The sequence below is a fragment of the Shinella sp. G-2 genome (genome assembly GCF_050172695.1).
Classification (GTDB): Bacteria; Pseudomonadota; Alphaproteobacteria; order Rhizobiales; family Rhizobiaceae; genus Shinella.
The window spans coordinates 393,749-449,101 of sequence record NZ_JBBEYH010000003.1; the positions used below are offsets into that span (position 1 = coordinate 393,749).

General features: G+C 64.8%; 52 protein-coding genes and 1 pseudogene (2 of these 53 only partly in view). 27 read left to right on the forward strand and 26 right to left on the reverse strand.

All coding sequences use genetic code 11. The features are described from left to right. The 3 genes from araD1 to V8U06_RS08425 form a co-directional block, all read left to right on the forward strand. Positions 1-289: the 3' portion of an AraD1 family protein gene (gene araD1 / locus V8U06_RS08415; RefSeq protein WP_427140268.1), read on the forward strand. 707 nt of this gene lie to the left of the window's left edge; the window shows 289 of its 996 coding nt (coding positions 708-996); its start codon lies beyond the left edge, outside the window; it ends in the stop codon at positions 287-289. 57 nt (positions 290-346) lie between these two features. Then, positions 347-1,780, forward strand: a complete 1,434-nt coding sequence (locus tag V8U06_RS08420) for an aldehyde dehydrogenase family protein (RefSeq protein WP_427140269.1) — start codon at positions 347-349, stop codon at positions 1,778-1,780. A gap of 216 nt (positions 1,781-1,996) precedes the next feature. After that, positions 1,997-2,689 carry a hypothetical protein gene (locus tag V8U06_RS08425; protein WP_427140270.1) on the forward strand — a complete coding sequence of 231 codons (693 nt, stop codon included), beginning with the start codon at positions 1,997-1,999 and terminating at the stop codon, positions 2,687-2,689. Between the two features lie 32 nt (positions 2,690-2,721). Here V8U06_RS08425 and V8U06_RS08430 read toward each other — a convergent pair whose 3' ends face one another. From V8U06_RS08430 to V8U06_RS08440, 3 genes are read right to left on the reverse strand one after another with little or no spacing between them, the layout of a single operon-like run. Further along, positions 2,722-3,546, reverse strand: coding sequence for a transglutaminase family protein (locus V8U06_RS08430; RefSeq protein ID WP_427140271.1), 825 nt, complete (start codon positions 3,544-3,546; stop codon positions 2,722-2,724). 16 nt (positions 3,547-3,562) lie between these two features. Next, positions 3,563-4,504 carry an alpha-E domain-containing protein gene (locus V8U06_RS08435; protein ID WP_226918151.1) on the reverse strand — a complete coding sequence of 314 codons (942 nt, stop codon included), beginning with the start codon at positions 4,502-4,504 and terminating at the stop codon, positions 3,563-3,565. Between the two features lie 4 nt (positions 4,505-4,508). After that, on the reverse strand, positions 4,509-5,933 hold the full coding sequence (locus tag V8U06_RS08440) for a circularly permuted type 2 ATP-grasp protein (RefSeq protein WP_427140272.1): 1,425 nt from the start codon (positions 5,931-5,933) through the stop codon (positions 4,509-4,511). Between the two features lie 293 nt (positions 5,934-6,226). Between V8U06_RS08440 and V8U06_RS08445 the strand changes: the two genes are divergently transcribed. Next, on the forward strand, positions 6,227-7,099 hold the full coding sequence (locus tag V8U06_RS08445; protein ID WP_427140273.1) for a DMT family transporter: 873 nt from the start codon (positions 6,227-6,229) through the stop codon (positions 7,097-7,099). A gap of 60 nt (positions 7,100-7,159) precedes the next feature. Here the strand turns inward: V8U06_RS08445 and V8U06_RS08450 are convergent, their stop codons facing one another. Together V8U06_RS08450 and V8U06_RS08455 are read right to left on the reverse strand one after the other, a co-directional pair. Next, the gene (locus tag V8U06_RS08450) at positions 7,160-8,596 is read right to left on the reverse strand and encodes a DEAD/DEAH box helicase (protein WP_427140274.1); all 1,437 of its coding nucleotides are present in this window, start codon (positions 8,594-8,596) and stop codon (positions 7,160-7,162) included. Between the two features lie 297 nt (positions 8,597-8,893). Further along, on the reverse strand, positions 8,894-9,994 hold the full coding sequence (locus V8U06_RS08455; RefSeq protein WP_427140275.1) for a DNA alkylation repair protein: 1,101 nt from the start codon (positions 9,992-9,994) through the stop codon (positions 8,894-8,896). Positions 9,995-10,206: 212 nt separating this feature from the next. Here V8U06_RS08455 and V8U06_RS08460 point away from each other — a divergent pair, with 212 nt between their 5' ends. Continuing rightward, positions 10,207-10,659 carry a host attachment protein gene (locus V8U06_RS08460; protein WP_427140276.1) on the forward strand — a complete coding sequence of 151 codons (453 nt, stop codon included), beginning with the start codon at positions 10,207-10,209 and terminating at the stop codon, positions 10,657-10,659. A 77-nt stretch (positions 10,660-10,736) separates the two neighbouring features. Here the strand turns inward: V8U06_RS08460 and V8U06_RS08465 are convergent, their stop codons facing one another. Further along, entirely contained in the window at positions 10,737-12,332 is a 1,596-nt protein-coding gene (locus tag V8U06_RS08465; protein WP_427140277.1) for a trimethylamine methyltransferase family protein, read from the reverse strand. A 205-nt stretch (positions 12,333-12,537) separates the two neighbouring features. Between V8U06_RS08465 and V8U06_RS08470 the strand changes: the two genes are divergently transcribed. Beyond that, entirely contained in the window at positions 12,538-16,182 is a 3,645-nt protein-coding gene (locus V8U06_RS08470) for a PAS-domain containing protein (protein ID WP_427140278.1), read from the forward strand. Positions 16,183-16,185: 3 nt separating this feature from the next. Here V8U06_RS08470 and mnmD read toward each other — a convergent pair whose 3' ends face one another. Further along, entirely contained in the window at positions 16,186-16,908 is a 723-nt protein-coding gene (gene mnmD / locus V8U06_RS08475; RefSeq protein ID WP_427140279.1) for a tRNA (5-methylaminomethyl-2-thiouridine)(34)-methyltransferase MnmD, read from the reverse strand. Between mnmD and V8U06_RS08480 the strand changes: the two genes are divergently transcribed. Beyond that, entirely contained in the window at positions 16,907-18,085 is a 1,179-nt protein-coding gene (locus tag V8U06_RS08480) for an NAD(P)/FAD-dependent oxidoreductase (protein WP_427140280.1), read from the forward strand. The genes mnmD and V8U06_RS08480 overlap by 2 nt on opposite strands. Positions 18,086-18,089: 4 nt before the next feature. On the opposite strand, the gene V8U06_RS08485 is transcribed toward V8U06_RS08480, so the two are convergent. After that, positions 18,090-18,464 carry a PRC-barrel domain-containing protein gene (locus V8U06_RS08485; RefSeq protein WP_226918161.1) on the reverse strand — a complete coding sequence of 125 codons (375 nt, stop codon included), beginning with the start codon at positions 18,462-18,464 and terminating at the stop codon, positions 18,090-18,092. A gap of 116 nt (positions 18,465-18,580) precedes the next feature. Between V8U06_RS08485 and puuE the strand changes: the two genes are divergently transcribed. The 4 genes from puuE to uraH are packed head-to-tail and all read left to right on the forward strand — an operon-like array spanning position 18,581 to position 20,924. Continuing rightward, positions 18,581-19,513: an allantoinase PuuE gene (puuE, locus tag V8U06_RS08490; RefSeq protein ID WP_427140281.1), complete on the forward strand. Its 933-nt coding sequence runs from the start codon at positions 18,581-18,583 to the stop codon at positions 19,511-19,513. Beyond that, positions 19,510-20,007, forward strand: coding sequence for a 2-oxo-4-hydroxy-4-carboxy-5-ureidoimidazoline decarboxylase (gene uraD, locus V8U06_RS08495; RefSeq protein WP_427140282.1), 498 nt, complete (start codon positions 19,510-19,512; stop codon positions 20,005-20,007). Before puuE ends, uraD begins: the two co-directional genes overlap by 4 nt. Positions 20,008-20,058: 51 nt before the next feature. Next, on the forward strand, positions 20,059-20,553 hold the full coding sequence (locus V8U06_RS08500; RefSeq protein WP_226918164.1) for an ureidoglycolate lyase: 495 nt from the start codon (positions 20,059-20,061) through the stop codon (positions 20,551-20,553). Positions 20,554-20,561: 8 nt separating this feature from the next. After that, on the forward strand, positions 20,562-20,924 hold the full coding sequence (gene uraH / locus V8U06_RS08505) for a hydroxyisourate hydrolase (protein ID WP_427140283.1): 363 nt from the start codon (positions 20,562-20,564) through the stop codon (positions 20,922-20,924). 97 nt (positions 20,925-21,021) lie between these two features. Here uraH and guaD read toward each other — a convergent pair whose 3' ends face one another. The 3 genes from guaD to V8U06_RS08520 form a co-directional block, all read right to left on the reverse strand. Then, a complete protein-coding gene (gene guaD, locus V8U06_RS08510) occupies positions 21,022-22,326 on the reverse strand; it encodes a guanine deaminase (protein WP_427140284.1) in 1,305 nt (434 codons plus the stop codon). 98 nt (positions 22,327-22,424) lie between these two features. Beyond that, complete coding sequence (locus V8U06_RS08515; protein ID WP_427140285.1) at positions 22,425-23,615, reverse strand: MFS transporter; 1,191 nt, start codon at positions 23,613-23,615, stop codon at positions 22,425-22,427. A gap of 203 nt (positions 23,616-23,818) precedes the next feature. Next, positions 23,819-24,712, reverse strand: coding sequence for a LysR substrate-binding domain-containing protein (locus V8U06_RS08520; protein WP_427140286.1), 894 nt, complete (start codon positions 24,710-24,712; stop codon positions 23,819-23,821). Between the two features lie 100 nt (positions 24,713-24,812). On the opposite strand from V8U06_RS08520, the gene V8U06_RS08525 reads away from it, so the two are divergent. After that, on the forward strand, positions 24,813-24,992 hold the full coding sequence (locus V8U06_RS08525) for a hypothetical protein (RefSeq protein ID WP_427140287.1): 180 nt from the start codon (positions 24,813-24,815) through the stop codon (positions 24,990-24,992). Between the two features lie 220 nt (positions 24,993-25,212). Here the strand turns inward: V8U06_RS08525 and xdhC are convergent, their stop codons facing one another. Together xdhC and V8U06_RS08535 are read right to left on the reverse strand one after the other, a co-directional pair. After that, on the reverse strand, positions 25,213-26,022 hold the full coding sequence (gene xdhC / locus V8U06_RS08530) for a xanthine dehydrogenase accessory protein XdhC (RefSeq protein ID WP_427140288.1): 810 nt from the start codon (positions 26,020-26,022) through the stop codon (positions 25,213-25,215). Positions 26,023-26,076: 54 nt separating this feature from the next. Further along, positions 26,077-26,850, reverse strand: coding sequence for a 3-hydroxybutyrate dehydrogenase (locus V8U06_RS08535; RefSeq protein WP_427140289.1), 774 nt, complete (start codon positions 26,848-26,850; stop codon positions 26,077-26,079). Positions 26,851-27,044: 194 nt separating this feature from the next. Here V8U06_RS08535 and glpK point away from each other — a divergent pair, with 194 nt between their 5' ends. The 9 genes and pseudogenes from glpK to sbmA all read left to right on the forward strand — a co-directional run bounded on the left by glpK (position 27,045) and on the right by sbmA (position 36,081). Continuing rightward, positions 27,045-28,535 (forward strand): glycerol kinase GlpK, encoded by a 1,491-nt coding sequence (gene glpK, locus V8U06_RS08540; RefSeq protein WP_427140290.1) that lies wholly within the window; start codon positions 27,045-27,047, stop codon positions 28,533-28,535. A 73-nt stretch (positions 28,536-28,608) separates the two neighbouring features. Further along, entirely contained in the window at positions 28,609-29,013 is a 405-nt protein-coding gene (locus V8U06_RS08545; protein WP_427140291.1) for a YkgJ family cysteine cluster protein, read from the forward strand. Between the two features lie 94 nt (positions 29,014-29,107). Continuing rightward, positions 29,108-29,482, forward strand: a complete 375-nt coding sequence (locus tag V8U06_RS08550) for a YciI family protein (protein WP_226918174.1) — start codon at positions 29,108-29,110, stop codon at positions 29,480-29,482. Then, entirely contained in the window at positions 29,479-30,735 is a 1,257-nt protein-coding gene (locus V8U06_RS08555) for an RNA polymerase sigma factor (RefSeq protein ID WP_427140292.1), read from the forward strand. Before V8U06_RS08550 ends, V8U06_RS08555 begins: the two co-directional genes overlap by 4 nt. A gap of 81 nt (positions 30,736-30,816) precedes the next feature. Next, the gene (locus V8U06_RS08560; RefSeq protein ID WP_427140293.1) at positions 30,817-31,302 is read left to right on the forward strand and encodes an SRPBCC family protein; all 486 of its coding nucleotides are present in this window, start codon (positions 30,817-30,819) and stop codon (positions 31,300-31,302) included. Positions 31,303-31,547: 245 nt separating this feature from the next. Next, positions 31,548-32,606, forward strand: coding sequence for an LLM class flavin-dependent oxidoreductase (locus V8U06_RS08565; protein ID WP_427140294.1), 1,059 nt, complete (start codon positions 31,548-31,550; stop codon positions 32,604-32,606). A gap of 46 nt (positions 32,607-32,652) precedes the next feature. Beyond that, positions 32,653-33,405, forward strand: coding sequence for a type I methionyl aminopeptidase (map, locus tag V8U06_RS08570; RefSeq protein WP_226918178.1), 753 nt, complete (start codon positions 32,653-32,655; stop codon positions 33,403-33,405). 128 nt (positions 33,406-33,533) lie between these two features. After that, a complete protein-coding gene (locus tag V8U06_RS08575; protein WP_427140295.1) occupies positions 33,534-34,721 on the forward strand; it encodes a YbfB/YjiJ family MFS transporter in 1,188 nt (395 codons plus the stop codon). A 95-nt stretch (positions 34,722-34,816) separates the two neighbouring features. Beyond that, a pseudogene (gene sbmA, locus V8U06_RS08580) lies at positions 34,817-36,081 on the forward strand (peptide antibiotic transporter SbmA). Positions 36,082-36,207: 126 nt separating this feature from the next. On the opposite strand, the gene V8U06_RS08585 reads toward sbmA, so the two are convergent. Continuing rightward, positions 36,208-37,206: a polysaccharide deacetylase gene (locus tag V8U06_RS08585; RefSeq protein WP_427140367.1), complete on the reverse strand. Its 999-nt coding sequence runs from the start codon at positions 37,204-37,206 to the stop codon at positions 36,208-36,210. 143 nt (positions 37,207-37,349) lie between these two features. Here V8U06_RS08585 and V8U06_RS08590 point away from each other — a divergent pair, with 143 nt between their 5' ends. The 3 genes from V8U06_RS08590 (at position 37,350) to der (ending at position 40,175) form a co-directional block, all read left to right on the forward strand. Further along, entirely contained in the window at positions 37,350-37,934 is a 585-nt protein-coding gene (locus tag V8U06_RS08590) for an NnrU family protein (RefSeq protein WP_226918182.1), read from the forward strand. A gap of 102 nt (positions 37,935-38,036) precedes the next feature. Then, positions 38,037-38,708 (forward strand): tetratricopeptide repeat protein, encoded by a 672-nt coding sequence (locus V8U06_RS08595; protein WP_226918183.1) that lies wholly within the window; start codon positions 38,037-38,039, stop codon positions 38,706-38,708. 36 nt (positions 38,709-38,744) lie between these two features. Continuing rightward, positions 38,745-40,175, forward strand: a complete 1,431-nt coding sequence (der, locus tag V8U06_RS08600; RefSeq protein WP_226918184.1) for a ribosome biogenesis GTPase Der — start codon at positions 38,745-38,747, stop codon at positions 40,173-40,175. Positions 40,176-40,272: 97 nt separating this feature from the next. On the opposite strand, the gene V8U06_RS08605 is transcribed toward der, so the two are convergent. The 4 genes from V8U06_RS08605 to V8U06_RS08620 form a co-directional block, all read right to left on the reverse strand. After that, positions 40,273-41,085 carry an AraC family transcriptional regulator gene (locus tag V8U06_RS08605; protein WP_427140296.1) on the reverse strand — a complete coding sequence of 271 codons (813 nt, stop codon included), beginning with the start codon at positions 41,083-41,085 and terminating at the stop codon, positions 40,273-40,275. A gap of 64 nt (positions 41,086-41,149) precedes the next feature. Continuing rightward, on the reverse strand, positions 41,150-41,701 hold the full coding sequence (locus V8U06_RS08610; RefSeq protein ID WP_427140297.1) for a YbhB/YbcL family Raf kinase inhibitor-like protein: 552 nt from the start codon (positions 41,699-41,701) through the stop codon (positions 41,150-41,152). A gap of 97 nt (positions 41,702-41,798) precedes the next feature. After that, positions 41,799-42,713 carry a sugar kinase gene (locus V8U06_RS08615; protein WP_427140298.1) on the reverse strand — a complete coding sequence of 305 codons (915 nt, stop codon included), beginning with the start codon at positions 42,711-42,713 and terminating at the stop codon, positions 41,799-41,801. A 16-nt stretch (positions 42,714-42,729) separates the two neighbouring features. Continuing rightward, on the reverse strand, positions 42,730-43,734 hold the full coding sequence (locus V8U06_RS08620; RefSeq protein ID WP_427140299.1) for an Ldh family oxidoreductase: 1,005 nt from the start codon (positions 43,732-43,734) through the stop codon (positions 42,730-42,732). Between the two features lie 150 nt (positions 43,735-43,884). On the opposite strand from V8U06_RS08620, the gene V8U06_RS08625 reads away from it, so the two are divergent. After that, positions 43,885-45,528: an alpha-glucosidase gene (locus V8U06_RS08625; RefSeq protein ID WP_427140300.1), complete on the forward strand. Its 1,644-nt coding sequence runs from the start codon at positions 43,885-43,887 to the stop codon at positions 45,526-45,528. A 176-nt stretch (positions 45,529-45,704) separates the two neighbouring features. On the opposite strand, the gene ade is transcribed toward V8U06_RS08625, so the two are convergent. After that, a complete protein-coding gene (gene ade / locus V8U06_RS08630) occupies positions 45,705-47,399 on the reverse strand; it encodes an adenine deaminase (protein ID WP_427140301.1) in 1,695 nt (564 codons plus the stop codon). A 73-nt stretch (positions 47,400-47,472) separates the two neighbouring features. Continuing rightward, entirely contained in the window at positions 47,473-48,342 is an 870-nt protein-coding gene (locus V8U06_RS08635; protein ID WP_427140302.1) for an aldose 1-epimerase family protein, read from the reverse strand. Between the two features lie 105 nt (positions 48,343-48,447). Here V8U06_RS08635 and V8U06_RS08640 point away from each other — a divergent pair, with 105 nt between their 5' ends. Beyond that, positions 48,448-48,942 carry a GNAT family N-acetyltransferase gene (locus V8U06_RS08640; RefSeq protein WP_427140303.1) on the forward strand — a complete coding sequence of 165 codons (495 nt, stop codon included), beginning with the start codon at positions 48,448-48,450 and terminating at the stop codon, positions 48,940-48,942. A 24-nt stretch (positions 48,943-48,966) separates the two neighbouring features. Here V8U06_RS08640 and V8U06_RS08645 read toward each other — a convergent pair whose 3' ends face one another. The 6 genes from V8U06_RS08645 to V8U06_RS08670 all read right to left on the reverse strand — a co-directional run bounded on the left by V8U06_RS08645 (position 48,967) and on the right by V8U06_RS08670 (position 54,834). Further along, positions 48,967-50,292 carry an aspartate aminotransferase family protein gene (locus tag V8U06_RS08645; RefSeq protein WP_427140304.1) on the reverse strand — a complete coding sequence of 442 codons (1,326 nt, stop codon included), beginning with the start codon at positions 50,290-50,292 and terminating at the stop codon, positions 48,967-48,969. Between the two features lie 211 nt (positions 50,293-50,503). Further along, positions 50,504-50,842 carry an ArsR/SmtB family transcription factor gene (locus V8U06_RS08650; RefSeq protein WP_226918194.1) on the reverse strand — a complete coding sequence of 113 codons (339 nt, stop codon included), beginning with the start codon at positions 50,840-50,842 and terminating at the stop codon, positions 50,504-50,506. 184 nt (positions 50,843-51,026) lie between these two features. Continuing rightward, positions 51,027-51,791, reverse strand: a complete 765-nt coding sequence (locus V8U06_RS08655) for a HugZ family protein (RefSeq protein ID WP_427140305.1) — start codon at positions 51,789-51,791, stop codon at positions 51,027-51,029. A gap of 82 nt (positions 51,792-51,873) precedes the next feature. Continuing rightward, on the reverse strand, positions 51,874-52,914 hold the full coding sequence (gene choV / locus V8U06_RS08660; protein WP_226918196.1) for a choline ABC transporter ATP-binding protein: 1,041 nt from the start codon (positions 52,912-52,914) through the stop codon (positions 51,874-51,876). Then, positions 52,914-53,783 carry a choline ABC transporter permease subunit gene (gene choW / locus V8U06_RS08665; RefSeq protein ID WP_427140306.1) on the reverse strand — a complete coding sequence of 290 codons (870 nt, stop codon included), beginning with the start codon at positions 53,781-53,783 and terminating at the stop codon, positions 52,914-52,916. The genes choV and choW overlap by 1 nt, the downstream gene beginning before the upstream one ends. A 91-nt stretch (positions 53,784-53,874) precedes the next feature. After that, positions 53,875-54,834 carry a choline ABC transporter substrate-binding protein gene (locus tag V8U06_RS08670; protein ID WP_226918198.1) on the reverse strand — a complete coding sequence of 320 codons (960 nt, stop codon included), beginning with the start codon at positions 54,832-54,834 and terminating at the stop codon, positions 53,875-53,877. A gap of 229 nt (positions 54,835-55,063) precedes the next feature. Between V8U06_RS08670 and V8U06_RS08675 the strand changes: the two genes are divergently transcribed. Beyond that, positions 55,064-55,353: the 5' end (the start) of a thymidine kinase gene (locus tag V8U06_RS08675; RefSeq protein ID WP_427140307.1), read on the forward strand. 298 nt of this gene lie beyond the right edge of the window; only the first 290 of its 588 coding nucleotides appear in the window; the start codon lies at positions 55,064-55,066; its stop codon lies off the right edge, out of view.

Consider the following 55,353-nt stretch of genomic DNA (forward strand, 5'->3'; position numbering starts at 1 on the left):
CATCGTGCGGGATGGCAAGGTGCTCTGGGAAAAGCCCTTCGTCTCGGGCGAAGCCAACATGTCCCATACCTTCGCCAATCTCGAATACCACCACTTCAAATATGGCCTGTTCCGCGCGCCGGGCGACATCCACGTCCATATGTTCGGTACGGCGACGCTCTCCTTCGGCGATGGCATCCGCACGGAAGCGGGCGACGTGTTCGAGATCGGCGCGGATGGTTTCGGCCTGCCGCTGCGCAACCCGCTGGCGGTCGCCGCGGAAGAGGAAATCGTCATTCGGCAATTGTAATCCCGGCGGCAACCCGGTTCTATCGGCCCAGCAGATGACAGACAGGAGGCCTCGGCCATGACCATCCACCAGAACCTGATCGCCGGCGAATGGGTCGGCTCGGACGCCGTCAAGAACATCAATCCATCCAACACCGACGATGTGGTGGGCGACTATGCCCGCGCTTCGGTGGATGACACGAAGGCGGCGATTGCGGCGGCGAAGGCTGCCTTCCCCGCCTGGGCGCGTTCCGGCATCCTCGAGCGCCATGCGATCCTGCGCAAGACCGCCGACGAAATCCTCGCCCGCAAGGACGAGCTCGGCCGCCTGCTTTCGCGCGAGGAGGGCAAGACGCTGGCCGAAGGCATCGGCGAGACGGTGCGCGCCGGCCAGATCTTCGATTTCTTCGCCGGGGAGTGCCTGCGCCTTGCCGGCGAGGCGCTGCCCTCCGTTCGCCCGAATATCGGTGTCGAGATCACCCGTGAACCGGTCGGCGTCGTCGGCATCATCACGCCCTGGAACTTCCCCATCGCCATTCCGGCGTGGAAGATCGCGCCGGCGCTTTGCTACGGCAATACGGTCGTCTTCAAGCCGGCCGAACTGGTGCCGGGCTGCTCCTGGGCCATCGTCGATATTCTCGTGCGGGCCGGCCTTCCGAAGGGCGTGCTCAACCTTGTCATGGGCAAGGGTTCCGTCGTCGGTCAGACGATGCTCGACAGCCCCGATGTCAACGCCATCACCTTCACCGGCTCCACCGGCACCGGCAAACGCGTCGCCATGGCCTCGGTCGAGCATAACCGCAAGTACCAGCTCGAAATGGGCGGCAAGAACCCCTTCGTCGTGCTCGACGATGCGGATCTCACTGTCGCGGTGGAAGCCGCCGTCAACTCGGCCTTCTTCTCCACCGGTCAGCGTTGCACCGCCTCATCGCGCGTCATCGTCACCGAAGGCATCCATGACCGGTTCGTCGCCGCCGTCGGCGAACGCCTGAAGAGCGTCGTCGTCGATGATGCCCTGAAGGCCGGCACCCATATCGGTCCCGTGGTCGACGAGACGCAGCTGAAGCAGGACACCGACTATATCGAGATCGGCCAGAAGGAAGGTGCGAAGCTCGCCTTCGGTGGTGAAATCCTGAAGCGTGATACGCCCGGTTTCTATCTCCAGCCCGCGCTCTTCACCGAAGCGACCAACGCCATGCGCATTTCGCGTGAGGAAATCTTCGGCCCCGTCGCCGCGGTCATCCGCGTGAAGGACTACGAGGAGGCCCTTGCGGTCGCCAATGACACGCCCTTCGGGCTGTCCTCCGGCATTGCGACGACGAGCCTCAAGCATGCGACGCATTTCAAGCGCAATGCGGAAGCGGGCATGGTGATGGTGAACCTGCCGACGGCGGGCGTCGATTTCCATGTGCCCTTCGGCGGGCGCAAGGGGTCGTCCTTCGGCCCGCGCGAACAGGGCCGTTATGCCAGCGAGTTCTACACCGTCGTCAAGACGGCCTATACGCTCGCCTGAGAGCGTGGCCGACAACGGGTTTGACCGGGCATCGCCTCAAGGCGGTGCCCGAACTGTTTCATTATGGAGCATTCGCCCTGGCTCCTGAGCGCGCTTAAACCCTTCCTTTTCCTTGCTGTTTACGCGATTGGCCATGCGGGAACCGTTGCCCGCCGTTCAACCTTCCGTTTCAGGAAGCCGGTCCACTCCCGGACTGGCCGCTGACAGGAGGTTCTCATGTCCACAGCATTTCATGCAGTGTCGATCCCCAGACTTTCGGCGGCCGTGCTGGTCGCTGCCGTCCTTGTCCTTCCAGGGCAGGGGCTTGCCCAGGAAAGGGGCGCCGGCCAGACACGCGGTCTCGGCCTTGGCGTCAATGTCGACCTCGGCGGCATCAAGGCCGATGTCGATGCCACGGTCGGTGGCGAAAAAGGCCTTGTCGATGCGAATGCAACCGCCAATGTCGGCGGTGAGCGCGGCGTGAATGCCGATGCCAAGGCCAATGTCGCCGGGTCGAAGGGTCTCGTCGATGCGGACGTGACGGCATCCATTGGCGGGCGCGACGGCGTTACGGCGGATATCGATGCGAATGTCGGCGGATCGCGTGGTCTGGTCGATGCCAATGTCAATGCCGGCGTCGGCGGAAGCCGGGGCCTCAATGCGAATGTCGGGGCGAATGTGGGCGGCGGCAATCTGCTGGACGCGACCGTCGGGCTTGGCACTGGCGCCAATGCGGGCGGCGGCGATAGCACCGGTTCCGGCGGCGCGGCTGCCGGCAACGGACAGAATGAAGAGATGCTTCGTCGCTTCTCGGAATTGCCGAGCAGCGAACGCCTGCAGATGATCCGCCGGTGCGGCGGCATCAATGGCGCGGGTTACGATGCGGCGCTCGCCAATCTGTGCCGGCTGCTGGAAACCGCCTCGCGCTGATGGAAGGCGGCAGCCCGCAAGGCTGCCGCTTTTCAGCTCTGGCTTTGCGACTGGCTCTGGCTGGCGACGGACTCGACCGAGATGGAGACGTGCATCGTCTCCTCCGCCTTGCCCGTTACCATGCCGGAGACCGGCGCGGCGTCCTTGTAGTCGAGCCCGGTGGAAAGCCGGACATACCGCGCATCGGGGCAGATCTTGTTCGCCGCGTCGAAGCCGACCCAGCCGAGGCCCTGCAGATGGACTTCCGCCCAGGCGTGGCTTGCCGTCTGTTCCGGCTCGTCCATCAACAGGTAGCCGGAAACGTAGCGCGCCGGCAGGCCGAGATGGCGCGCCACGGCGATGAAGATATGCGCGTGATCCTGGCAGACGCCCTGTTTCTTCTCCAGCGCCTGTTCGGCCGTGGTGTCGGACGCGGTCTCGCCCGGCTTGTAGGCGACGGCCTCGTGGATGGCAGCCATCAACGCGTGCATGCGGGCCAGTTCATTGTCGCCGACCGAGGCCTTGGCGAGATCGCGGACGAGCTTGCCAGGTTTGGTCAGCGGCGTCTCGCGCAGGTAGAGCCACAGCGGCACGAACCCCTGATGCGGCCCGAAGACCCCGGCGCGATCCTCCGTCTCCACCTCGCCCTCGGCGACGATGCGGATCGTCACCTGCTCGGCATTGGTGCTGACGAGATCGACATGGTTGCCGAAATGGTCGGTATAGCCCGCCTCGACGCGCGCGCCATGCACGGTGGTCTTCCAGGCGCGCACGGTCTGGCCCGGCTGGGTCTTCGGTGTCAGCCGCAGGCGCTGCAACGAATACTGGATCGGGTCGTCGTAGTGATATTCGGTGGTGTGGCTGATCTTCAGACGCATCCTTCGCCTCCAGCCTCTAGCGGTAGAACCGGTAGCCCTCGGAGATTTCCTCCCCGAGGCGGTTGTTGTGCACGATGAATTCCTCGATGAACTCGTGGAGCCCCTGTTCCATGATGTCGTCCATGCTGCGGCTGCGCAGCAGCATCAGCGTCGCCGAAGCCGTCTCGTGCGCGGCATGGTTCTCGCCATAGAGCTTGGCGAGGTAGCCGAGATTGCTGACGAGCTTGTCGTAGCTGTAGGCGAGCGAGCGCGGCATGCGGTCGTTGAGGATCAGGAAGTCCGAGATGTTGCCGGAGGAATAGTCGCCGTCATAGACCCAGCTATAGGACCGGTGCGCCGAAACCGAGCGCAGGATCGATTCCCATTGCATGTTGTCGAGCGAGGAGCCGACCTTGGCGATGGCGGGCAGCAGCACGTAGTATTTCACGTCGAGGATGCGCGCGGTGTTGTCCGCCCGCTCGATGAAGGTGCCGATGCGCGAGAAATTGTAGATATCGTCGCGCAGCATCGTGCCGTGGAAGGCGCCGCGGATGAGGCCGGTGCGCCGTTTGATCGTTTCGATGATCTCCGGCATGTCGGCAGGCTTGGCGCGCTTCGCGAGCACCTGCTTCAGCTCGATCCAGCACTCGTTGGTCGCTTCCCAGGTCTCGCGCGTCAGGGCCGTTCGCACCATGCGGGCATTGTTGCGCGCCGCTTCGATGCAGGACATGACGCTCGACGGGTTGGCCCGGTCACGCAACAGGTAGTCGATGGCGTCCGCGCTTGTCAGCTTGTCGTGCACGGCGTCGAAATCCTCGCGCACGCCGGCGCTTTGCAGGACGCCGTCCCAGTCCTCGTCGGAGGAGCCGGAGCGCGTCAGCGCCATGCGCAGGCCCGCATCGATGAGGCGTGCGATGTTTTCGCCCCGCTCGATATAGCGGAACATCCAGTAGAGGCCGTTTGCAGTTCTTCCCAGCATCGGCTCAGTCCTCCAGAACCCAGGTGTCCTTCGTGCCGCCGCCCTGGCTGGAGTTGACCACCAGCGAGCCTTCCTTCAGCGCCACGCGGGTCAGCCCGCCGGGAATGATCTGCACCTTGTCGGAAACGAGCACATAGGGCCTGAGGTCGACGTGTCGGGGCGCAATGCCCTTGTTGACGAGGATCGGGACCGTCGAGAGGGAGAGGGTCGGCTGGGCGATGTAGTTGCCCGGCCTTGCCTTGAGCTTCTCGGCAAAGGCGGCGCGCTCCTTCTTCGAGGCGGTCGGGCCGACCAGCATGCCGTAGCCGCCGGAGCCGTGCACTTCCTTGACCACCAGCTCTTCGAGATGCTCGAGCACGTATTTCAGGCTGTCGTCTTCCGAGCAGCGCCAGGTCGGCACGTTTTCCAGCAGCGCCTTGCGGCCCGTATAGAATTCGACGATCTCGGGCATGTAGGAATAGATCGCCTTGTCGTCGGAAATGCCGGTGCCGGGCGCATTGGCGATGGTGATGTTGCCGGCCTTGTAGACATCCATGATGCCGGGAATGCCAAGGGCCGAATCAGGCCGGAAGGTGAGGGGGTCGAGGAAGTCGTCGTCGACGCGGCGATAGAGCACGTCGATCGCCTCGTAGCCGCGGGTCGTGCGCATCTTCACCTTGCCGTCGACGACGCGCAGGTCCGAACCCTCGACCAGTTCCACGCCCATCATGTCGGCGAGGAAGGCATGCTCGTAATAGGCGGAGTTGAAGATACCGGGCGTCAGCACGGCGACGCGCGGCTTGCCCGAACAGCCGGGCGGAGCGAGCGAGGCTAGGCTCTGGCGCAGGAGCTTGGGATAGTCCTCGACCGGGCGCACCTTGTTGAGGTGAAACAGCTCGGGGAACATCTGCATCATGGTTTCCCGGTTTTCCAGCATGTAGCTGACGCCGGAGGGGGTGCGGGCATTGTCTTCCAGCACGTAGAACTGGTCTTCGCCGGTGCGCACGATGTCGGTGCCGACGATGTGGGTATAGACGCCGCCCGGCGGCTTGAAGCCGATCATCTGCGGCAGGAACGCGATGTTGCGCTCGATCAGTTCGCGGGGAATGCGGCCCGCCTTGATGATTTCCTGCTTGTGGTAGATGTCGTCGAGGAAGGCATTGAGAGCGATGACCCGCTGTTCGATGCCCTGGGCGAGCTTGCGCCATTCTCGGCCGGAAATGATGCGCGGGATGATGTCGAAGGGGATGAGCTTTTCGGAGCTGTCGGCGTGTCCGTAGACCGCGAAGGTGATGCCGGTTTTTCGGAAGAGGTTTTCGGCGTCCCTCGATTTGGCGATCAGGCGAGCCCGATCCTGTCCTTCGTACCAGCTGTGGTAGTTTTCGTATGGTTGCCGCGGGTTGGAATCCGCGTTCATCATTTCGTCAAATGCCAAAGGCGTGTTCCCCATTTTTCGTCATTTGAGTACAACATTTGGGGTAATGCAAGAACCATGCTCGATGCGCGGAAAAGAATTCTCACACCGCTTTGGGTGTGGGGAAACCGGCCGGCGCGACGGTTTTTCGAGACGCATCGCAGATGTTCGTTCGCCATGGGCCGGTGAGGCTGCCGAAAGGATAGGCAGATGCCGAAAGCGTGGCCTGGCGCGCCTTTCGCTGAACCTAAGCATCAAGGAAATTCCTTTGACGCTCGCCGGGGCAGGCCCTAACGCTCGAGCATTGTTTGCCTGCCGCCGGAAATCCCATGTCTCTCGATCGCCTGGCTCCGGCCATCTTCGTCCTGCTCTGGTCGACCGGCTGGGTCGTCGCCAAATTCGCGGCCATCCTTTCGGAACCGCTGACCTTTCTCAGCATCCGCTACCTGACGGCGGCAATTCTCTTTGCCGGCCTTTGCGTGGTGTCCGGCGTTTCCTGGCCGCGCGACGGACGCACCATCCTGCATGCCGTCGTCTCCGGCGTCTTCCTGCATGGGCTCTATCTCGGCGCCGTCTGGTGGGCGATCGGGCAGGGTGTCCCGGCGGCGCTTTCCTCCATCATCGCCGCGCTCCAGCCGCTGATGACGGCGCTGGCCGCGCCCTTCTTCATCGGCGAGCGGTTGAGCGGGCGGCAGAAGCTCGGCCTCGGGCTCGGTTTCCTCGGCGTGCTGCTTGCCGTCCTGCCAAAATTCTTCGGCCAGGGCGCGGCGGAAATCCCGGCTTTCGCCATCGTCGTCAACATGCTCGGCATGGCGTCCGTGACCTATGGCACGATCTACCAGAAACAGCACCTGCCGACCGGCGACATCCGGGCGGTCGCGACCCTGCAATATGTCGGTGCGCTCATTGTCACGGTCCCCTTCGCGCTCGGCATGGAAAGCCAGCATGTCGACTTCGGCTTCGCCTTCGTCGCGCTGCTCGCCTGGTCCGTGCTCGGCATCTCGATGGGCGCGATCCTCCTGCTGCTCTATCTTCTGCGCCGCGGGCAGGTCTCGCGCGCCGCTTCGCTCATCTATCTCGTGCCGCCGATCGCCGCCCTGCAGGCCGCGGTCATTTTCGGCGAGGACCTGACGGTGCCGATGATCGTCGGCACGGCGATTTCGGTGGTCGGCGTCTATCTCACCAATCGCAAGGCGGCCTGACGCGCAAACGAAAACGGCGGGCCGAGGCCCGCCGTTTCCCTGCAATCGCAATGCTTTCGCTTATGCCTGCTCGCGGCGCTGGCCTTCCGAGCGGCGCGGCTTGCCGCGGTGCTGCGGGCGACCGGGCTGGCCGTTGGCGCCGCCGTGGTTGCGGTTCTGGCGCTCGCCCTGCTTCTGGGCCGGGCGGCCATGCTGCGGACGCTTGGCGCCTGCCGCGGCACCGGCTTCCGCCTGTGCGCCATCGCCGAAGGGCTGGCGCTGCGGGCGCTGGGCGGCGCGGCCGCTACCGTTGCCGGCGCGCTGGCCGCCACCGCGGTTGTTGCGGCCCTTCTTGGACTTGCCGCCGGGGCCGGCGGTGCTTTCGACCGGTGCTTCGCCGCTGGCAACCGCGATCTTGATGCCCATCAGACGCTCGATGTCGCGCAGCAGATGCACGTCGTCGGGGGCGCAGAAGGCGATGGCGATGCCGTCGCGGCCGTTGCGGGCCGTGCGGCCGATGCGGTGGACATAGGCGTCCGGCACTTCCGGCAGGTCGTAGTTGTAGACGTGGGTAACGCCCGGAATGTCGATGCCGCGGGCGGCGACGTCGGTGGCGACGAGCACGCGGATTTCGCCGTCACGGAAGGCCTTGAGGGCGCGCTCGCGCTGGCCCTGGCTCTTGTTGCCGTGGATCGAAGCGGCCTTGAAGCCCAGATGGTCGAGGTGCTTCATCAGCTTTTCCGCGCCATGCTTGGTGCGCGAGAAGACGAGCGACAGACCGTCCGGATTGTCCGTCAGCGACTGGCGGAGGATCTGCGTCTTCTGGTCCTTGCCGGGCACGAAGTGCACGTACTGCTCCACCTTGTCGGCTGCCTTGCCGGGCGGGGTGACTTCGACCTTCTTCGGGTTGGTCAGGTATTCGCCGGCAAGCTCGGCGATAAGCTTCGGCATGGTGGCCGAGAAGAGCAGCGTCTGGCGGGTCTTCGGCACCAGCTTGGAAATCTTGCGCAGGTCGTGGATGAAGCCGAGATCGAGCATCTGGTCGGCTTCGTCGAGCACGAGGTAGCGGGCCTGGGTCAGCGTCACGGCCTTGCGGGCGACGAGGTCGAGCAGGCGGCCGGGCGTGGCGACGAGGATGTCGGTGCCGCGATTCAGCATTTCCGACTGCTTGTTGATCGAGGCGCCGCCGACGACGGTGACGACGCGCAGCGGCGTCTTCTTGACGAAGTCACGCAGGTTGTCGGCGATCTGGTTTACGAGCTCGCGGGTCGGGGCGAGGATGAGGGCGCGGATGTTGCGCGGATCGGGGCGGCGGGCGTCGGCCAGCAGCTTTTCGATCATCGGCAGGCCGAAAGCGGCCGTCTTGCCGGTGCCGGTCTGGGCAAGGCCGATCAGGTCGCTGCCTTCGAGGACGAGCGGGATGGCCTTTTCCTGGATCGGGGTCGCTTTTTCAAAGCCGAGCGCGGAAAGGGTGGCGACGATGGTCTTCGAGAGGCCGAGGTCGTGGAACGTGGTCAAATCAATACCTTTCGGGGCGCCAAACAGGTATCGCCGGAACGCACCATGCGCTTCCGGTTTCGTCTGGCGTCAAGAACCCCGCGTGAATTGGGAACTTGTGGTTGGTTGGCTATCGTCGGCGCAGTCATCCGCAAATGGGAGGCGGATCGTTCTCTTGCGCTTGTCCTTCTTAGCATCCCGTCTGCCGGGAAATCTCAGGCTCGCTCACGCGGCGGCCGAAGGGCGACGCTGGGCCTCATGTCGTTGTTTTACGCCGAAAAGTCAAGTGCTACTTTCGCATGTGCGAAATGACAGCGCTCAATGCATGCGAAGATCGAAGGCGGCGGAGGCGGCGACAGCCCCGTTGATCAGGATCTCGATGCGATGCGTTCCCGGATAGTAGACGCGCGTGGTGATCGCCCGGATGGCGTGGTCCTTGTCGATGGTCAGGCCGCCGCCGGCCGGCAGGTCGATCTGCTTCCACTTGAAGACCTTCGGTGCCAGCGTGCCGTTCGCCTTCACGTGGTGGATCGCATAATCGATCATCAGCCGCTGCGGCGCGGTATCGGCATTGCTCACGGCAATGGAGAAGCCGAGCTTTTCCCCGAAGACGACGACGGGCGTCGCGAGTGTCAGTGTCGCGTCGATCCCTTTTGCGGCGGCGAAACCGAAATTGGCGAGCGCCTTGGCGTCCCCCTTCTTCAGCAGGGTGCGCGAGGCATGGCGCAGCAATTGCCGCCGGGCGCTCGAGGCGCCCTCGATGTGCCGCTCGACGAAATTGGCGACGAGGGCAGGGTGGTCCTTGGCGATGTCGTTGAGGCTGTTGGCGACCGAGCGGCGCACATAGTCCTCGGGGTCGTCGAGAAGCGCGACGAGGATCGGCAGGATGGGTTGCGGGTCCTTCACCAGTTTCGGCAGGCGCATAGCCCAGGGCAGGCGCGGACGGGTGCCTTCGCTGGCGAGGCGGCGGACATGATGGTTCGGATCGCGCACCCAGCCGGCGATTTCCGCAAGCGCCCGGTCCTGCTCGGCATCAATGAAGCGGCGAATGCCGAACTCGGCGGTGAAATGCGGCGTCAGCGCCTTCAAAAGCGCGAGCGACAGGTCGAAATGGCCAAGGCCATGTTCGGAGACGAACTGGTTGACCGGCAGCAGCATCCAGCCGGAAAGGCCCGGCCTTCCGTCACTCGGCAGGGCGCTCTTCAGGACAGTGGCGGCGGCCTGATAGTCGGCGGGCAATGTTTGCGTCAGCGCATCCTTGATCCGTTCGGCGCGCTGCATCAGTTCCAGCGCCTCCATGCCCTCGCTGGCAAGGCGGATGAAGCGCGGCGCGTCGAAATCCGGCGCGGCATGAGAAAGGTGCCTGGCCATCTCTTTCACCAGTCCGGGATGCAGCAGGTTTTTCAGGGGTTCGGCCACGGGTCTTCTCCTGTCGTCGGCGGCACCCTAGCGAGCATCGCGGGGGCGGCGATAGGGGACGGGCGCCTTTCCAACAGTTTCGTTGCGCCTGCCACCCGGAACCTGCGCGCCGCCGCCGCGTTGGGTCAACACGCATCCTGCCACAATCCTGTTGGATGCTGCCCGACGCAGAACGATCTGCGTTTCCATGAACCTCGCTACGGGAGTGAAACATGACCGCTACGACTTGGATTCTCGCCGCCGACGGTAACCAGGCCCGCCTGCTCAAGGGGGTGAACCTGATGAAGGATGGCCAGCAGAACCCGGAGCAGGAAGTCTTCCGCTGGGAGCCGAAAAAGGCCCAGGACATCATGGCCGACAAGCCCGGCCGCAGCCATTCCTCGGTCGGCCACGGCCGGTCCGCCATGGAATATTCGAGCGACCCGGTGCGGGAGGAGCAGCAGAAATTCACCGCCGAAGTCGCCGGCCGTATCGACGGCTATGCCGCGGAAGGTGCCTTCGACCGCCTCGTCGTCTGCGCCGCGCCGCAGACGCTCGGCGACCTGCGCAGCAAGCTCTCCGACAAGGCACGCACGCTGACCATGGCCGAAATCGACAAGAATTTCTCCAACCTGCCGACGGAGAAGCTCATCTCCTCCGTCCGCTCGATCATGTTCGATGCATAGGAGCATCCGCGTCGGATGACGCAGAAAAAACAATGAGATGGGGTAATTCCGGTGAATCGGTATTCACCGGAATTCCTCTAGAAATCGGTCGGGACGCCGCCCTCTTCCTTGCGTCTGGCGACGAAGGCATCCAGTTCGTCCTCGATCGCCGGGTCGAGCGGCGGCCGCTCGTAGGCATTCAGCTTTTCCTTGAAGACGCGATTGGCGTGGTCATAGGTCGTGGGCCGGCCGGCCTCGGTCCAGGTCTCGAAATTGCGCCAGTCGGAAAGGATCGGCGAATAGAAGGCGCTTTCATAGCGCGCCAGGGTATGCGGCGTGCCGAAGAAGTGGCCGCCGGGGCCGACATCGCGCACCGCCTCGATGCCGAGGGCATCCGTGCTGACGTCGAGCGGCGTCAGATATTCCGCCACCATCTGCAGCATGTCGACGTCGAGGATGAATTTCTCGAAGGAAGCCGTCAGCCCGCCCTCGCTCCAGCCGGCCGAATGCATGATGAAATTGCCGCCGCCCTGTGTCAGCGCCCAGAGCGAGAAGGCGGATTCATAGGCCGCCTGCGCATCCAGCGTATTGGCCGCATTGGTGTTCGAGGTGCGGTAGGGGATGTTGTATTTCCGCGCAAGCTGGCCGCCGGCGATCACCGCCTTCATGTATTCCGGCGTGCCGAAGGCGGGCGCGCCCGTCTTCATGTCGACATTGGAGGTAAAGCCCCCATACATGACCGGCGCGCCCCGCCGCACCATCTGCGTGAAGGCGATGCCCGCCAGCGCCTCGGCGTTCTGCTGCACGACGGCGCCGGCAATCGTCACCGGAGCCATCGCGCCGGCCAATGTGAACGGCGTTACCACCACGACCTGGTTGCGCGACGACATCTCGATGATGCCCTGCAGCATCGGTCCGTCGAGGCGGAGCGGCGAGGAGGTGTTGATGATGGTGAAGAGCGAGGGCTCGCGCTCCATCTGTTCCATGGAGATGCCGCGGCCGATGCGGGCGATCTCGATGCCGTCGAGATTGCGCTGCTTGCCAAGCGAATAGACATGGAAGGCCTTGTCCGTCAGCTTCACCATGTCCGACAGGCAGTCGAGATGGCGGATCGAGGCGTGGATGTCGACAGGCTCGACGGGATAGCCGCCCGTCGTGTGGATGATGTCGTAGCTCTGGGCGAGCTTCACCAGCTTGCGGAAGTCTTCCTGGTTGCCGGCGCGGCGGCCGCCGTCACGGTCGGCGACGAAGGGCGCGGAGGCGATCTGCGCGAAGACGAGATTGTTGCCGCCGATCTCGACATTGCGCACCGGGTTGCGCGCATGCAGCGTGAAGGCAGGCGGAACGGAAGCCATCATGTCCATGATGAGGCCGCGGTCGAAACGCACGCGGTCCGTTCCGGGCGTCACTTCGGCGCCGGCGGCCTTCATGCGGTCGCGCGCTTCCGGCAGGATGATGTCCATGCCGATATCTTCGAGGATGGTCAGCGATGCCTGGTGCACCGCCTCCAATGCATCGTCCGACAGCACCGTGGACTTGGCGGTCGTGTTGACGAGGTTCAGGTATTTGGAGGTCGTCGGCGCGCGTCGCGTGCGTTCGGCGCCGCGTCCGCCGCTGCGCCGCCGGCGCTCGACGGGCGGGTCGCCAGCGTCCGGTTGATCGAGGTGATTTTCGAGCTTGATCACGTCACCCATTGCAGCGCAGCCCCGGTCTGGTTTGCCTTGCGGTCTTGTCGCATATTCCGCGCCGCCATGTCCCGCCATTTGCGACAGGCGCGGGCTCTCTTGGAAAAGGCGGTCTCCACTTCCGGCAACGAACGGTTAACCATCCGTTCAAGGATTGATGATACCCCCGAGAGGTGTGAATCCCTCCCTCCGTCCCGTATGGGGAGCGCCTGACGTGGTTGAATCTCAAGACGAATTGCTGGTTGCGACCTGTGCGCGCATTCGCGCGCACCCGCATCCGGCCTACGTCAAGAGCAGCGAACTGCGCTACCTCGCGGTGAACGAGGCCTATGCGCGCCTGTCCGGCCACACGCCCGAGGATATGGTGGGCCTGCGCAGCGACGAGATCGGCGAAGCGCCCGGCCATGGCGACCGGGACGACCCCGAGCGCCGCTGCCTCATCTTCGGCAGCACCGAACGCGCCCGCTATACCCATCCTTTCGGCGGCGGCAGTTTCGACATCACGCTGAAGCGCGAGCGGATTTCGCCGGCGCTGTCCATCCTTGTCGGCCTTTTCACGCCCTCCGTCGAGGCGCTGGCCATGGCCGTGCGCGCGGCCAATGCCAATAGCGAAGCGCCGCCGCCGATGGTCGTCGAGGAGGCGGCGACGGGATCGGCCGCGCATGTCGAGGGCGCGCTCGATGCGATGGGAGCCGGCGTTGCCGTCTTCGGAGCCGACAACCGCCTCCGCTATGCCAACCGCAGTATGCGGGAATTCTACCGGGTGCTGGTCGGCGATCTCGCCGATGGTCCCGTGACCCTCGCCACCGTGACGGAAGCGCTGCACGAGATCGAGGTCGGGCATGCGACGCCGCCCGAGCGCGCGCGCTGGGTCGCCGCACGGCTCGCCAGCTACGATCTGCCGCTCTCCGAATCTGTCGCCCGGATGGAGGGCGGCTGGCTGCGTCTCGTCACCCAGCGCCGGCAGGACGGGGCGCTCGTGGTGCTGCGTTTAGACGTGACGGCCCAGAAGGAAAGCGAAGGGCGGCTGAAGCAGCACTCGCAGGAAATCAGCCTCTACCGCGCGCTGCTCGACGAGCTGCCGGTGGCCAGCTTCATGCGCGATGAAAACCAGCGCATGATCTTCGCCAACCGGGCCTATGTCGAGATGACCGGCCGCCAGCCGGGAGAACTGCTCGGCCTCACCACGCTCGAAATGTACCCGGAGCAGGGCGAGGAATTCCACCGGCAGAACCAGTTCGTGCTCGATACCGGCGATCTCTTCGAGTCGGAAATCGAGTATCTGCGCTCGGACGGCACGGTGCTGCCGACGATCTCGCGGCTCTACCGCGTCACGACGCTCGACGAGAAGAGCTACCTCATCGGTTCGATAACCGACACGACCGTGCTGAGGAAGCGCGAGGATCAGCTGATCGAGGCGCAGCGCCAGGCGGAAGCGGCGCGCTCGGACCTGGAAAGCGTGGTGGAATCGCTGCCGGTCGGCATCGTCGTCGTCGATGAGATCGGCAGCATCGAGCTGGTGAACGGCGCCTTCGAGGCGCTGTGGAACGGCGCATTGCCGCCGATGAAGGGCCGGCCGCTCGGCGAACTTCTGCGGTTCCAGCATGCGCAGGGCGCGACCTGCGAGGATGGTCCCTCCGATTGCGAACGCTACGAGCACCGTCTCTACGGCCTTCGCGCCGGCGAAACGCCTGTGCGCGAAGTCGCCTATGCCAATGGCCGCACCGTGATCGAGGCCGGGCGGGCGATTTCCGGCGGCCGCTGCCTGCTCACCTATATCGACATCACCGAGCGGCGCGAGCGCGAGCGCGAAGTGCTGGCGACCCGCAGCGCGCTGGAAGAAGTCGGCAGCCTCGTCAAGGATGCCGTGTCCTCGATGAGCCAGGGCCTTCTCATCATCGAAGATGGCGTGGTGGTGCTCTCCAACGAGGCGCTGTCGACCATGATCGCCATGCCGCCGGAACTGCTTCAGCCCGGCGCATTGATCAGCGACGTGCTGCAAAGCTGCGTCGACCGCAAGATCGCCGGTTTCGTCGGCGAGGAACCCGTCGACGCCAGCGAATTCGGCAAGATCCTCTTCACCGGCAAGCCGGCCTCGCTGACGGTGTTCAGCGGCTATCAGCGCTGGCTGCGTCTCGACGTGACGCCGACGAGCCGCGGCCGCGACGTCATGGTCTTCTCCGACATCACCGACCTGAAGAGCCGCGAGGACGAGTTGCGCCGGCTCGTCGCCCGTGCCGAAATGGCCGACAAGGCGAAGTCGGAGTTCCTGGCCAATATGAGCCACGAAATCCGCACGCCGATGAACGGCGTGCTCGGCATGGCGGAGCTTCTCGCCAAGTCGACCCTCGATACGCGGCAGAAGACCTTCATCGACATCATGGTGAAATCGGGAAATGCGCTGCTGACGATCATCAACGACATCCTCGACTTCTCCAAGATCGATGCGGGCCAGATGGTTCTGCGCGACGTCGCGTTCAATCCGGTCGAGGCGATCGAGGACGTGGCGACGCTGCTGTCCGCCAAGGCGGCGGAGAAGGATATCGAACTGGTCGTGCGCGGCGCAGCCACCATGCCGGCGGCGGTCATGGGCGATGCCGGCCGCTTCCGCCAGATCGTCACCAATCTCGTCGGCAATGCCGTCAAGTTCACCGACCGTGGCCATGTGCTGATCGACCTGCAGTCCGAGACGACGGAAAGCGGCGTCAAGGTCGTCATCCGCGTGGAGGATACCGGTGCGGGCATCCCGGCGGAGAAGATGGAATCGATCTTCGAGAAATTCTCCCAGGTCGACGCATCCTCGACCCGCCGCCACGAGGGCACGGGTCTTGGCCTTGCCATCACTGACGGCCTGACGCGCCTTTTCGGCGGCACGCTGACGGCCACCAGCACGGTCGGGGCGGGCTCGTCCTTCACCGTGCGCCTGCCCATGACGCTCGCCGTCGCCTCGCTGCCGGCCCGCATCGTGCCGTCCCGTGCGCCGGGCGGGCGCGTGCTTGTCGTCGATGCACACGACCTTTCCCGCAAGGCGGCGCATGACCTGCTGCTCGACTGGGGTTTCGATGCCACCGCCGTCGCGACGGAAAGCGAGGCGCTTGCCGTGCTGACGGCGGCAGCGGATATGGGCCTGTCGGTCGATGCGGTCGTTCTCGATTATCAGCCGCAGCACTCGCAGGACTTCGTGCGCACGCTGCGCGAAAGCCCGGCGATGGCGGCCATCTCCGTGATCGTGCTCGCTTCGATGAACCTGCCGGCCGAGGACCCGCTACTGGTGTCGCAGGACATCCAGGCCCATCTCATGAAGCCGGTGCGCGCCGACCTCTTGCGCGAGACGGTGAGCGAAGTGCTGCGCGCGGCGCGGGGAGGCAAGGCGCCGGCGCCCGTTTCGACGGGAAGCAAGATCCTGCCGCTGCGCCCGCATGCGGCGGTGCCGGCCGAGATCATGGACGGCGAGGCGCTGGATGTGCTGGTCGCCGAGGACAACGAGGTCAACCAGATCCTCTTCACCCAGATGCTGACGGCGTCGGGCCTCCGCTTCCAGATCGTGGAGAACGGCGAGGCGGCGGTCGAGGTTTTCCGGGCGCGCCGGCCGGGCATGATCCTGATGGACATTTCCATGCCCGTCATGAACGGGCTGCAGGCGAGCCGGGCGATCCGCGATCTGGAGAGCGGCACCGGCCGCCGCGTGCCCATCGTCGCCGTCACGGCCCATGTGCTCGACGGCGACCGCGAGGAATGCCTCGCCGCCGGCATGGACGATTATCTGACCAAGCCGATCAGCGTGGAAAAGCTGGAAGAAAAGCTCGATCGCTGGCTGCGCCGCGACAAGGCGCAGGGCGCCACCGGCACGCTCGCGTAGTTTTCAGGCGCCCGGCTTTTCGCCGCAGAGCATTTCGCGTTTTCCCGCAAAGCCCGGGCGTCGCTCCACGACAAAACCCGTACCGGCAAGATTGCGCCGCACGAACCCCGCCGCCGCATAGGTGCCGAAGCGCCCGCCGGGAACGGTCAGACGGAAGACCTCCCCCATCAGTTCGGCCGACCACATGTCGGGATTGCGCGCGGGGGCGAAGCCGTCGAGATACCAGGCGTCGAACGGTGTTTCCTCACCGTTGAGGCTGTCGAGGGCGGCGCCGCAGACGACGGTGAGGTGGACGCCCGGCTGCAGCGCAAGCTCGACGCGCCCCGCCGGCGCTTCCGGCCATGCGGCGGTGAGCGCTTCGCGCTCGCGGTCGATTTCCGGCCAGTGCGACAGCGCGCGGGCGATATCGGCGCGGGCCATCGGGAAGCGCTCGAAGGAGGTGAAGTGAAGGCTTGCGCCCTCCGGCGCGCTTTCGCGCCATTGCCGCCAGGTCTCCGCGAAGTTGAGGCCGGTGCCGAAGCCGAGTTCGGCGATGCGGAACGTCTCCTTCCGCTGCCAGCGGCGCGGCAGGCCGTTGCCGGCGAGGAACACATGGCCGCATTCCAGCCGGCCGTCGCTGCGGCAATAAAAATGATCGTCAAAGGCGCGTGAATAGGGCATATCGCCCTCGTGCCAGTCGAGGACCGCCTCGGTCTGCGGAAGAGTCTGGGGTTCGTGGTCAGCCATGGCAGATGCCGATAATCGCGCGAAGGCCGCCGGTCAACCGGCCGTGGACCTGCTCGTCGCCGGCGGCGGGGTCATGGGCCTGTGGACGGCACTTTTCGCGGCGCGGGCAGGCCTGTCCGTATACCTTGCCGAGCGCCGGCATATCGGGGCGGGGGCCAGCGGTGGCATTCTCGGCGCGCTGATGCCGCACCTGCCGGACCGCTGGAACGCCAAGAAGGCGTTCCAGTTCGAGGCGCTGGTCTCGCTGGAGGCGGAGATCGCGGCGCTTGAGGCTGAAACCGGCCTTTCCGCCGGCTATCGCCGCTCCGGCCGCCTCATCCCGCTTGCCAAGCCCCATAACCGCGATATCGCGCTCGGCCATGCGCGAGATGCGCTGTCGGTCTGGAAGACGCCCGGACGTAGCTTCCCCTTCGATGTCCTGGATGCGCCGCCCGTTGCCGGCTGGCCGGCGCCCGAGGCGATGGCGCACGGCCTCGTCCACGATCACTTGGCCGCGCGTCTTGCGCCCCGCGCGCTGCTGAATGCGCTCAAAGCGGCGCTCGAACGCATGCCTGCTGTCACCCTCCGTGAGGCAAGCGGCCTCGTGGCGCTCGATCCCGCGGCCGGGACCACACGCTTCGATGACGGGAACAGCCTTGCTTTCGGCCATTGCGTGCTTGCGGCGGGTTTCGAAACCTTCGCCCTGCTCGGTCCGATCACGCCGCCGTTCGCCAAGCCGATGGGCATGGCTGTGAAAGGGCAGGCGGCCCTGCTGAAAGCCCCGGTCGACCCGGCCTTGCCGGTGATCTTCGCCGATGGTCTCTACATCGTGCCGCACGAGGACGGTCTCGTCGCCATCGGCAGCACCAGCGAGAACGCCTTCGCGGAGCCGCTTTCAACCGACGGGCTGCTTGATGGCCTGATCGAAAAGGCGCGGCGCATGGCGCCGGTTCTGGCGAATGCGCCTGTCGTCGAGCGCTGGGCGGGGCTTCGGCCCAAGGCGATCGGGCGTGAGCCGATGGTCGGGCGACACCCGGACCATGCCAATGTCAGCCTGATGACGGGCGGCTTCAAGGTGAGTTTCGGTCTTGCCCATGCGCTGGCGCGCGCGGTGCTCGACGAAATGAAGGGCGGCACGCTTGGCGTACCGCCCTCCTTCACCGTCATGGCCCACTTCGAGGAAGCCGGACGGAGATGATCCGTTACATCCAGTAGGGCGGCACGCCGTAATAGTCGTGGATCACCTTGCCGTTGCGGCGGTCCCAGTCGTATTCCGCATCGCTTTCATAATGCGGGGCGTTTTCCACCTGCTCCTTGGTCACGTCGACGCGGTAGCCGCCGAGGCCTTCGTCGTAGTTCAGCTTGCTCCACGGCAGCGGATAGTGATCGTGACCGATGCCGAGGAAGCCGCCGAAGCTGAGCACCGCATAGGAAACATGGCCGCTGCGCTTGTCGAGGATCAGCCGCTCGACCGAGCCGATATGCTTGCCATCGGCGCCGTAGACGCTGGTGCCTTCCACCTTGTCGCTGGAAATCAGATCCTGCGTTTCGCGAATGTTTGCGTCCTGCATAGCCATAAGTGTTTCTCCTTGGTTGTCATGGACAGGAAACGGGACAAGGCGGTATTGGTTCCTTCGCATGGGGTTTATGCACCCGATCCAATTCGGCTTCCGGCCATTTTCGAGGTGATCGAATGACTGACAAGACTTATCCGCGCGACCTGATCGGCTACGGCCGCACTCCGCCGAAGGTTCGCTGGCCGGGCGATGCCAATATCGCCGTTCAGTTCGTGGTGAACTATGAAGAGGGCGGCGAAAGCTGCATTCTCGATGGCGATCCGGCCTCGGAAAACCTCCTGTCGGAAATCGTCGGCGCGCAGGCCTGGCCGGGCCAGCGCAACCTCAACATGGAATCGATCTACGAATATGGCTCGCGCGCCGGCTTCTGGCGCCTGCACCGCCTGTTCACCAGCCGCAACGTCACCACCACGGTCTACGGCGTGACGCTCGCCATGGCGCGCAACCCCGAGGCTGTTGCCGCCATGAAGGAAGCCGGCTGGGAAATCGCCAGCCACGGCTATCGCTGGCTGGAATACAAGGACTGCTCGGAAGAGAAGGAACGTGAGCACATCCGTGAGGCCGTGCGCCTGCACAAGGAGCTGACGGGCTCCCATCCGCTCGGCATGTACCAGGGCAAGCCCTCGGACAACACGCTGCGCCTCGTCATGGAAGAGGGCGGTTTCGTCTACTCCTCCGACTCCTATGCCGACGACCTGCCGTATTTCGTGCCGGGTATCGACGGCGAGCCCTTCCTGATCATCCCCTACACGCTCGAAACCAACGACATGCGTTTCGCGACGCCCCAGGGTTTCAATGCCGGCGACCAGTTCTTCAACTACCTGAAGGACGCCTTCGACGTGCTCTACCAGGAAGGCAAGGAAGGCAGCCCGAAGATGCTGAACATCGGCCTGCATTGCCGCCTCGTCGGCCGCCCGGGCCGTGCCGCGGCGCTGGCGCGCTTCGTCGATTACGTGCTCAGCCACGAGAAGGTGTGGATTCCGCGCCGCATCGACATCGCGCGCCACTGGATCGAGAATTACCACCCGTCGAAGGTCAAGGGCGCATGATCGACCGCAGCGACTTCATCGACCGTTTCGGCGGCGTCTTCGAGCATTCGGAATTCATCGCCGAACGGGCGCTGGATGCCGGCAGCGTCGCCGAACCGCTGACGGCGGATGGCGTGCATGCCGCGCTGACCGAGGCGTTCCGCAAGGCGAGCCATGCCGAGCAGCTCGGCGTGCTCACGGCCCACCCGGACCTTGCCGGCAAGCTGGCGATCGCCGGCGGTCTGACGGAGGACAGCCGCAAGGAACAGGCCGGTGCCGGTCTCGACCGGCTGAGCCCGCAGGAGCATGCGCGCTTCACCGAACTCAACACCGCCTACACGGAAAAGTTCGGCTTTCCCTTCATCATCGCGGTCAAGGGGCTTGACAAGGACGACATCCTTGCCGCCTTCCAAACCCGTGTCGACAATACGGTCGACACTGAATTTGAAACCGCCAAAGCCCAGGTGGAGCGCATCGCGCTCCTTCGATTGCGTGCTCTGCTCCCCGGAGAATGACAATGCCCGACTACCTACGACCGCCCTTCCTCTCCCCGGGAGGGCTGTCCGATGGCTGAGAAACTCACGATCCGCCCCCTGACCCAGGACGCCTTCGCCCCGTTCGGTACGGTGATCGAGACGAACCCGGCCGCAATGCGCCACATCAACGGCGGCACGACCGAGCGCTACCATGCCCTCGCGGAAGCCGAAGCTGTCGGCGAAGACGCCAAGGTGATCATCAACCTCTTCCGCGGCAGCCCGCGCGCCTTCCCCTATGCCATCGGCATGATGGAGCGCCACCCGTTCGGCAGCCAGAGCTTTTCGCCCATCGACGACCGCCCCTGGCTGGTCGTGGTGGCGGAGGATGAAGGTGGCAAGCCGGGTCGCCCGCAGGTCTTCCGGGCCGGTGGACGGCAGGGCGTGAACTATCGCCGCAATGTCTGGCACCACCCGCTGATCGTGGTCGGTGGCGTCAGCGACTTCATCGTCGTCGACCGCTTCGGTGGCGGCGTCAACCTCGAAGAATTCTTCTTCGACAAACCGTTCGTCATCGAACAACCCTGAGAGGATCCATGAGCAAGACCGGCCGCCTGACGACCCACGTACTCGACACCGCACTCGGCAAGCCAGCCGCCGGCCTTGCAATCGACCTCTACCGTCTGGATGGCGAAGCGCGCGAGCGCATCGCCTCCGCCACGACGAACGACGACGGCCGCGTCGACGGCGCGCTTCTGCAGGGCGACGCCCTTACCGCCGGCACCTACGAGCTCGTCTTCCATGCCGGCGACTACCTCAAGGCCAGCGGCGCCGCGCTTGCGGAACCGGCCTTCCTCGACGTCGTTCCGCTGCGTTTCGGTATCGCCGATCCGTCGAGCCACTATCACGTGCCGCTGCTGCTTTCGGCCTACAGCTACTCGACCTATCGCGGTTCCTAGACCATGTCAGGTTCAGATTGAACCGGATACGCTCTAAATTCTTTTGTTTTCGTTTGTCTTTTCGGGAAAACCGGTTCCCACTTTTCCCGGACGAACTCTAAAGCATGGCCTTCATGGGCCTGCCCGCCACATAGGTTTCACGCACCGCGCGGTCGTCGCCGAGCGTCTGCAGCAGGAAGAGTTCGTCGGTCAGCGACCGCACGACTTCCATCTTCAGCGCCATGGCGGGCGTGGCGGCGGCGTCGAGCACCACGAAGTCGGCATCCGTGCCGGCTTCCAGCGTGCCGATCCGGTCCGCAAGCGAGAGCGCCTCGGCATTGCCGAGCGTCATGTGGTAGAAGCTCTCGAACGGGTTCAGCCGCTCGCCGAGCAATTGCTGGATCTTGTAGGCCTCGTCCATCGTCTTCAGCATGGAATAGCTGGTGCCGCCGCCGACATCGGTGGCGACGCCGATGCGCACCGGTTTTTCCCGCCGCGACAGGCTTTTCAGCGGGAAGAGACCGGAGCCGAGGAAGAGGTTGGACGTGGGGCAATGCACCGCCACCGCGCCCGCCTCGCTCATCGCATCCGCCTCGCGCTCGGACAGGTGGATGCAGTGGCCGAACAGGCTCTTGCGGCCGAGCAGGCCGTATTTCGCATAGACATCCGTATAGTCGATGGCCTCGGGATAGAGTTCGCTGGTGAAGCGGATCTCGTCATGGTTTTCCGACAGATGCGTCTGGATATGAAGGTCGGGGAACTCGCGGGCGAGGGCGGCCGTCATCTCCATCTGTGCGGGCGTCGAGGTGATGGCGAAGCGCGGCGTAATGGCGACGTGGTTACGCCCCTTGCCGTGCCATTCGGCGATCACCGCGCGGGTCTCGTCATAGCCCATCTCGGGTGTATCGAGCAGGCCCTGCGGCGCATTGCGGTCCATCATCACCTTGCCGCCGATCATGCGCATGCCGCGCTTCAACGCCTCGGCGAAATACGCGTCCGCGGAGGCCTTGTGCACGGAGCAATAGGCAACGGCCGTGGTGGTGCCATGGCGGATCATCTCATCGTAGAAATGGCGGGCAATGCGGGCGGCATGCTCGCTTTCGACGAAGCGGCATTCCTCCGGGAATGTGTAGGTGTTCAGCCATTCCAGCAGGTTGGCCGCATAGGAGCCGATGACCTGCATCTGCGGGAAATGCAGATGCGTGTCGATGAGACCGGGCAGGATGAGGTGCGGGCGGTGGTCGATCTCGTCGGCATCGCCTGCAACATCGCGCACGCCGGCATAGGCCCCGGATGCAACGATCCTGCCGTTCTCCACCAGCAGGCCGCCGTCTTCCTCGTAGCGGTAGCTCGCGGTGTCGTCGATGGCCTCGGGACGGCGCAGGAACGAGAGCAGGCGTCCACGGATAAGGGTCTTGGTCATGGGCGTGGCTCCTTCGGTGGTCATGTCTTCCCGCACATAACGCAAGATTTGCCGGGGAGGAAAGCCCTGCCGGATGGGCAGGGCTCTCCTGTCGCCGGTTACGCGGCAGCGGCGGCTGCACCCCTGCGGCGAAGGAAGATCGCGATCAGGAACCCCGCCGCCGCGGCCATGCCGCCGGTCAGGAAGACGCTGTCATAGCCTGCCCGGTCCGCCAGAAGCCCGGCAAACGGGCCGGTCAGGCCGTAGGCAAGGTCCTGGAAGGCCGAGAAGCCGCCAAGCGCCGTGCCCCGCAGATGGGGCGGAACGCGGTGCACGACTTCCCGCCCGAGCGCCGGGAAGATCATCGAGCCCCCGAGGCCGGTGAGGAAGGCGCCGGCGAGGGCGAAGGCCGGTTCGCCGGCGCCCCAGATCAGCAATTGGCCCACCGTCTCCATGGCAAGCGAACCGATGGCGACGGGCAGGTCGCCGATGCGATCCGGCAGGTGACCGAAGAGCAGGCGCATCAGCACGAAACCGACACCGAAGGCCGTGAGGCCGAGGCCGGCATGGCTCCAGTGCTGATCGCGGAAGTGGAGGGCGAAGAAGGCGCCGATCGCGGCAAAGCCGATGCCCTGCAGGCAGACGACCGAACCATGCAGCCAGATCCGGCTGATGACGCTGGTGAACGACGGTCTTTCGCGGCCGGGATGCGCGGCGACCGACGGCAGCCGCCAGATGGCGAGGAGGCCGACGGCGGGCAGGACCGCGCTGACAGCCATCGTGCCGGCAAAGCCGAGGCGGGCAAAGAGCACGAGGCCGAGCGGCCCGCCGATGGCGAGGGCCCCGTAGATGGCGGCGCCCACCAGAGAGAGCACCTTGCCCGCGGCGGCCGGCCCGACGATGCCGACGCCCCAGGCAATGACGCCGACGGCCACGAGGCTTTCGCCAAGGCCGAGCAGCAAGCGGCCCCCGACGAGGATCGTGAAGGCGCTCCACGGCGCCTCCGGCAGCAGGCCGGCCGCCATCGAGGCGAGCGCGCCGGCGACATAGAAGAAGAGGCCGCGGGCGACCGCGACCTTCGGGCCGCGCTCATCCGAAAGGCCGCCCGCATAGGCGCGGGTGAGGATCGTTGAGAGAAAGGCGATACCGACCGCCAGCCCCGCAAGAGCATTGCTGAGCCCCAGCGATCCCGTCACGAAGACGGGGATGACCGGAAGGGAAAGGGCGACGCACAGATAGGAAATGAGCAGGATCGCCGTCAGCAGCAAAAGCCGGGCGGGCGGCGCCGCGCGCATCAAGGGAAAAGCCATGGGAACCTCCAGGCTGTTCCTCGTCAGCGGGCGCAAAAAAACGCACTCCGACCGACGAGGTCGTTGAGTGCGTTGCTTGACGTCAAACGCTTACGGCCAGAGAACTGGCATGACGGCTCCTTAGGCGCTTCCCGGCGGCCTGTCAACGCCGATGCCGTGCCCCCTTTCGCCAATGCAAGGACGGGGTGGCGAGGCGAACTGCATCAGACCGCCGGCGGCAGGGTTGCCAGGATCCAGTCCCGGAAGGCCCGGATTTTCTGGATGTTCTGGCGGTTCTCCGGATAGGCGAGCCAGTAGTCGCGGCCATCGTTGCAGGTGAGCGGGAAGGGTTGGTAGAGCTGGCCGAGCGCCACTTCCTGGCGGAAATGGCCGGGGCTGAGGATGGCGACCCCCTGGCCGGCCATGGCGATCTGCGCGTCGATGGTCTGCGTGCCGAGCTCGTTCGGCGGGAAGCGGTCGAGGTCCGGATTGTCGACGCCTGCGGCGGCAAACCAGGTGCGCCACCAGATGTCCCTTGCGCTGATGATCGGCAGTTTCAGGAGATCCGCCGGTTCCCGCAAACCGCCGATTGAGGCGGCGAGCGCCGGGCTCAGCATGGGGGCGAAATCCATGCGCATGACGCGGTGGCAGGTGAGCCCCGGCCAGTTGCCCTTGCCCCAGCGGATGGCGACGTCCGCCTCTTCCCGCGCAAAATCGATCACGTCCTGCGAGGTGGAAAGGCGCACCGCGATGTTCGGATGCTTGAGCTGGAAATCGCCGATGGTCCGGCTCAGCCATTGCAGGGCGAAGGTGGGCGTGGAGTGGATGTGCAGTTTCTGGTCCGTCGCCCCGCGCAGATCCGATACGGCCTCCGCGAGCTTGGCGAGGCCCTCTGCCACCTTCGGCGCGAGCCGCTCTCCGGCCTCGGTGAGCACCACCTGGCGCGGCTGGCGCAGGAACAGCGTCTCGCCCAGCGTCTCCTCCAGGAGCTTTATCTGATAGCTGACGGCGGTCTGCGTCATGCCGAGTTCGTCGCCGGCGCGGGTGAAGCTGGCATGCCGGGCGGCCGCCTCGAAGACGCGGAGCGCATTGAGCGGGAAATTCCGCGACATCTTCATGGCCAAGTTCTCTTCATGCATGCAGACGAAGGTTCGATTGGAATTCCATCATTTTTGGGCGCACCCTGCAAGCAGTTGATGAAATCTACGAGGTCTTCCCATGGCATGCAACATCGATCAGATGCCAGTGCGCGCCGCCCAAACCGGCAGGGTGCGGTTCTGGCACAAGCTGTCTCTCGTCTTCTCGCGCAGCGAGCGGCGGCGTCTTCCTTCGCTGGAACCCTGTGCGCTTTCCGATCACCTGAAGCGCGATCTCGGTTTCCTCGATGGGCGCTGCTAGAGTTTGTCAGGGAAAAGTGGGAACCGGTTTTCCCGAAAAGACAAACGAAAACAAAAGAATTTAGAGCATTTCCAGCCGGAGCGGCGTCGCTTCGGCGTCGGACAATGCGGCAGGAGCAAAGAGCATTTCCAGCCGGAGCGGTATCGCTCCGGTGTCGGACAATGCGACAAGGACAAGAGTTGACAACGATGCCGGTGAACTGGTCTTCACCGGCATTGCGTCACGAGTGGGCTGCGAAAGCGAGCAACACTTCGGCTGTGGTCATGGCGGCGATGACCTCCGGCCGCTTGTCGCCGACCGCGGTGCCGCCGATCGGCATGGACAGCCGGTCGGTCGCGGTGCGATCCATGCCTTCTTCCGCGAGATAGCGCAGGAAACCGTCGCGCTTGGCGCGCGAGCCGACCATGCCGACATAGGCAAGATCGGTGCGGGCGAGCGCCTGCCGGCCGATGCGGAAATCGAGCGCGTGGTCATGGGTGACGACCACCACGGCGGAGCCAGCCGGGATATCGGCGATCAGGGCTTCCGGCGTGCCGTCCTGACGGTGGTGCACCTGCGAGGTCAACTGGTCGAGTTCGCTCTCGCGCGCCTCTACGACGAAGACATTAAGAGGGAGCAGGGTGAGTGCTTCGGCGAGCGCCCGGCCGACATGGCCGGCGCCGAACACCCAGACCTGGGGTCTTTGGCGCTCCTCTTGCGCAAGGCGGGCTTCGAGCGTGCGGCGGGCATCCTCATCGGCGATCCTGAAGGAAAGCTCGACGGATCCGCCGCAGCACTCGCCGATCTCGGGGCCGAGCGGGATGGTGAGCCTTGCTTCCCCACCGGCATCGGCCAGCATGCGCCGGGCGTTCTCGATGGCGACATGTTCGAGCGGCCCGCCGCCGATGGTGCCGTGGATTTCGGTTGGCGCCACCAGCATCAGCGTGCCCGCATCGCGCGGCGTCGAGCCTGTGACCGCGGCAATCTCGACGATGACCACCCGATGTTCCCGGGCGAGAAATCCTTCCCGGCTGTCCTGCTGAAAATTCATGTCGTCCTTCTTTGTCCGCACCGGCGCCGGCGATCGGCCGGCGCCGCGAGCGCCTTACTGTGCGGTCCAGCCGCCATCGACGGATATATGGGTGCCGTTGATCGACTTTGCCCCATCGGAGGCGAGGAAAAGCGCGATGGCCGCGACCTCGTCGGTGCCGACGAATTCCTTGGTCGGCTGGAATTTCAGCATGACGTCAGTCTTCACCTGCGCTTCGCTGATGCCGCGGGCCTTCGCGGTGGCGGGGATCTGCTTTTCGACCAGCGGCGTCAGCACGTAGCCGGGGCAGATCGCGTTGGCGGTGATGCCGTTCTCGGCGATTTCCAGCGCCACGGTCTTGGTGAGGCCGAGAACGCCGTGTTTTGCCGCCACATAGGCAGCCTTGAAGGGCGAGGCGACCAGCGCATGCGCGGAGGCGACGTTGATGATGCGGCCCCAGCCCTTGCGCTTCATATGCGGCACGGCGGCGCGGATGGTGTGGAAGGAGCTGGAGAGGTTGATCGCGATGATCTGGTCCCACTTGTCGACCGGAAAGTCCTCGATCTTCTCGACATGCTGGATGCCGGCATTGTTGACGAGGATATCGACGCCGTCGAATTCCTCCACCGCCGTCTGGATGAGGTCGGCGATCTCGTGCGGCTTCGTCATATCGGCGGGATGATAGAGCACGCGGCCCTTGCCGAGGGCTTCCAGCCGAGCGCGGATCGCCTCGATTTCATCGGCCGCGCCGAAACCGTTGATGACGACGTTGGCGCCGCTTTCGACGAAGGCGGTGGCGATGGCAAGGCCGATGCCGCTGGTGGAACCCGTGACGACGACACTCTTCATATTCTCTGTCTCCATATGCTGCGTCGCGGTAGCCTACGCCTAAAACTCAAGCGATGACAATTGCGTTTTCCGCGCGGTACAGTCCCGCTGGGCGTGAAGCGCGATTTGCGTTTTATTTTCCTTTGACATTCGTTTTAGTCTCGTATTGAAGATTCCGAAGGGTCTGGGAGAGACCTTCTGATGGGGAGGAAATGATGGGCGGATATGTTCTCGCGATCGATCAGGGCACGACCTCGAGCCGGGCGATCGTCTTCGACGGCAACCAGAAGGTCGTCGGCTCCGGCCAGAAGGAATTCACGCAGATCTTTCCGCAGTCCGGCTGGGTCGAGCACGATCCCGAGGAAATCTGGGAAAGCGTCGTCTGGTCCGTCAAGGCCGCGTTGAAGAAGGCCGATATCAAAGCCTCCGACATTTCCGCCATCGGCATCACCAATCAGCGCGAGACGGTCGTGGTCTGGGAGCGCGAGAGCGGCAAGCCGATCCACAATGCCATCGTCTGGCAGGACCGCCGCACCGCCTCCTACTGCGACAAGCTGAAGAAGCAGGATCTCGAGAAGATCTTCACGAAGAAGACCGGCCTGCTGCTCGATCCCTATTTTTCCGGCACCAAGCTGTCCTGGATGCTTTCCAACGTGAAGGGCGCGCGGGCGCGGGGCGCCAAGGGCGACCTCTGCTTCGGCACCATCGATACCTTCCTGATCTGGCGGCTGACGGGCGGCAAGTCCCACGTTACCGACGCCACCAATGCCAGCCGCACGCTGATGTACAATATCGCGACCAACGAATGGGATGCGGAGCTTCTCGACATCCTGCGCGTGCCGAAGGCCATGCTGCCCGAGGTGCTGGACTGCGCCGCCGATTTCGGCGTGACGGAGAAAGACCTGTTCGGCGCGGAAATCCCGATCCTCGGCGTTGCCGGCGACCAGCAGGCGGCGACCATTGGCCAGGCCTGCTTCGAGCCGGGCATGATGAAATCCACCTATGGCACCGGCTGCTTCGCGCTGCTCAACACCGGCCCCGACATGGTGCGCTCGAAGAACCGCCTGCTCACCACCATCGCCTACCGCCTCGACGGCGAGACGACCTATGCGCTGGAAGGCTCCATCTTCATCGCCGGCGCGGCCGTGCAATGGCTGCGCGACGGGCTGAAGGTCATCAAGGCGGCGCCCGACACCGGAGACCTTGCCGCCAAGGCCGACCCGACACAGAACGTCTACCTCGTGCCGGCCTTTACCGGCCTCGGTGCACCGCACTGGGACCCGGATGCGCGCGCCGCGATCTACGGCATGACGCGCAACACGGGGCCGGCGGAGTTCGCCCGTGCGGCGCTGGAGGCCGTCTGCTACCAGACGCGCGACCTGCTCGACGCCATGCACAAGGACTGGAAGAACAACGGCAACGAGACGGTGCTGCGCGTCGATGGCGGCATGGTCGCCTCCGACTGGACCATGCAGCGCCTTGCCGACATTCTCGATGCGCCCGTCGATCGCCCGACCATTCTGGAGACGACGGCCCTCGGCGCGGCCTGGCTTGCCGGCCAGCGAGCCGGCGTCTGGCCGGACCGCAAGGGCTTTGCGAAATCCTGGGCGCGAGACACGCGCTTCGAGCCTCAGATGGACGAGAAGACCCGCGCGGTGAAGATCAGGGGCTGGAAGGATGCGGTGCGGCGCACGCTGAGCGCCTGAGGCAATTCCGGTTCGGCTGGAAAAGCGCATCCCTGCCTTCCGGGGCCATGCACCCGGATGCTATGCAACCGCCATGGAACCATCCCCACCCATCGCCGCAGGCCGGTCCTGCGGCACTTGCACGCTCTGTTGCCGTCTGCCGGACATCGACCTTTTCGACAAACCGGCCAACGCCTGGTGCCGGCACTGCATCGAAGGGCAGGGGTGCTCGATCTATGCGGACCGGCCATCGGTCTGCCGGGACTTCCTGTGCCTGTGGATGACCGATGAAGGGCTCGCCGAGGCATGGGAGCCGTCCCGTTCCCATATGATGATCTACCGGCAGGGGCCGCAGATCACGGTTCTGGTCGATCCCGATCATCCCGATATCTGGCGGAACGAACCCTATCATTCGCAATTGCGGGCCTGGGCGAGCGAAGCCGAACCGACGGGCGGCTATGTCATCGTCTTCTGGCAGGACGACGTGTTCAAGATCTGACCCGCGGCAATCTTTGCTGAAAATCAAAAATAATCCGGTGCGCCCTGTCGGCTGAGACGCTACTCCTACGTCTTTCAGCCAACGGGAGCTCACCATGTTGTATGCCGTTCTTTGTTACGATGCCGAAAGTGAAGTCTGCGCCTGGAGCAAGGAGCTGGACGACAAGGTCATGGCCGATCTCGGCGCGGTCAACCAGCGCTATGCCGAGGCCGGCAAGCTGGGTCCCGTCGCGCGGCTGATGCCGACGACGGCGGCCGTGACGGTGCGCAAGGGCGCGACGGACAATATCGTCATGGACGGCCCTTTCGCGGAAACCAAGGAGCAGTTCCTCGGCTTCTTCGTCCTGCAGGCGGAGACGCTGGAGGAGGCAATCCAGTTCGCCCGCGAGCTTTCCGCCGCCAATCCGGCCAACGGCACCTATGAAATCCGGCCGCTGCAGTTCTTCAATCCGGGAGTACCCATTCCATGACAGACCTCGCCTGGATCGATCTGGCGCTGACATCGGCGCGGCCGCAGGCCATGGGCGCCCTGTTGCGCTATTTCCGCAACCTCGACCTGGCGGAAGAAGCCTATCAGGAAGCCTGTCTTCGCGCGTTGAAGGCCTGGCCGGAGAAGGGCCCGCCGCGCGATCCGGCCGCCTGGCTCATCTTCGTCGGCCGCAACAGCGGAATCGACCAGGTCAGGAAACGGGCGAAGCATCAGCCGCTGCCGCCCGAGGAGGTGCTGTCCGATCTCGACGATATGGAAGGCGACCTTGCGGACCGGCTGGACGGTTCGCATTATCGCGACGATATTCTGCGCCTGCTCTTCGTGTGCTGCCATCCCGACCTGCCGGCGACGCAGCAGATCGCGCTGGCGCTGCGCATCGTTTCCGGGCTTTCGGTCAGGCAGATCGCGCGTGCCTTCCTCGTTTCCGAAGCGGCGATGGAACAGCGCATCACGCGGGCCAAGGCGAAGGTGGGGGCTGCCGGCATTCCCTTCGAGACGCCCGATGCCGTGGCGCGGGCCGAACGGCTCGGCCTTGTCGCGGCGATGATCTATCTCGTTTTCAACGAAGGTTATTCGGCCGGTGTGCCGGAAAAGGCGGAGGCGCCCTTCTGCGCCGAGGCGATCCGGCTGGCGCGGCTGCTGCTGACGCTTTTCCCCGCCGAACCCGAGATCATGGGCCTGACGGCGCTGCTTCTGCTGCAGCATTCGCGGCTGGCCGCACGTTTCGACGGCGACGGCCAGCTGGTGCTGCTGGAGGACCAGGACCGCGCGCTCTGGGACCGTGCGCTGATCGACGAGGCGCTGGTGCTGATCGACAAGGCGATCCGCCATCGCGCGCCGGGCGCCTATCAGATCCAGGCGGCGATTGCCGCGCTGCATGCCCGCGCCGTAAGCGCCGCCGAGACGGACTGGTTCGAGATCGATCTCCTCTACCAGACGCTGGAGCGCCTGCAGCCCTCGCCGGTCGTCCGGCTCAACCGGGCCGTCGCCGTCTCCAAGCGGGAAGGGCCGGCCGCGGCGCTGGCACTGATCGAACCGTTGGAAGACAAGCTGAGCGGCTATTTCTACTTCCATGGCCTGCGCGGCGGCCTGCTGAAGCAGCTTGGCCGCTACCGCGAGGCGCACGAGGCCTTCGACCGCGCCATCGCACTTGCCGGCAACGCCGCCGAGGCTGCCCATATCCGCCAGCACATCGACAGCATGCAGCGCGAGATGATCGAAACTGCAAAATAATTTCATTTCCGATGTCGGATCGGCCGCTACCCGGTCGTCCTTGATACGAACCAACCCATTCCACTCAATGAGGAAAATGACATGACCGACGCTGCTGAAATCAAGCCCGCCAACAACCGCGAACTCGTGCTGACCCGCGTGCTCAACGCCACGCCCGCCCAGCTCTTCAAGGCCTGGACGACACCGGACCTGATGAAGCAGTGGTTCGCGCCGAAGCCATACGAGACGCCCGTCATCGAGATCGAGCCGCGCGACGGCGGCAAGTTCCGCACCGTCATGACCGGCCCCGACGGCTTCCACATGGACAATACCGGCATCTTCCTGAAGGTCGAGAAGGACCGCCGCATCATCACCACCGACGCCTTCGGTCCGGATTTCAAGCCGACGGAAAAGGCCTTCTTCAGCGCCGAAATCCTCCTCGACGACCTCGGCAACGGCCAGACCCGCTATACCGCCATCGCCCGCCACTGGTCTGTCGAGGATTGCGAAATGCACGAGAAGATGGGCTTCCACGAAGGCTGGGGCCAGGTGGCGACGCAGCTCGAAGCGGTTGCCTCCAAGCTGTAAAACGCTCGGGGCGCAAGGTTTTGACGAAGCCTTGCGCCCGCTCCCTTCGTCACGCGATCCGGCGCGTGGCAGGACGATTGCGTAGGATGAAGGAATGCCGGGCCTTGTGCGCTATGCCGGCTGCCGGTTTTCGTGGCGAGGCGGCGGCTGGTCACCGGTAAACACACTGTTTCCCGATTGGCCCTTCCAAGCGGCTTCAGCCGGTCCTATCTCACGGCAAATTCCTCTTTCATCCGGAACATCCCATGGAACTTGGCCTCTATACCTTTGCCGATGTCGATCCCAATGCCGCCGACAAGGGGCGGGAAGGGGAGCGGCGGCTGAAGAACCTCCTGGAAGAAATCGCGCTGGCCGATCAGGTCGGGCTCGATGTCTTCGGACTTGGCGAGCATCACCGGGCGGACTATGCCGCCTCCGCTCCCGCCGTCGTGCTGGCCGCCGCCGCGGCGCAGACGAAAAACATCCGGCTTTCGAGCGCCGTGACGGTGCTGTCGTCCGACGATCCGGTGCGGGTGTTCCAGCAGTTCGCGACGGTCGACCTCATTTCGGGCGGTCGGGCGGAGATCATGGCGGGGCGCGGCTCCTTCATCGAATCCTTCCCGCTCTTCGGCTATGCGCTTGACGATTATGACCAGCTTTTCGAAGAGAAGCTGGACCTGCTGCTGGCGCTCAACGAAAGCGAAAAGGTCTCCTGGAACGGCGTGATGCGCGCGCCGCTGCCGGGGCTTGGCGTCTATCCGCGCCCGGCGCATGGCAGGCTGCCGATCTGGATTGCCGTCGGCGGCACGCCCCAGTCGGTGGCGCGGGCGGGTGCCTACGGTCTGCCGCTGGCGCTCGCCATCATCGGCGGCACGCCGGCGCGGTACGCGCCGCTGTTCGATCTCTACCGCGAGGCCGCCCGCCGTGCGGAGCAGGGCGCGGAGAAGCTGAAGACCAGCATCAATGTGCATGGCTTCATCGCCGATACGACCGCGGCTGCGGCGGATATCTTCTACGGGCCGCAGGCCGAGGTGATGAACCGCATCGGCCGCGAACGCGGCTGGGGACCGACGAGCCGGGCGCAGTTCGACCAGTCCATCGGCCCGGACGGCCATCTCTTCCTCGGCGATCCCGAAACGGTGGCGCGGAAGATCGTCGCGCATTGGAAGATTTTCCAGAACGACCGCTTCCTCCTGCAGATGGCGATCGGAATGATGCCGCACGACCATATTTTGCGCGGTATCGAGCTCTACGGCACGAAGGTCGCGCCGCTGGTGCGCGAGATGCTGGCGGAAGCAAGGGCGGATATGGCCGCTTCCGCCTGACAGCGTGGCGCGTCCATGATAGGACGCGCCCCGAAAGAGAGATGCGATGACCCTTGGAAACGATGAAGACCTCAACGGCCTGAAGGCCATCGGCCGGATCTGCGCGAATGTGCTGCAACACATGTCGACGGCGCTCCGGCCGGGCATGACGACGGCCGAACTCGACCTGATCGGCCGCCGCATGCTGGAGGCCGCGGGTGCGCGCTCGGCGCCGGAAAGCTGCTATAATTTCCCGGGCGCGACCTGCATTTCCCTCAACGAGGAGGTGGCGCACGGCATTCCGGGCGACCGCGTGATCCGCGAAGGCGACCTCATCAATATCGACGTTTCCGCCGAGCTCGACGGCTACTTCGCCGATACCGGCGCGTCCTTCACGGTCGGCCGCGCGGCGCCTGCGGTGGAACGTCTCTGCCGGGACGGCAAGCGGGCGCTGTGGGTCGGTCTCAAGGAAGTGAAGGCGGGCAAGCCGCTGGCGCAGGTCGGCAACGCCATCGGCGAGTTCGCGCGCAAGAACCGCTATACGCTGATCGCCAACCTTGCCAGCCACGGCGTCGGCCGCTCGCTGCACGAGGAGCCGACGGAAATCGCCACCTGGCCCGATCCGCAGGAAAAGCGCCAGATGACGGAAGGTCTGGTCTTCACGGTGGAGCCCTTCCTGTCGCTCGGCGCCAACTGGGCCGAGGGCGGCGACCGCGACGAGTGGACGCTCTACAGCGAGCCGAGCGCGCCGACCGTGCAGTTCGAGCATACGGTCGTCGCCACGCGCAACGGTCCGCTGGTGGTGACGCTGCCGGGCTAGGCGCTTCAGGGATCGCGGCGGTAAGGCGCGCCGCCCTTTGCCGGAAACGCTCCAGCCTTCACCGGGGCTGATCCGATCATCAAATTATCTCGTTTGTCGCGGCCATGGTGCAGTGCGATGGTCGCGGCATGATGCAACGCACAGTCCTGTCCCGCGAACCCGTCCGGGCGGCCCTTGCCGGGGCGCTTGCCATGGCCGTCGCCATGGGGCTCGGCCGCTTCTTCTATACGCCCGTGCTCCCCGGCATGATGGCGGGTCTCGGCCTCGATGCTGCCGATGCCGGCATCATCGCGGCGGCAAATTTTGCGGGTTACCTCCTCGGCGCGGTGCTGGCGGCCTATGGCTGGGCGGCCGGCCACGAACGGCGCCTCGCGCTCGGCGCGCTGGCGGCGACCGTGCTGCTTCTCATCGCCATGGGCCTGCTCTCGGGCGTTGCGGCGCTGTCCCTCGTGCGGTTTCTCGCCGGCCTTGCCAGTGCCTTCGCCATGATCTTCACGACGGGCATCGTGCTCACCATCGGCCTTGCCCATCAGGATCCCGGCGTGCAACGCGCGCATTTTTCCGGCGTCGGCATCGGCATCGCGGTCTCGGCGGTGCTCGTCTATCTGCTCTCGCTGATTGCCGATCCCGCGCTTCCCACCTGGCGGATCGACTGGCTCGCCGGGGCGCTGCTCGGCGCGCTCGGCCTTGCCGTCGTCGCCATGCTGCTGCCCCGGCCTTCCCGCAACACGGTCGCCGCGCGTGAACCGCCCATCGTCTGGACGCGGCCGCTTGCGGCGCTGACGCTGAGCTACGGCCTCTTCGGCATCGGCTATGTCGTCACCGCCACCTTCATCGTCGCCATCGCGCGGGAAGGGGCGCAAAGCCCGCTGCTGGAATGCCTCACCTGGCTCCTGACGGGTGCCGCCGCCGCGGTTTCGCTCATCGCCTGGAAGCCGGTGGAACGGCGCCATGGCGTCGCGGCCGCCTATCTTGCCGCCCTTCTCGTCGAGACGGTGGGCGTCGCCATGACGGTCACGCTGCCCTTTCCCTGGTCCGCGCTCATCGGCGGCGCGCTGCTCGGGCTCACCTTCATCGTCATCACGGCCTATGGCCTGCAGCTTGGCCGGGTTCTCGCCAGCGAAAGCCCGCGGCGTGTGCTGGCGCTGATGACGGCCGCCTTCGGCGTCGGACAGATCCTCGGGCCGCTCGGCGCAGGCTTCCTTGCGGCGCGCGCGGGAAGCTACGTGCTGGCGAGTCTCGCCGCGGCCGCCCTCCTGCTGCTTGCCGCGGCCATCACGGTTCTCGGCGGCGCGCTCTCCATTAAATCTCGGTAATCCGGGCGCGTGCCGATTGTTGCCCTGTGCAAACTCCTCTAGGTTCGGCGCGAACCGGCAGCGCGGCTGCCCCTCGCAAACGAGAGTTTCGCCCCTTGGTCCACGCCTTCTTCCCGCAGCCGAAGCTGTTCTTTTCCTCCCTCGTCGTCTGGACGCTGCTTGCGATTGCGGTCTGGTATCTTGGCGGCGCCGATTTCGGCGCGGTCCTCGGCATGCCACCGCTGCCCGAGGGCACCGAGCCGCCCGTCGGCCTCGGCTATTTCGTGACGCCCGACAACATCTGGTTCTACCTCTACTTCCTCATCTGCACCGGCATCTTCGGCCTGTTCTGGCAGATCCGGGCGAAGGACAATCCCTGGACCAACTGGTCGATCTGGGGTTCGGCCTTCATCATCTTCTCGACCTATTTCAGCGTGCAGGTCTCGCTCGCCATCAACAACTGGCGCCGGCCCTTCGGTGACACGCTGATGGGCGCCTTCCAGCAGAACAGCACGGTCACGGTCGATCACTTCTTCGACCTGATGCTGATCTTCTGCCAGATCGCCTTCATCAGCGTCTTCGTCTACGTGATCACGCGCTTCTTCGTCAGCCACTATGTCTTCCGCTGGCGCACGGCGATGAACAATTACTACATGTCGCTGTGGACGCGCGTGCGCCATATCGAAGGCGCCTCGCAGCGCGTGCAGGAAGACACGATGCGCTTCGCCACCATCACCGAAGGTCTCGGCGTCAGCCTGATCGATGCGGTGATGACGCTGGTCGCCTTCCTGCCGGTGCTCTTCGCGCTTTCGGTCCATATCGGCCCGATGCCCTTCATCGGCGAGATCCCGCATGCGCTGTTCTGGGCCGCGATCCTCTGGTCGGCCTTCGGCACCTTCCTGCTCGCCTTCGTTGGCATCAAGCTGCCGGGCCTCGAATTCCGCAACCAGCGCGTCGAGGCGGCCTACCGCAAGGAACTGGTCTATGGCGAGGATGACGCCAGCCGCGCCCAGCCGCCGACGGTTCGCGAGCTCTTCGACAATGTCCGGACGAACTATTTCCGGCTCTATTTCCACTATCTCTATTTCAACGTCGCCCGCATGTTCTACCTGCAGGCCGACAACCTCTTCGTCTACTTCATCCTCGTGCCGACCATCGTCGGCGGCAAGATCACCTATGGTATCCTGAACAGATCCTGACGGCCTTCGGGCAGGTGTCGAGCTCGTTCCAGTATCTCGTCAACTCCTGGTCGACGATCATCGAGCTGCAGTCGATCTTCAAGCGCCTGAAGGCCTTCGAGGCGGCGATCGAAGGGCAGGAACTGCCGAGCATCGACCAGCAGTTCATCGAGGCCGGCGGCAACGAGGACCTGGCGCGCTAGAGAGTTTCCGGCCGAAGCGGGGTCGCTTCGGCGTCGGATAATGCGGTAAAAACAAAAGCCAGAGCATTTCCGGCGAACCCGATAAACCGGAAATGCTCCAGGACAGTTCCGGTTATCGGGTTATTCTCAGAGGGCGGCTCCGGCCGCCTTCTTGTCCTTTGCGAGGATGTCCATCGCCTCGACATAGTTGACGCAGGCGACGTCCGCCCTGCCGCAGGTTTCCGTCAGGAAGCGGTCGAGCGCGCGCCAATAGGCGCCGGCATTCATCTCGACGAAATGGAAGCCGAGCTGAAGGGGGATGCGCTCGCCGTCATATTGCCGGTCGAAGGCATCGCGATAGGCTTTCAGCGTGCTTTCCTCGAAGGCGGCGCTCTTTTCGGGGTTTTCCTTGCCCTTGGAATGGCGGACATAGAGGTTGTAGTCCATCGCGATGACCGGGCGCCCGGATGTCCCCTCGGGGATGAGCGGCAGGCCGAAGCGGGCGATCGCGCCGCTCGCGACGGGGAGGGCCGGCCCCTTCGTCACGAGGCTGGCGTCATAGCGGAAGCCTTCCGCCTCAAGGGCTTTCACAAGCCCGCTGCCGGCCGAAAGATAGGGGGCGCGGAACCCCTTGATGTCCCTGGCCACGAAATCCTGCCAGCCAGCCGGCTCCCGCTCGCCGACGCCGGCATTCTGCCAGGCGTTCTTCAGCGAATCCCGGAAGAAGGCGAACTCCGCCTTCCAGTCCGCTTCGCTCCACTTGCCGCCATCGAAATGGCCGCAGGCGTGGCTGCCGATGTCGTGTCCCTCGAGCTTCGCCAGCCAGATTTCGCCCAGCCGCAGGATCGTGTCGTCCTTGTCGGGTGCAAATCCGACATTGGAGCGGCCGCGCTTTTCATGCGGCGCCTGGTATTTGGCGCGCTCGCTCTTCGGAAAGAGGAAGGTGCAGGAAAGGAAATAGGTGAAATGCGCGCCGGTGCGCTTCGCCATGGCGCGGCTCTTCTCCCACAGGAGATTGTCGTGCGCGCCGTCGAAGGAGACGATGACGAGCTGCTTGCGCTTGGCCGGCTCGATCGCATCGTCCTTGGCGTTGGCCGAGCCGACGGTGAGCGCGGCGGCGAGGGGAAGAAGGAAAAATCGAGACAACATGGCGACCCGCGACAATTTGCAAAGGGTCTCTCATCGATTCCGAATGCGGCAATCCTTTGATCGGACTGGAATTGTCTCGCGGCGGGAGATATTCCAGAGGAAGCGGTCAAGGACCGAAGATTTTTTCAAGGGGCATTTCCATGACGTTGCTCATCGCCGGTCTCGTTCTCTTCATCGTCACGCATCTCCTGCGTCCCTTCGCGCCCGGACTGCGCAATGCGGGCATCGCCACGCTCGGCAAGCCGGCATGGATGGCGCTGCACGGCATCGTCTCGCTGGCAAGCCTCGTGCTCATCGCCTACGGTTTTGTCGATGCGCGCGCGAATGGCGGTGAGATGCTCTATTTCCCGCCGACCTTTATGGCGCATATCGCACTGACGCTGATGATGATCGCCTCGATCTGTCTCGTCGCCGGTTTCCTGCCGGCCGGACACATCCGCACGAGGCTGAAGTTCCCCGTGCTCGTCGCCATCAAGATCTGGGCGCTGGCCCACCTGCTCGCCAATGGCGAAAGCTACTCGGTGCTGCTTTTCGTCACGATCCTCGCCTGGGCGGTCATCCTGCGCATCACGCTGAAGAAGCGCATCGCGGCGGGAGAGACGAAACTGCCGGTCTTCGTGTCGGCAAAATACGATCTGGTCGCCGTCGTCGTCGGCCTCGCACTCTACGCCGTCATCGTTCTCAAGCTTCACGAATGGGTGATCGGCGTCGCGCCGCTGCCCTGATACACAGGCCGATCCCGGGGTTTTCACGCCTGCCCCCTTACAACGCCGAGAAAATGGGGTAGAAGGCGCGAACTCCAATCGTCAGCAAGAGCCGGGCAGGGAATGGTACATCAGGACGACAGCTTTATCCGCGAGGTGAACGAGGAACTGCGTTCCGACCAGATGCGCCTGGTCTGGAAGCGCTTCGGCCGTGTCCTCATCGCCGGCGCCGTTCTGGTCGTTCTCGGCACGATCGGCAAGGTGAGCTACGAATACTGGCGCGACGGCGAAGCTTCGGCCGCCGGCGATCAGTTCCTCGCCGCCCTGAACCTTGCCCGCGAAGGCAAGAAGGACGAGGCGCTTGCAGCGCTCACCGGTCTCGAGAAGGACGGCTTCGGCTCCTATTCCGTCCTGGCGCGCATGCGCTCGGCCTCGCTGCTCGCCGAAACGGACGGGCAGGCCGCCGTCAACGCCTTCACGGCGATCTCCAAGGATACGTCGGTGCCGCAGGCGCTGCGCGATGCCGCGCGCCTTCGCGCCGCTTATGTGCTTGTCGATACCGGCACCTACGATCAGGTGTCCGCCGAAGCCGAACAGCTTGCGACGCCGCAGAGCGCGCTGCGCCATTCCGCCCGCGAGGTTCTCGGTCTCTCCGCCTACAAGCACGAGGACTATGCGCGCGCCAAGGAATGGTTCGATGCCATCGTCAACGACAGCGAAAGCCCGCGCACCGTCGCCAACCGCGCGAAGATGCTGCTTGACCTGATTGCCGCAAGCGGCAAGCTGTCCTCCTGATCCGGCTTTCCCGGGTCACTACAACGGAACACGTTCATGAGCTTTACCGTCGCCATTGTCGGACGCCCCAATGTCGGCAAGTCCACCCTGTTCAACAGGCTCGTGGGCAAGAAGCTCGCGCTCGTCGACGACACGCCCGGCGTCACGCGTGACCGCCGCCCCGGCGATGCACGCCTCGTCGACCTGCGCTTCCGCATCGTCGATACCGCCGGTCTCGAAGAGGCCGCGCCCGACACGCTGCAGGGTCGCATGCGCGCCCAGACGGAAGCTGCCATCGACGAAGCGGATCTCTCGCTCTTCGTGGTCGACGCCAAGATGGGGCTGACGCCCGTCGACCAGGCGCTCGCCGACATGCTGCGCAAGAAGGGCAAGCCCGTCGTGCTCGTCGCCAACAAGTCGGAAGCCCGCGGCTCCGACGGCGGCTTCTACGATGCCTTCACGCTCGGCCTCGGAGAACCGACGCCGATCTCGGCCGAACACGGCCAGGGCATGCTCGACCTGCGCGACGCCATCGTCGCCGCCATCGGCGAGGAACGCGCCTTCCCGGAAGACGACGAGGCCGTCACCGATATCGACGTGCGCGCGGAACTGGCCGAAGGTGCGGAAGAGGACGAGGATTTCGAACCGGAATATGACGAGACGAAGCCGCTGCGCGTCGCCATCGTCGGCCGCCCCAATGCGGGCAAGTCCACGCTCATCAACCGCTTCCTCGGCGAGGACCGGCTGCTGACCGGCCCGGAAGCCGGCATCACGCGCGATTCCATCTCCGTCGAATGGGACTGGAAGGGCCGCACGATCAAGATGTTCGACACGGCCGGCATGCGCCGCAAGGCCAAGGTGCAGGAGAAGCTGGAAAAGCTCTCCGTCGCCGACGGCCTGCGCGCCATCCGTTTTGCCGAGACGGTTGTCATCGTCTTCGATTCCACCATTCCCTTCGAGAAGCAGGACCTGCAGATCGTCGACCTCGTGCTGCGCGAAGGGCGCGCCGCCGTGCTCGCCTTCAACAAGTGGGACCTGATCGACGACCCGCAGGCCGTGCTTGCGGACCTGCGCGAGAAGACCGACCGGCTGCTGCCGCAGGCGCGTGGCATTCGCGCCGTCCCGGTTTCCGGCCAGACGGGTCGCGGCCTCGACAAGCTGATGCAGGCCGTCATCGAAACGGACCGCACCTGGAACCGCCGCATCTCCACGGCCAAGCTGAACCGCTGGCTGGATGCCCAGCAGACCCAGCATCCGCCACCGGCCGTTTCCGGCCGCCGCCTGAAGCTGAAATACATGACGCAGGTGAAGGCCCGCCCGCCGGGCTTCATGATTTCCTGCACGCGTCCCGACGCGCTGCCGGAATCCTATATCCGCTACCTGACGAACGGCCTGCGCAACGACTTCAACCTGCCGGGCGTGCCGATCCGCATCCACTTCAGGGCGGCGGACAATCCGTTCGCGAACAAGGCGAAGAAAAAGCGCTAGAGCATGTCAGGTTCAGCTTGAACCTGACATGCTCTAAATTCTTTTGTTTTCGTTTGTCTTTTCGGGAAAACCGGTTCCCACTTTTCCCTGACAAACTCTAAGACCCGGGGCCGGGCCGGATGTGCCCGCGGATCGCGCTCGGCGCAAAGCCGAAGCGCGCGCGGAACCGCGCCGCGAAGCGCGACTGCGAATCGTAGCCCACCGCTTCGGCGATCCGCAGGATCGAAAGCGCCGTCGACTGCAGCAACTGCATGGCGATGGACATGCGCACGTCGATCAGCAGCGCCTGGAACGACCAGTTTTCCGCCGAGAGTTTGCGCCGCAGCGTCGCTTCGCTGACGGCAAGCGCCCTGCAAAGGTCGGCGCTCGTCCAGTCTGCATGGGGTTCGGCGGAAATCAGGTCGCGCACGCGGTCGCTGAAGCCGGCAGCCCGCGGCAGCGCGAAGCGCCCGCCGGCTAGATCCAGCCAGAGCAGGAGTTCGCCGAGCCGGTGTCGGGCGATTTCGGCCGGGATACTGTCGGGTTCGACGATCGCCTGCGCGCAATCGGCAAAGGCGTCGTGAAAGCTGCGATGCGGGCGGTCGACGGTGAAGGCGCGCGGAAACGGACGGCCGGTGCCGGAACCGGCGGCAAAGGCGGCGACGGTCTCCGGCTCGAAGGCGATCCAGCGCGCCTCATAGGCCGCTTCGCCCTCGGCGGCGTTGATGACGTCGAAGGTCTCGCCCTGCGCCAGCGCGATGCAGCCACCCGCGGGCACGATCCATTCCTCGTCGCCCGTGCGCAGCACCTTCGTGCCGCGTTCGACGAGAATGAGGACGGGGCGATTGATCAGGATATTGGCATAGCGCAGCCGGTTGTACTGCACGATGCGGGCCGAGGCGCCGATCTCGGGGCGTATGGCGATGTTCATCCGGTCCATCCGATGGTTTCGCCCGAGCCTATCCCTGACGGTAAGGCCCGGGCAAGAACCGGTGTCAGCGTTTTCCCTTGGCCGAGACGGTCGCCGTGGCCAGCGCGTTCATGGTGCTGACGAAGCCGACCATGGCCGGCGTCGCCGTGTCGGGCACCGGAAGCGTGTCGATGCCGAGCGCCTTCACGGTGATCGTGTAGTCGTGTTCCGGCCCCTCCGGCGGGCAGGCGCCGAGGAAGCCGGGCGTGCCCATATCCGTCGGCGTCATGCGCGCGCCCTTCGGCAGGGCCGCCTCGCCGTTGCCTGCGCCCGCTGCAAGCCCGGTGGCATCGGCGGGAAGGTCCACCACGACCCAGTGCCACCAACCGGATCCGGTCGGCGCATCCTTGTCGTAGATCGTCACCACGAAGCTTTTGGTGCCGGCGGGGGCGTTCGACCAATGGATGTCGGGCGAGACGTTTTTGCCGGTGCAGCCCATGATGTCGGCAAATTGCGCCGGCTGCACGGTGCCGGAGGCAAAGGCCTCGCTGCTGACGGTGAAATCGGCCGCGCGGCTTGTCAGCGGGCAAAGGCAAAGCGCGGCGGCGAGCGCCGCCTTGGTGATCGTGTTTGTCATGGGCCTGTCCTGTCATCGGTTAAGACGGGAACAGGCTAGGGCGGATCGCCGGCTGCGTCGGTGCGCGGCCGATCGTTTTTCGTGCCGATCCGATCAATCAGCCGTTCGGCAGCTTGTCCTTTGCCACCAGGGCACCGTGATGCTGGATGACCGCGGCGGCGACATCGGCGGCAAAGCGCGCGGCCTGCGTGGGACTGGCGCCCGTCGCGAGGCGGGCGAGGAAGCCGCCGTTGAAGCTGTCGCCGGCGCTGGTGGTATCGACGATCTTTTCGACCCTGGCGGACGGCACATGATCGCGGTTTTCAGCGAAGACCAACGTCGCGCCCTCCGCACCGTCTTTCACCACCAGCCCGTCCACGCCGAGGGCGCGATAGCGGGCGACGGTTTCGTCCAGCCCAGCATCGCCGAAATGGGTGACTTCGTCATCGAGGCTCGGCATGACGAGCGTCGCGGCGCGTGCGCCCTCGGTGATCGCCGCGCGCATGCGGTCGGCATCGTCCCACAGGCGGGGGCGGATATTGGGATCGAAGACGACGCGCTTGCCGGCGGCCTTGGCGCGGCGCAGCTCTGCCAGCAGCGTTTCCACATCCTCGGCGGGCAGGATGGCAAGCGTGATGCCGGAGAAGACGATGATGTCGGAGGCCTCGATGGCGGCACGCAGCCTGTCGCCGTCACGGGCGAGCAGCTTTGCGGCGGAGACCGAGCGCCAGTAGGAGAAGCTGCGTTCGCCGTCCTTGAGATGGATCATGTAAAGGCCCGGCGAACGACCGTCGATGCGCGCGACATGATCGGTGCCGATGCCGTGGCCTTCCATGAAGGCCAGCATTTCATCGGAGATCATGTCCTTGCCGACGGCCGAGAGATACTCGACGCTCCAGTCCGCGGGCAAGAATTGACGGGCGTAATAGGCGGTGTTGAACGTATCGCCGGCAAAGCTCTTGCGCATCAGCCCGCCCTCGGCCTGCATCAGTTCCACCATGCATTCGCCGATTGCCAGCAGCCGTCCCGCCATTGCCCGTCCCTCCCGGTTAACTTCGCCGGAAAGAGGAAATACTGTCAAAGAGTTGCCGCGGCAAGACGATGCCGGTGCTTTCCGCCGCGCGTTGCCGTTCCGCGCGGTCGAGGCCGGGGATGTGCACCCCGTAGTCACGGGAAAGGCGCGCGGCCTGCGCGGCAAACCGGGAGGGGAAATCTTCGGCAAGGAGCTGCGGCGAAAGCGCGAGCACGAAGAGGCCGGCGCCCGGCGAAGTATCGCCAGCCTGGAAATCCGGCGCGTCGAGCGACCAGTTGGCGCCCGTCAGGCCAGCGGCGAGCACTTCCACCATCAGCGCGATATTCGCGCCGCGCTGGCCACCGAAGGCGAGCAGCGCCCCCTGCATGGCGGCGAAGGGATCGGTCGTCGGCTCGCCGTCCTGATCGAGCGCCCAACTGTCGGGGATCGCTTCGCCGCGGGCGGCCGCCTCGCGGATGTTGACATAGGCCGTGGCGCTGGACGCCTGATCGACGAGCAGGAAACGGCCGTCTTCGAGGGGCGCGGCGAAGGCGAGCGGATTGGTACAGTAGACGGGCTGGCGGCTGCCGGCGCCGGCCAGCAGGGCCGGGCCATTGGTTGCGGCCAGCGCCACCAGTCCCTCTTCAGCAAGGCGAGCGGCATACCAGCCGAGTTCACCGGTCGTGTAGCTGTTATGCGAGGTGAAGACCGCGATGCCGAAGGTCTTTGCCTTGGACACCAGTTCCTCATGGGCGATGGAAAAGCCGTGCTGGGCGATGCCGCCCATCGCATCGCATTTCATGATGGCCGGCACGGGCGAGGTGATCAGCGGTTCGGCGCGCCCGACGATCCGGCCATCCACGAGGCTGCGCAGGTAATCCGTCAGATGCAGGAAACCGACCGTCCGCTTGCCGGCCATCTCGGCATCGACGGTCGCGCGGGCGAGCGCATCGGCGGCCGGTTCGGCCATGCCGACGCGCATCAACGCAGCGCGGGCAAGGTCGAGGGCTTCCGTGGGGGAAAGGGTGACGGCATCGGTCATATGGTCGAGCTTCTCTATGGAATTCGGGGGCATCATCCAGACCGGGCGCCGCCTCGTCAACCTCGGAAAAATCCGGCTGCCTGCCGTTTACCCCCGCAAGGGTGCGCGTTACATCTTGTCCGGCAGCAACAGGCACTGGAGCGAAGACGCATGGCAAAGCCCCGCAACAAGACCGACAACTGGTGGCGCGGCGCGGTCATCTACCAGGTCTATCCCCGCTCGTTCCAGGACACGACCGGCGACGGCATGGGGGATCTGAGGGGCATCACCAGGCGGCTCGGGCATATCGCCTCGCTCGGTGTCGATGCGATCTGGCTTTCGCCATTCTTCAAGTCGCCGATGGCCGACATGGGGTATGACGTTTCGGACTATTGCGACGTCGATCCGATGTTCGGCACGCTCGCCGACTTCGACGTCATGCTGGCCGAGGCCCATCGCCTCGGCATCAAGGTGATCATCGATCAGGTGATTTCGCACACCTCCGACCAGCATCCCTGGTTCGTCGAAAGCCGTTCCAGCCGCAAGAACCCGCGGGCGGACTGGTATGTCTGGGCCGATCCGAAGCCGGACGGCACGGCGCCCAACAACTGGCTGTCCATCTTCGGCGGGCCGGGCTGGGAATGGGACGGCGTGCGCAAGCAATATTACATGCACAACTTCCTGACCTCGCAGCCAGACCTCAACTTCCACAATCCGGATGTGCAGGACGCGCTTTTGAAGACCGTGCGTTTCTGGCTCGACCGGGGCGTCGACGGCTTCCGTCTCGATACCGTGAACTTCTACTTCCACGATCGGAAGCTGCGCGATAATCCGCCGCACGACCCCAACCCGGACGAGATCGGCCTCGATGCGCCGGACGTCAATCCCTATGGCATGCAGACGCATCGCTATGACAAGACGCAGCCGGAGAACATCGATTTCCTCAAGCGCTTCCGCGCGCTGCTCGACGAGTACGAGGGACGCATGACCGTGGGCGAGGTGGGCGATGGCGCGCGCTCGCTGAAGACGGTCGCCGAATATACCAGCGGCGGCGACAAGCTGAACATGTGCTACACGTTCGACCTGCTCGGGCCGGATTTCACGGCCGACCATGTGCGCAGATGCGTGCAGGGTTTCCAGCGGGCGGTGACGGATGGCTGGGTCTGCTGGGCCTTCTCCAACCACGACGTCAACCGGCATGTCAGCCGCTTCATCAAGACCTCGGAGGAGCGCGAGCGTGTCGCGAAACTCGCGATCACGCTCCTGTCGACCTTGCGCGGCTCGATCTGCCTCTATCAGGGCGAGGAACTCGGTCTCACCGAGGCCGACCTTGCCTTCGAGGATCTGCGCGATCCCTATGGCATCCGCTTCTGGCCGGCCTTCAAGGGCCGCGACGGGTGCCGCACGCCGATGCCCTGGCAGCATGGCGAGGCCCATGCCGGTTTCAGCACGGGAAAACCCTGGCTGCCGGTTCCGGAGGATCACGCCCGGCTTGCCGTCGATACGCAGGAGAAGATCGCCGGCTCGGTGCTCAACCACTACCGCGCGACGCTCGCCTTCCGCAGGGAGCATGAGACGCTGCATGACGGCGACATGGCCTTCCTCCATTCCAACCACGACATCCTCGCCTTCACCCGCGAGAAGGGCGGCGAAAAGCTGCTCTTCGTCTTCAACCTGACGCGGGAAAAGGCCGAGTTCGTGCCGGCGAAATCGCTGAAGCTCGGCGCGCCGCTACCGGTGCCCGGTTTCGGCGCGAAGCTGAAGGACGGGTCGATCGAGCTCGACGGGCTGGATATGGCGTGCGTGCGTCTCTAGAGCGGATCGTCTCGGCGCCGGAGAACGCGGTAAAAACAAAAAGCTAGAGTTTGTCAGGGAAAAGTGGGAACCGGTTTTCCCGAAAAGCCAAACGAAAACAAAAGAATGTAGAGCATGTCTGGTTCAATCTGAACCTGACATGCTCCAGCGCCCGCGTCTTGCCAGAAAGGCCGGCCTCATTCCATCAGCGCAAACCGGTCTACATCCACCATGCCGCGATCCGAAATCTTCAGGTGCGGGATGACGGGGAGCGGCAGGAAGGCGAGCTGGAGGAAGGGTTCCTCCAGCGTCGCGCCGAGGGCGAAAGCGGCCTGGCGCAGATGGTGGAGTGTGTCGCGGACGGCCTCGTAGGGCTCAAGGCTCATCAGGCCGGCGACCGGCAGGGCGATCTCGCCCGTCACGATGCCGTTTTCCACGACGACGAAGCCGCCCTTGATCTCGCCGAGGCGATTGGCAGCAAGCGCCATATCGTCCTCGTCGACGCCGACGACGCAGATATTGTGGCTGTCATGGCCGACTGTCGAGGCGATGGCGCCCTTCTTCAGGCCGAAACCCTGGACGAAGCCGTTGGCATGGTTGCCGTTCTTGCCGTGGCGTTCGATGACGGCCACCTTGATGATGTCCTGCGCGAGATCGACGGTCGTCTGATTGCCTTTCGCGGGCAGACGGTAGCGACGATGCTCGGTGATGATCTTGCCCGGCAGGACGCCGATGACCGGCGTCTCGCCGTCCGTGACCGGAACGGCGAAATGGGCGGCATTGACCGGGCGGGCCTTGACGCTGTCGAGGCCGACGGGTTCGACCGGCCTGCGCGTGGCAAAGAGCGCGGCATCGACCTTGCGGCCCGCGGAGAAGACCATCTCGGCTTTGCAGTTTTCCAGCGTGTCGACGACGACGAGGTCGGCCCGCCAGCCCGGTGCGACGAGACCGCGATCGCGAAGACCAAAGGCCTTCGCCGCGGAAATCGACGCGGCGCGATAGACGGCGAGCGGTGCGCGGCCATGGCCGATGGCGGTGCGGATCATGTAGTCGAGATGGCCCTGCTCGGCGATGTCGAGCGGGTTGCGGTCGTCGGTGCAGAGCGCGATGAAGGGCGAGAGACGTTCGGTGAGAATGGGCATCAGCGCGTGCAGGTCCTTGGAGACGGAGCCTTCGCGCACGAGGATGTGCATGCCCTTGCGGATCTTTTCCAGCGCCTCCTCCGCGGTGGTGCATTCGTGTTCGGTGCGGATGCCGGCCGATAGATACCCGTTGAGATCGTTGCCGGAGAGCAGCGGCGCGTGGCCGTCGATATGCGCGCCCTGGAAGGCTTCGAGCTTGGCGAGACAGACTGGATCCTTGTGGATCACCCCTGGAAAATTCATGAATTCGGCAAGGCCGATCACCTTGGGATGATCGCGGAAGGGCAGGAGCCGCTCGATCGGCAGGTCCGCGCCGGATGTTTCGAGATGGGTCGCCGGCACGCAGCTCGAGAGCTGCACGCGGATGTCCATGATCGTTTCCAGTGCGCTGTCGAGGAAGAACTGGATGCCTTCGGTGCCAAGCACGTTGGCGATCTCGTGCGGATCGCAGATGACCGTCGTCACGCCGTAGGGCAGGACGCAGCGGTCGAATTCATGCGGCGTCACCAGCGAGGATTCGATGTGGAGATGGGTATCGATGAAGCCGGGTACGACGGTACGGCCGGTAATGTCGATTTCCGTGCGGCCGGTATAGCTGCCGCAGGTGCCGACGATGCGCCCTCCGCAAATGGCGATGTCGGAGGCAACGAGCTCGCCCGTCACGAGATCGAAGAACTGCCCGCCCTTCAGCACGATATCGGCCGGTTCGCGGCCGGTTCCCTGGTCGATGAAGCGTTCCAAGTCGGTCATGTCGGTCTCCGAATCCGTTTCGGGAGACTCTAGCCTTGCTGCCGAAAGAGGGAAGGGCCAGCGCGGCGAAACTTCAGGTCGGGAAGGTCACGGTAAAGGCGAAACGTGCCTGCTCGCCCGCGCCGAGCGTCGTCGTGTAGGGCCGGTCCTTCAGTTCGCGCGCGCCGCCATATTCCGCCGCCGTGCCATGCCAGGGTTCCACGCAAAGGAAGGGTGCGCCGGGTTTCGTCCAGAGTGCGAGGTTCGGCAGGTTCTCGAAACGGAAGGTCAGCGCCGGCCCGCCCTCGGCCGCGTAGGTGAGGCCGCTGCCTGCATTCTCAGGGAAAACCAGGGCGTCGTCGGCGAAGAGGCCGTGGTCGAGGGTGAGCCGGCCGCCGGCGAAGGGAGAGGGGTCGCGGCGCTGCGAGAGCAGGCCGTTTTCCAGCGGCTGGCGCAACGGTTCTGCGCCATTGTCGAGCAGGATCGTGTGCGGCCGGCCTTCGGCGCCGGGCAGGGGCCAAAGGAAGGCAGGGTGGAAGCCGAGACCGAAGGGCATGGGCGTCTCGCCCCGGTTTTCCACCGTGGCGGCGACGGTGAGCGCGGGGCCGTCAAGACTATGGTCCACGGTCAGCCGGAACGCGAAGGGGTAGAGGGCGCGGGTCTCGTCCGAGGTTTCCAGCCCATAGCGGCAGGCGGTTTCGCTCGCTGTTTCCAGCGAGAACTCCCGCCGCCGGGCAAAGCCGTGCTGCGCCACCGTGTAGGGCTTGCCGTCGACAAGCAGCGTATCGTCCGGCGCCTTGCCGACGATGGGGAACAGCACGGGAGACCGCCCGGTCCAGAAGGCGGCGTCGCCATTCCACAGCCAGTTCGCTCCGTCGCGCGTCGTGGCCGCCTGCATTTCGGCGCCGAGGGAGGAGATGTCGACGGAAAGAAAATCGTTCGCGATGCGGGTGATGGTCGGCATGGTGCTGGCCCCCAGGTTTCCACGCCGCACAATAGCCCTCAAACGGCGATGACTTGCAAGAGCCATCCGGGGAAGGGATAAGGCACCTCTTGCATGGAGAAAGCGATGCGGCCGGCAGTCACCCTAAGGATACCCGAAGCGTCCGAGATCGCGGCGCTGGCAAAGCTCTGGTTCGACGGCTGGCAGGACGCGCATGCCGCGGTGATGCCGGCCGCGCTCACCCGGTTGCGTACGCAGGAAAGCTTCGTGGAGCGCCTGCCGGCCATGCTGGCGCAGACCCGTGTCGCCGGCGATCCCGGTGCGCCGCTCGGTTTCTGCACCCTCAAGCATGATGAGCTGGACCAGCTCTTCGTCGCGCCCGCGGCACGCGGCACGGGTCTTGCCGCCGCGCTGGTGGCGGATGCCGAGCGCCGGCTTGCGGCTCACGGCGTGGCCACCGGATGGCTCGCCTGCGCGATCGGCAATCATCGCGCGGCGCGCTTTTATGAGAAATGCGGATGGCATCTTGCCGGGACGGTCGCGCACCGGCTGGAAACGACCGAGGGGCCGTTCGACCTTGAAATCTGGCGTTATGAAAAGCAGCTCCTCCCCGCGTCGTGACGGGAAGGAGCATCGTCTTGCCGATCAGATGTTGTTCTTCAGCACGTCGCGCAGCATGCCGAACAGATCGTCGATCTCGTGCTTCTCGATGATGAGCGGCGGGGAGAGCGCGATGATGTCGCCCGTCGTGCGGATGAGAAGGCCCTTCTCATAGGCCTTGAGGAAGGCGTTGAAGGCGCGCTTGGTGGGCTCGCCCGGGATCGAGGCGAGCTCGACGGCACCGATGAGGCCGACATTGCGGATGTCGATGACGTTCGGGCAATCCTTCAGCGAGTGCAGGCCGTCCTCCCAGTAGGAGGCAAGCTCGGCGGCGCGGGTCAAGAGGCCCTCTTCCTTGTAGGTGTCGAGCGTGCCGAGCGCGGCGGCGCAGGCGATCGGGTTGCCGGAATAGGTGTAGCCGTGGAAGAACTCGATGAGATGTTCCGGGCCGTTCATGAAGGTGTCGTGGATTTCCGAGGTCACGAAGACCGCGCCCATCGGGATCACGCCGTTGGTCAGGCCCTTGGCGGTGGTGATGATATCCGGCTTCACGTCGAAATACTGGGCGGCGAAGGGCGCGCCGAGGCGGCCGAAACCGGTGATGACTTCGTCGAAGATCAGGAGGATGCCGTGCTGCGTGCAGATCTCGCGCAGCTTCTGGAGGTAGCCCTTCGGCGGGATGAGGACACCCGTGGAGCCGGCGACCGGCTCGACGATGACGGCCGCGATGGTCGAGGCGTCATGCAGGGTGATGATGCGCTGCAATTCGCTGGCAATGTCGCCGCCATGCTCCGGCTCGCCGCGCGAGAAGGCGTTCTTGTCGGGGAAATGCGTGTGCGGCATGTGGTCGACGCCGGTCAGCAGCGTGCCGAACATCTTGCGGTTGGCGACGATGCCGCCGACGGAGATGCCGCCGAAATTGACGCCGTGGTAGCCGCGCTCGCGGCCGATCAGACGGAAGCGCGAACCGTCGCCCTTGGCGCGGTGATAGGCGAGGGCGACCTTCAGCGCGGTCTCGACCGATTCGGAGCCGGAATTGGTATAGAGAACATGGTTCATGCCCTCGGGCGCGATGTCGACGAGGCGGTTGGCGAGCTCGAAGGCCTTGGGATGGCCAAGCTGGAAGGCGGGTGCGTAGTCGAGTTCTCCGGCCTGCTCGCGGATCGCCTCGGTGATCTTCGGACGGCAGTGGCCGGCATTGACGCACCAGAGACCCGCCGTGCCGTCGAGGACCTGACGGCCGTCATGGGTGGTGTAGTGCATGTCCTTGGCGCCGACGAAGAGGCGCGGCTCCTTCTTGAACTGCCGGTTTGCCGTGAACGGCATCCAGAAGGCGCGCAGATCGTTGGGGGTGTTGAGGCGGTTGGACATGTGGTCTCTCCATGATCCTTGAATGCTGGGGCCTTGAAATGCTGGGCGTTGAAAGCGGGGCCATCCCGACGGCAGGGGAACGGGTCTTTTTTACCCGGTGGTCAAATTATCAAGGCGCTCGGGGCCGTCAAGGCGCGTTTGCCGCGGAATTCCACGCAAAACGCCCCGGATTTTCATCCAGGGCGCGTGAAAAGGTGCGATTTGGCGACAATCAGGCGATTCGGAGCTTCTTTTCCGAAACGCCGTTGCCCTGGGCCTTGTAGATGCGGTCGAGCGCGTCGAGGATGGTCATGACGGCCTCCGACTTGCTGGAATAGTAGATGGTCTGCGCATCGCGGCGCGTGGTCACCAGATTCTGCGCGCGCAGTTTCGACAGATGCTGCGACAGGGCCGACTGGCTGAGACCGACCTGGCCCGCCAGCGCCCCGACGGCGATCTCGCCGCCCACCAGCACCTTCAAAATGAGGAGCCGCTTGGGGTTGGCCATGGCGGAAAGAAAGTCGGATGCAACCTCGGCCTGCGCATGTTCTGCGTCTGAAATCTTTTCCATCTGAAACTCCTTGGGCGTTTCCGCTTCAAATCATGTGTTTTTCAATCAATCCGCTTGTTAGCATATAAACAAAATACCCCTCATCAAGAGCCAGAAATGGGGGTAGGTTGCACGCATAGCGGTAGGCGCCCTCTTCCTATCCAGAGGACGCCCAAAGCGGAATTGACGCACAAATGCAGGGGGTTCAGGCCGCTGCCCTTGCTTCGCGAAGCAAACGCGCGAGCTCGCTGCGAAGTTCCCCCGCCTGATCAAGTTCCCGTGAAAATTCGAGTCGCTTCAATTTATCGCCGCTTGCGAGGTCGATTCCGGCCGCGTCTATCCCCACGATGATCCACTCGCCGTCCTTGGCGCCGCAGTAGTGGCGGGCATAGACGCCTGCGGCTTCCGCGTGGTCGCTGTTCATGTGCTCGACGGCGCCCGTTTCCATTTCGGCAAGGGCGGCGCGGGCCGGCGAGCGAATCAGCAGGTCGTCGGCCGACAGCAGGTAGGCCTTGCCGAAGCCGCCGTTGAGATTGGCCCGTTCGGGGACCAGGCGGAAGAAGGTGAAGTCGGGGAAATCGACATAGAGCTTCGCCTTGGGATGGCGGCGGATGAAGCGTTCGCGCAGCGCCGCGCGTGCTTCGCTGTCGCGCGCCACCTCCTCGGCCCTGCAAATGACGGTGAGGCGCGGATGGGCAAGCGGATCGCCCTTGCCGGGTTCGCCGGCGAGGAGCGAGGCGCGCGGATCGGCTCTCAGCGCCTGCGTGTGGAAGGAGAGGGCGGAGACGAGAATGACGGGTGTGCCGTCGGTGTCGGTGCCTGTGAGGGTGCGGCTGGCGAGCGGGAAGCCGGTTTCCGGTTCGAGGACGGCGAGGGCGCAGCTTCGGGCCCCACGCAACAGGGTTCGGGCAAGGCGGCGCGCCTCGTCGTCCGTGTCGCGCAGAACGCTCGGTTTGTCCTTCTCGGTCATCGTCTTCGGCTCCGTATCGACTAAAAAAGGCGGCGCCCCGTATTGGGGGCGCCGCCCTATCTAATCCGATATCGGCCGGCTGTCAGCCGCGACGACGGTGCCGCGTCAATCCGTTCACCACATCCTGCGCGTTGATCGTGCCGATGACGGTGCCGTTGTCGACGACGCCGACATTTCCCGGCGTGCGCGACATGGCGTCGAGGATGTCGACTAGCGGGGTTTCCCGCGTCGCCGTCGCCGTCACGCCGCCGTTTCCGGACGCGCCCGACTGCATGACGTCGCCGGCGGTCAGCATGTTGATCGGATTCATGTTCTGCACGAAGTCCGCGACATACTGGTTTGCCGGGTTCTTGACGATCTCCTGCGGCGTGCCGCACTGGATGATGCGCCCGCCCTCCATGATGGCGATGCGGTTGCCGATGCGGAAGGCCTCGTCGAGGTCGTGGCTGACGAAGATGATGGTCTTCTTCAGCCGGCGCTGGAACTCCAGAAGCTCGTCCTGCAGGCGCGTGCGGATCAGTGGATCGAGGGCCGAGAACGGCTCGTCCATCAGAAGGATCGGCGCGCCGGTGGCAAAAGCGCGGGCAAGGCCGACGCGCTGCTGCATGCCGCCGGACAGCTCGTTCACCTTGCGGTTCGCCCATTTGGTGAGGTTGACGAGTTCGAGCTGCTCGTCGACGCGCGCCTTGCGCTCGCTGTCCGGTACGCCGGCAAGCTCGAGGCCGAAGCCGACATTGTCCGCGACCGTGCGCCAGGGCAACAGCGCGAACTGCTGGAACACCATGGAGACGGTGTGCATGCGGAAATCGCGCAGCGCCTTGGGCGTCGATGCATAGGGATTGACGTAGCTGCTGCCGGCTTTGACCTGCACTTCGCCGCGCACCACGGGGGCAAGCCCGTTGACGGCGCGCAGCAGCGTGGACTTGCCCGAGCCGGACAGGCCCATCAGCACGAGGATTTCACCCTCGGTGATGGACAGCGTGGCATCCGCCACGCCGAGCACCAGCCCGGTTTCCGCGCCGATCTCGTCGCGGCTCTTGCCCGCATCGACCATGGCAAGGGCCTTTTGCGGGTTGTCGCCGAAGATGATGGAGACGTTCTTGAAGACGACGGCGTCGGTCATTAGGCGTCTCCCTCATCGGAGGAGCGGAAGAGGCGGTCGAGGATGATCGCGAGGATGACGATACAGAGACCGGCCTCGAAACCCATGGAAATGTTCACGGTGTTGAGCGCGCGCACCACGGGGACGCCGAGGCCTTTGGCGCCGACGAGCGCGGCGATGACCACCATCGACAGCGAGAGCATGATGGTCTGCGTCAGGCCCGCCATGATTTGCGGCATGGCGAAGGGCAGCTCCACCTTGCGCAGCACCTGGCCGGGCGTTGCGCCGAACGCCTGCGCGGCCTCCACCAGCGAGGGCGGCGTCGAGATGATGCCGAGACGCGTCAGGCGGATCGGCGCGGGAATGGCGAAGATCACGGTCGCGATCAGGCCCGGCACCATGCCGAGGCCGAAGAGGATGAGCGCCGGGATGAGGTAGACGAAGGTCGGGATCGTCTGCATCAGGTCGAGGGCGGGGCGCAGGATCGAATAGAACCACGGCCGGCGCGCGGCGGCGATGCCGAGCGGGATGCCGACGACCATGCTGACGCCGGTAGCCGCCAGCACGAGCGCCAGCGTCTCCGTCGTTTCCTTCCAGTAGCCCTGGTTCACGATGAGCAGCAGGCCGAGGAAGGTGAAGACCGCAACGCCGAGCGAGCGGCGGAAATACCAGCTTGCCGCCGTGACGAGCAGGATGAGGGCGATGGCATAACCGAACTTGCCGCCGGCGCTGCTGAACGGTCCCTGCAGCAGGAACAGCACCGCGTCGATGCCGGCCTGCAGGAAGACCTTGAGGAAGTCGAACAATCCCTTGCCATTGGTCGTCAGCCAGCTGACGGCTTCCTTGGCGATCGGACCGATCGGGATTTTGGAGACGGTGAGCCAATCCACGGCAGAAGTCCCTGGCTGGAGTTTTGACGATGCGGAACTATCGGCAGACAAGTAGGGCGGGAAAGTTTCCTTCCCGCCCTATTCTTGCCTGTTAGAGACCGAGTGCCGTTTTTACGGCCGGCAGGGCCTCGCCGCTGCCGTCCTTGGTCGTCACGCCTGCGAGCCAAGGCTCGACGGCGGTCGGGTTGGCCTTCAGCCACTCGGTCGCCGCCGTTTCCGGATCCTGACCGTCGTTCAGGATCTTGCCCATGATCTGGTTTTCCATTTCCAGCGAGAACTTGAGGTTCTGCAGGAATTTGCCAACGTTCGGGCATTCGCTCGTATAGCCCTTGCGCACGTTGGTGTAGACCGTCGCGCCGCCGAAGTTGGGGCCGAAGATGTCGTCGCCGCCGGTGAGATACGTCAGCTTGAAGTTGGCGTTCATCGGGTGCGGTTCCCAGCCGAGGAAGACGATCGGCGTGCTCTCCTGCTCGGCGCGGGCGACTTCCGCCAGCATGCCCTGCTCGGAGGATTCGACGACCTCGAAGCCGGTCAGGTCGAACTTGTTGCCCGAGACCATGTCGATGATCAGGCGGTTGCCGTCATTGCCCGGCTCGATGCCGTAGATCTTCGCGCCGAGCGCGTCCTTCTGCTTGGCGATATCGGCGAAGTCCTTAATGCCGAGTTCGGCGCCCTTGGCGTTGGTCGCCAGCGTGTACTTGGCGCCCTCGAGGTTTTCGCGGACGGTCTCGACCGTGCCGTTCTCGCGGAACGGCTTGATGTCGGCTTCCTGGGTCGGCATCCAGTTGCCGAGGAAGACGTCGATGTCCTTGTTGCTGAGCGAGGTATAGGTGACGGGAACCGACAGGACGGTCACTTCCGTCTCGTAGCCGATGCTCTTGAGAATGACGCTTGCGGTCGCGGTCGTGGAGGTGACGTCCGTCCAGCCGACATCCGAGAAACGAACCTTGCCACAGCTTTCGGCTTCGGCGGCCGCGACATTCGCCACGCCGAGCGCGAGGACGGAAACCGCTGCGGCAAGCAGGGTCTTCAATGGTGATGCAGACTTCATTTTATTGCTCCCCTTATAACTGGTGGTTTAGCCAATCATCAAAACGATATGCTTTCAAGCACCTTGGCGTAGCCGGAAGCCCCTGAATCGTCCAATTAATTTCGTGCCTGTTCGCAATTTTGCACATGGATGTCGCAAAGGACGGGCCGCGCTGTTTTCTGTGGTTTTCAGCCCTTTTCGGCTGGAAAATCGCCGTTTCCCGCGTCATGACGCAGGAACGGAGAAAATCATGGCCAAGCTCTATTTCAGTTACGCGACGATGAACGCGGGCAAGTCGACGCTGCTCCTGCAGGCGTCCTACAACTACCGCGAACGCGGCATGCGCACGGCAATCTTCATCGCCTCCTTCGACGATCGTGCCGGCCAGGGCCGCATCTCCTCGCGCATTGGCCTCTCCTCCGACGCCATCGCCTTCGACAATTCCGACGACCTCTATCGCCATATCGAGACGCTGCATGGCGATGGCGGGGATCCGATCGCTTGCGTCTTCGTCGACGAGGCGCAGTTCCTTTCCGAGGA

What these genes read in the sequence shown, in the direction of transcription:
- V8U06_RS08565 (WP_427140294.1), top strand. Translation starts at nt 31,548, where the DNA reads ATGGAACTTGGCCTCTATACCTTTGCCGATGTCGATCCCAATGCCGCC.
- V8U06_RS08655 (WP_427140305.1), bottom strand. Translation starts at nt 51,791, where the DNA reads ATGACCGAGAAGGACAAACCGAGCGTTCTGCGCGACACGGACGACGAG.
- V8U06_RS08555 (WP_427140292.1), top strand. Translation starts at nt 29,479, where the DNA reads ATGACAGACCTCGCCTGGATCGATCTGGCGCTGACATCGGCGCGGCCG.
- V8U06_RS08525 (WP_427140287.1), top strand. Translation starts at nt 24,813, where the DNA reads ATGGCATGCAACATCGATCAGATGCCAGTGCGCGCCGCCCAAACCGGC.
- V8U06_RS08560 (WP_427140293.1), top strand. Translation starts at nt 30,817, where the DNA reads ATGACCGACGCTGCTGAAATCAAGCCCGCCAACAACCGCGAACTCGTG.
- V8U06_RS08425 (WP_427140270.1), top strand. Translation starts at nt 1,997, where the DNA reads ATGTCCACAGCATTTCATGCAGTGTCGATCCCCAGACTTTCGGCGGCC.
- V8U06_RS08575 (WP_427140295.1), top strand. Translation starts at nt 33,534, where the DNA reads ATGATGCAACGCACAGTCCTGTCCCGCGAACCCGTCCGGGCGGCCCTT.
- V8U06_RS08605 (WP_427140296.1), bottom strand. Translation starts at nt 41,085, where the DNA reads ATGAACATCGCCATACGCCCCGAGATCGGCGCCTCGGCCCGCATCGTG.
- V8U06_RS08480 (WP_427140280.1), top strand. Translation starts at nt 16,907, where the DNA reads ATGGCAGATGCCGATAATCGCGCGAAGGCCGCCGGTCAACCGGCCGTG.
- V8U06_RS08465 (WP_427140277.1), bottom strand. Translation starts at nt 12,332, where the DNA reads ATGGGTGACGTGATCAAGCTCGAAAATCACCTCGATCAACCGGACGCT.
- V8U06_RS08670 (WP_226918198.1), bottom strand. Translation starts at nt 54,834, where the DNA reads ATGAAGTCTGCATCACCATTGAAGACCCTGCTTGCCGCAGCGGTTTCC.
- V8U06_RS08460 (WP_427140276.1), top strand. Translation starts at nt 10,207, where the DNA reads ATGACCGCTACGACTTGGATTCTCGCCGCCGACGGTAACCAGGCCCGC.
- V8U06_RS08420 (WP_427140269.1), top strand. Translation starts at nt 347, where the DNA reads ATGACCATCCACCAGAACCTGATCGCCGGCGAATGGGTCGGCTCGGAC.
- V8U06_RS08520 (WP_427140286.1), bottom strand. Translation starts at nt 24,712, where the DNA reads ATGAAGATGTCGCGGAATTTCCCGCTCAATGCGCTCCGCGTCTTCGAG.
- ade (WP_427140301.1), bottom strand. Translation starts at nt 47,399, where the DNA reads ATGACCGACTTGGAACGCTTCATCGACCAGGGAACCGGCCGCGAACCG.
- map (WP_226918178.1), top strand. Translation starts at nt 32,653, where the DNA reads ATGACCCTTGGAAACGATGAAGACCTCAACGGCCTGAAGGCCATCGGC.
- choV (WP_226918196.1), bottom strand. Translation starts at nt 52,914, where the DNA reads ATGACCGACGCCGTCGTCTTCAAGAACGTCTCCATCATCTTCGGCGAC.
- V8U06_RS08635 (WP_427140302.1), bottom strand. Translation starts at nt 48,342, where the DNA reads ATGCCGACCATCACCCGCATCGCGAACGATTTTCTTTCCGTCGACATC.
- V8U06_RS08615 (WP_427140298.1), bottom strand. Translation starts at nt 42,713, where the DNA reads ATGGCGGGACGGCTGCTGGCAATCGGCGAATGCATGGTGGAACTGATG.
- V8U06_RS08545 (WP_427140291.1), top strand. Translation starts at nt 28,609, where the DNA reads ATGGAACCATCCCCACCCATCGCCGCAGGCCGGTCCTGCGGCACTTGC.
- uraD (WP_427140282.1), top strand. Translation starts at nt 19,510, where the DNA reads ATGATCGACCGCAGCGACTTCATCGACCGTTTCGGCGGCGTCTTCGAG.
- V8U06_RS08515 (WP_427140285.1), bottom strand. Translation starts at nt 23,615, where the DNA reads ATGGCTTTTCCCTTGATGCGCGCGGCGCCGCCCGCCCGGCTTTTGCTG.
- V8U06_RS08595 (WP_226918183.1), top strand. Translation starts at nt 38,037, where the DNA reads ATGGTACATCAGGACGACAGCTTTATCCGCGAGGTGAACGAGGAACTG.
- V8U06_RS08430 (WP_427140271.1), bottom strand. Translation starts at nt 3,546, where the DNA reads ATGCGTCTGAAGATCAGCCACACCACCGAATATCACTACGACGACCCG.
- V8U06_RS08625 (WP_427140300.1), top strand. Translation starts at nt 43,885, where the DNA reads ATGGCAAAGCCCCGCAACAAGACCGACAACTGGTGGCGCGGCGCGGTC.
- V8U06_RS08435 (WP_226918151.1), bottom strand. Translation starts at nt 4,504, where the DNA reads ATGCTGGGAAGAACTGCAAACGGCCTCTACTGGATGTTCCGCTATATC.
- mnmD (WP_427140279.1), bottom strand. Translation starts at nt 16,908, where the DNA reads ATGGCTGACCACGAACCCCAGACTCTTCCGCAGACCGAGGCGGTCCTC.
- V8U06_RS08650 (WP_226918194.1), bottom strand. Translation starts at nt 50,842, where the DNA reads ATGGAAAAGATTTCAGACGCAGAACATGCGCAGGCCGAGGTTGCATCC.
- V8U06_RS08485 (WP_226918161.1), bottom strand. Translation starts at nt 18,464, where the DNA reads ATGGCTATGCAGGACGCAAACATTCGCGAAACGCAGGATCTGATTTCC.
- V8U06_RS08620 (WP_427140299.1), bottom strand. Translation starts at nt 43,734, where the DNA reads ATGACCGATGCCGTCACCCTTTCCCCCACGGAAGCCCTCGACCTTGCC.
- V8U06_RS08610 (WP_427140297.1), bottom strand. Translation starts at nt 41,701, where the DNA reads ATGACAAACACGATCACCAAGGCGGCGCTCGCCGCCGCGCTTTGCCTT.
- guaD (WP_427140284.1), bottom strand. Translation starts at nt 22,326, where the DNA reads ATGACCAAGACCCTTATCCGTGGACGCCTGCTCTCGTTCCTGCGCCGT.
- uraH (WP_427140283.1), top strand. Translation starts at nt 20,562, where the DNA reads ATGAGCAAGACCGGCCGCCTGACGACCCACGTACTCGACACCGCACTC.
- V8U06_RS08640 (WP_427140303.1), top strand. Translation starts at nt 48,448, where the DNA reads ATGCGGCCGGCAGTCACCCTAAGGATACCCGAAGCGTCCGAGATCGCG.
- der (WP_226918184.1), top strand. Translation starts at nt 38,745, where the DNA reads ATGAGCTTTACCGTCGCCATTGTCGGACGCCCCAATGTCGGCAAGTCC.
- V8U06_RS08645 (WP_427140304.1), bottom strand. Translation starts at nt 50,292, where the DNA reads ATGTCCAACCGCCTCAACACCCCCAACGATCTGCGCGCCTTCTGGATG.
- glpK (WP_427140290.1), top strand. Translation starts at nt 27,045, where the DNA reads ATGGGCGGATATGTTCTCGCGATCGATCAGGGCACGACCTCGAGCCGG.
- V8U06_RS08500 (WP_226918164.1), top strand. Translation starts at nt 20,059, where the DNA reads ATGGCTGAGAAACTCACGATCCGCCCCCTGACCCAGGACGCCTTCGCC.
- V8U06_RS08535 (WP_427140289.1), bottom strand. Translation starts at nt 26,850, where the DNA reads ATGAAGAGTGTCGTCGTCACGGGTTCCACCAGCGGCATCGGCCTTGCC.
- V8U06_RS08550 (WP_226918174.1), top strand. Translation starts at nt 29,108, where the DNA reads ATGTTGTATGCCGTTCTTTGTTACGATGCCGAAAGTGAAGTCTGCGCC.
- xdhC (WP_427140288.1), bottom strand. Translation starts at nt 26,022, where the DNA reads ATGAATTTTCAGCAGGACAGCCGGGAAGGATTTCTCGCCCGGGAACAT.
- puuE (WP_427140281.1), top strand. Translation starts at nt 18,581, where the DNA reads ATGACTGACAAGACTTATCCGCGCGACCTGATCGGCTACGGCCGCACT.
- V8U06_RS08445 (WP_427140273.1), top strand. Translation starts at nt 6,227, where the DNA reads ATGTCTCTCGATCGCCTGGCTCCGGCCATCTTCGTCCTGCTCTGGTCG.
- V8U06_RS08590 (WP_226918182.1), top strand. Translation starts at nt 37,350, where the DNA reads ATGACGTTGCTCATCGCCGGTCTCGTTCTCTTCATCGTCACGCATCTC.
- V8U06_RS08440 (WP_427140272.1), bottom strand. Translation starts at nt 5,933, where the DNA reads ATGGGGAACACGCCTTTGGCATTTGACGAAATGATGAACGCGGATTCC.